Consider the following 57,671-nt stretch of genomic DNA (forward strand, 5'->3'; position numbering starts at 1 on the left):
TCGGAGTTGACCATCACCCCTTCGCCCTCGGCCCACAACGCGCCCGGCAGCAGGATGTCCGCGTAGCGGTTGGTTTCGGTGTCGAGGAACGCGTCCTGCGCGATCACGAGCTCGGCCGCCTGCAGGCCGGCGATCGCGTTGCGCCGGTTCGGCACCGTCGCGACCGGGTTCGTGCAGATGATCCAGCACGCCTTGATGTCGCCGGCCGCCATCCGCTCGAACAGGTCGACGGTGCCGTTGCCGGTCTCGGCGCGCAGCGTGCCGCGCGGCACCTGCCACCGGTCCTCGACGAACTGCCGGTCCGCGTCCGACAGCACCGAGCGCTGGCCCGGCAGCCCCGGCCCCATGTACCCGATCTCGCGCCCGCCCATCGCGTTCGGCTGGCCGGTCAGCGAGAACGGCCCGCTGCCGGGCCGGCACAGCTTGCCGGTCGCGAGGTGCAGGTTGCAGATCGCATTGGTGTTCCACACGCCGTGGGTGCTCTGGTTGAGCCCCATCGTCCAGCAGCTCATCCACTCCGGCGCGTCGCCGATCCACTGCGCGGCGAGCCGGATGTCGGCTTCGGCCAGCCCGGTGATCTCCGCGACCTTCTCCGGCGTGTAGCCGGCGAGGAACGCCGGCATCGCGTCCCACCCTTCGGTGAATTCGGCGATGAACGCGGCGTCGGTCTTGCCGTTCGCGTGCAGCAGATGGAGCAGGCCGTTCATCAGCGCGAGATCGGTGCCGGCGCGGATCGGCAGGTACAGGTCGGCCTTGTCCGCAGTGCCGGTGCGGCGCGGATCGACGACGATCAGCTTCGCGCCGGCCTTCACGCGGTCCATCATCCGCAGGAACAGGATCGGATGGCAGTCCGCCATGTTCGCGCCGATCACGAAGAACAGGTTCGCGCGATCGAAATCCTCGTACGACCCGGGCGGGCCGTCCGCGCCGAGCGACAGCTTGTAGCCGCTGCTCGCGCTCGCCATGCACAGCCGCGAGTTCGACTCGATCTGGTTGGTGCCGACGAAGCCCTTCGCGAGCTTGTTGATCAGGTACTGCGCCTCGATCGACATCTGGCCGGACACGTAGAACGACAGCGCGTCCGGGCCGTGCGCGTCGAGCACCGCGCGCAGGCGGCGCCCGGTTTCGCCGAGCGCGTCGCGCACCGGCAGCGGCACCAGGTCGTCCCCGCGCGCGCGGCGCACGAACGCGCCTTCGAGCCGCCCGGACTGGCGCAGCGCGACGTGCGCCGACGAACCCTTCGTGCAGAGCCGCCCGAAGTTGGTCGGGTGGTCGGGATCGCCGGACACCTTGACGACCTCGCCGTCCTCGACGTGCAGCACCATCCCGCAGCCGACGCCGCAGTACGGGCACACGCTCTTCACGTTCGTGGCGGTCATGTTCGCTCCGGGTCCGTCAGCCCGCGACCCACACGACGCCGTCCTCGACGCGCGACGGATAGGTGCTCACCGACTGCTCCGGCACTTCGAGGCATTCACCGGTGCGCAGGTCGAAGTGATGCTTGTACAGCGGCGACGCGACGACGATCCGCTCGCCGAGATTGCCGATCAGCCCGCGCGACATCACCGCCGCGTGCGACGCCGGATCGACGTTGCCGATCGCGAACACGCCGCCGTCCGCATGCGCGACGTGGAACACGGCAACCTGCTCGCCGTTGACGAGCGCGCACACGCCGGTGTTCGGCACGATCTCGTCGAGCGCGCACACGGGGGTCCAGGACACGGGAATACGATCGTTGCTCATGGCGTTCTCCTTGCTGACGATTAACACGGATCAAACGGTTTCGGTGTCGACCACCACCGGAATCTCGACGGGCTTGCCGCGCATGCGCTCGTCGGGCGTCGCGGGGCGGATCTGGCCGCGCGTCTCGACGAAGGCGATGTTCGCGTCCGGCGCGTCGCTGTTCACGAAGTGACGGAAGCGCCTGCGCGTGTCCGGATCGGTGACGGCCTTCTTCCATTCGCATTCGTAGGTGTCGACCACGTGCTGCATGTCGGCCTCGAGTTCGGCCGCGAGCCCGAGCTTGTCGTTGACGACGACGTCGATCAGGTAGTCGAGCCCGCCTTCGAGGTTGTCGCGCCACACGCTCGTGCGCTGCAGCCGGTCCGCGGTGCGGATGTAGAACATCAGGAAGCGGTCGACGTAGCGGACCAGCGTCGCGCGGTCGAGGTCGGCCGCGAGCAGTTCCGCGTGGCGCGGCTTCATCCCGCCGTTGCCGCACACGTACAGGTTCCAGCCCTTCTCGGTCGCGATGATGCCGACGTCCTTGCCCTGCGCCTCCGCGCATTCGCGGGTGCAGCCCGACACGCCGAACTTCAGCTTGTGCGGCGCGCGCAGGCCCTTGTAGCGGTTCTCCATATCGATCGCGAGGCCGACCGAATCGTCGACGCCGTAGCGGCACCACGTCGAGCCGACGCACGACTTCACGGTGCGCAGCGACTTGCCGTACGCATGCCCCGACTCGAAGCCCGCGGCGATCAGCTCCTCCCAGATCAGCGGCAGCTGCTCGACGCGCGCGCCGAACAGGTCGACCCGCTGGCCGCCCGTGATCTTCGTGTAGAGGCCGTATTTCTTCGCGACCTGGCCGACCGCGATCAGCCCTTCCGGCGTCACCTCGCCGCCCGGCATGCGCGGCACGACGGAGTACGTGCCGTCGCGCTGGATGTTCGCGAGGTAGTAGTCGTTCGAATCCTGCAGCGCCGCGTGCTCCTTCTTCAGCACGAACTCGTTGAAGCACGACGCGAGGATGCCCGCGACCGCCGGCTTGCAGATGTCGCAGCCGAGGCCGTGGCCGTGCTTCGCGAGCAGTTCGCCGAAGGTGTGGATGCGCTCGACGCGGACCAGGTGGAACAGCTCCTGGCGCGAATACGGGAAGTGCTCGCAGATGTGGTTGTTGACCGCGAGGCCGTTCTTCTTCATCTCGGCCTTCATGATCTGCATGACGAGCGGCACGCAGCCGCCGCACGACGTGCCCGCGCCGGTGCACGACTTCATCGCGGCGATGCTCGTCGCGCCGTCGGCGACCGCCGCGCAGATCTGCGACTTCGACACGTTGTTGCACGAGCAGATCTGCGCGCCCGCAGGCAGCGCATCGACGCCGAGCGCCGGCTTCGCCGCGCCGTCCGACGACGGCAGGATCAGGAATTCCGGCTGCTCGGGCAGCTCGATGCGGTTCAGCATCATCTGCAGCAGCGTGCCGTATTCGGCCGCGTCGCCGACCATCACCGCGCCGTGCAGGAACTTGCCGCAGTCGGACACGACGAGCTTCTTGTACACCTGCCTGCGCTCGTCGGCGTACTGGTAGGTGCGGCTGCCGGCCGTCGCGCCGTGCGCGTCGCCGATGCTCGCGACGTCGACGCCCATCAGCTTCAGCTTCGTGCTCATGTCCGCGCCGGCGAACGCCGCGGCTTCACCGCTCAATTGCTTCGCGACCACGCGCGCCATGTCGTAGCCCGGCGCGACGAGGCCGTACACCATGCCGCTCCATGCCGCGCATTCGCCGATCGCGTAGATGTCCGGGTCGCTCGTGCGGCAGCCGTCGTCGATCGCGACGCCGCCGCGCGGGCCCAGCTCGAGCCCGCACGCGCGCGCCAGCTCGTCGCGCGCGCGGATGCCGGCCGAGAACACGATCATGTCGGTGTCGAGGTGCGAGCCGTCGGCGAACTTCATCCGGTGCGTGCCGCGTCCTCGCCGTCGACGATCTCGACCGTGTTCCTGCCGGTGTGCACCGTCACGCCGAGCGCCTCGATCTTCGCGCGCAGCATCCGGCCGCCGCCGTCGTCGACCTGCACCGCCATCAGGCGCGGCGCGAATTCGACGACGTGCGTGTCGAGCCCCAGGTCGCGCAGCGCCTTCGCGCATTCGAGGCCGAGCAGCCCGCCGCCGACCACCACGCCGCGCTTCGCGTGCGCGCCGCACGCCTGCATCGCCTCGAGGTCCTCGATCGTGCGGTACACGAAGCAGTCCGCGCGCTCGCGCCCCGGCACCGGCGGCACGAACGGCCGCGAGCCGGTCGCCAGCACGAGCTTGTCGTAGGCGAGCGTTTCGCCCGACGCGAGCGTGACCGTATGCGCGTCGCGGTCGATCGACGCGACCTGCGCGTTCAGGCGCAGGTCGAACTGCGGGTGCTGCTCGAAGAAGCCCGGCGCGACGAGCGACAGGTCGTCCGCCGACTTGCCCGAGAAGAATTCCGACAGGTGCACGCGATCGTACGCGGGACGCGGCTCCTCGCCGAGCACGGTCACCTGCAGCGCGCCGGCGGGTTCCGCCGCGACGCACTCGAGCAGCTTGTGACCGACCATGCCGTGACCGATGACGATGAGTTTCATGATGGTGTTCCTCGGACGTTCAATCAGTTCGCGACGCCGCTCGCGGCCAGCGCGCGTTCGCGCAGCGCCGCCTCGCGGGCCTTGTGTTCTTCGCTGAAGCGCACCGCCATCGCGCACAGCGCCGACGCGGTGACGACGAGCCCGAGCAGGCTCAGCGTGTGCTGCACGTCGCCGACGCCCTTCAGCAGGAAGCCCGCCGCGACCGCGCCGACGTTGCCGCCCGCGCCGACGATGCCCGCGACGCCGCCGAGCGCCTTGCGGTCGATGAACGGCACGAGCGCGTAGGTCGCGCCGCACGCCATGTGCGTGAAGAGGCCGAAGGTCAGCATCGCGGCCAGCGCGACGCCGACGCTGCCCGCGTGCGAGAACCAGACCAGGCCGAGCCCTTCGCCGACGATCAGCGCGCACAGCAGCGTTGCGCGCACGTCGAGGCTGCGGCGCGCGGCGACCTTGTCCGACAGCCAGCCGCCGAGCGCGCGCGCGAACAGCGCGAGCACGCCGAACATGCCGGCCGCGAGACCCGCGTCCTTCAGCGACAGCTTGAAGTGATCGACGTAGTACAGCGCCGCGATGTTGTGAATGAACACTTCGACGCCGAAACACGCGCCGTACGTGACGAACAGCATCCACACGCGATAGTTGCCGCAAGCGGTGAAGAAGCTCGCCCAGCCGCCCTTCTTGCCGCTGTCGATCGTCACGCCCTGCTTGCGCAGTTCGATGAAATCGCCTTGCGGGCAGTCCTGCGTGTAGCGCCAGTAGACCCACGCCATCGCCAGCATCGCGACGGCCGGCACGACGAGCGCAGCGCGCCAGGAGGCGGAGTCGCCGAAGCCGAGCATCAGCGCGGCGGCCGCGATCAGCGGCATCAGCGCCTGCGTCGCGCCCGCACCCGCGTTGCCCCAGCCGGCCGTCGTCGCGTTTGCTGTGCCGACGACGTTCGGCGCGAACATCACCGACGTGTGGTACTGCGTGATCACGAAGCTCGCGCCCACCGCGCCGATGCCGAGCCGGCAGATCAGGAACGTCAGGTAGTCGTGGCTGAACGCGACCGCGATCACCGGAATCGCGCCGACCGCGAGCAGCCCCGCATAGACGCGGCGCGGGCCGAAGCGGTCGCACAACGGGCCGACGACCAGCCGCACGACGATCGTCGCGGCGACCGCGGCGATGTTGATGTTCGCGACCTGCGCGGCGCTCAGGTGGAATTCGCGCGCGATCAGCGGCATCAGCGGCGCACACGCGAACCATGCGAAGAAGCAGACGAAAAACGCCATCCACGTCAGATGGAACGCGCGCATCGGCGCGCTGCCGAAACTGAAGAGATCGATGCGGGTAGCCTTGTCGGACATATCTCATTCACCAAACAAAAACGGCGTCCTGCGAACCCGGTCTCGTGTCGAGACCCGATGCGTAGGACGCCGTTGCCCAGGGAGCCCGTTGCCGGGCGCGTCAGTATTCGGTACTGCGGACGAATCGCCATTGATTCGCCCGAGCCAGCTAACGCAAGCGGCGTGCCATGCAACGCGAAATCTCCGCGAGCGCCCTGTCGTACAAGGCTCGCCGGGCGCCGTCGGCCGTCTTGCGCGGAATCGGCCGCGATACGTCGGGAGGCATCGCGGCACAGTTGTGGTGCGATGCAGCACTGTCGCCGTGCGGCATCGCGGTGCGTGCCGGTGCGTCGCGATGCACGTCGTGCGGGCATCGCATGCGCGGCGCCGCCGCATGCGAGTGCATGCGTTCGCGTGCCGCGGCGGCGTCGTGCGCCGCACGTCGCCGCGGGCGCGGGCCGCGACGCGACGCTTGGCCCGTTTATTGCTGAATCCGTTATCGACACCGGCAACGGCGCCGGTGGGCGGTCTTTCCCCATGCCGTCCCGGCCGATCCAGGCGGGGCCGGCAGAACCGACGTGGACAACGGCGTCCAGCCCGTGCTCGGCACGGCGGGACGCCGTGGTCGCCTCGACCGCCCGCTGCCGCGAGCAACAACGCGTTATCGCCGCCGCATGCGGCACAGGAACACGACATGACGACTGGCAAGGTCACCCTGCTCGGCGCCGGCCCCGGCGATCTCGATTTGCTCACGCTGAAGGCCGTGAAGGCGCTCGCCGCCGCCGACGTGTTGCTGCTCGACGATCTGGTCAACCCGGAGATCGTCACGCTCGCGCCCAATGCACGCGTCGTGCGTGTCGGCAAGCGCGGCGGCTGCCGCTCGACGCCGCAGGCATTCATCGAGCGGCTGATGCGCCGCTGCGCGCTGCGCGGCGCGCACGTCGTGCGCGTCAAGGGCGGCGAGGCGCTGCTGTTCGGCCGCGCCGGCGAGGAGCTGAAGACGCTGCGCGACGCGGCGATTCCGGTCGAGATCGTCAACGGCATCTCGTCGGGCTTCGCGGCGGCCGCGAGCCTCGGCGTGTCGCTCACGCACCGCGACCACTGCCAGGGCGTCACGTTCGTCACCGCGCACCTGCAGGATCACGGCGAACCCGACTGCCGCGCCTTGCGGCAACCGGCGCCACGCTCGCGATCTATATGGGCATGACGCGCATCGAGCGGATCGCCGCCGGCCTGCTCGCCGCGCTGCCCGCGTCGACGCCGGCCGCGGCCGTGCAATGGGCCGGCACGCCCGCCGAGCGCCGCTGGACCGGCACGCTCGGCACGCTGGCCCAGGGCGTCGCGCAGGCCGGGCTCGGCAGCCCGGCGGTGATCCTGGTCGGCGCGGCGATCGGCGAAGCCTCGGCATTGACCGGCGCGAACGACGTCGATGCCGGCTCCGCCGCCCGGCGCGCGGCGTAGGATGCGGCGCGCAATGCGGCGTATGCCGCCGATCTATATTGAAAGCGTCGGCCGCCCGCGCGGCGGCCGGCGGAAGTCCCGCCGGGACGCCGCTCACCTGTTTCATCGGCTTGCATCATGAGTGCGTCCGCTACACCCGTCAGGCTGCGCGTGCTGCTCGTCACCGATACGCAGAAACCGATCGGCGACCTGCGCGATGCGCTCGCGCGCCTCGGCTACGAGATGCTGAACGAAGTCGCGACGCCGGCGCGGCTGCCGGCCGCCGTCGAGGCGCAGCGGCCCGACGTCGTGATCATCGACACCGAATCGCCGTCGCGCGACACGCTCGAACAGCTCGCGGTGATGAACGCGACCGCGCCCCGCCCGGTGCTGATGTTCAGCCACGACGCCGACCAGACGCTGATCCGCGCGGCGGTCGGCGCCGGGGTCAGCGCGTATCTCGTCGAAGGGCTGTCCGCCGAGCGGCTCGCGCCGATCCTCGAAGTCGCGCTCGCCCGCTTCTCGCACGACGAAGCGCTGCGCCAGCGGCTCGCCGACGTCGAGCGCGAACTCGCCGACCGCAAGCTGATCGATCGCGCGAAACGCCTGCTGATGGACCGCCGCCGCCTGTCCGAGCACGATGCGTACGCGATGCTGCGCAAGCGCGCGATGGACCAGGGCATCCGCATCGTCGACGCCGCGCGGCAACTGCTCGACGCGCCTTCACAATGACCACCATGAACCCTCCGATTCCCGCCGCGCCGGAACGCGCGCATCTCCGTCTCGGCTTCGTCGCGCTGAGCGACGCCGCCCCGCTGATCGTCGCGCAGCGCCGCGGCCTCGGCGCGCGCCACGGCCTCACGCTCGAACTGAGCCGCCAGCCGTCGTGGGCCGCGGTGCGCGACAAGCTGCTGTCCGGCGAACTCGACGCCGCGCATGCGCTGTATGGCCTCGTCTGCGGGATGCAGCTCGGCATCGGCAGCCCGCAGGCCGACATGGCCGTGCTGATGGTGCTGAACCGCAACGGCCAGGCGATCACGTTCTCCGGGCCGCTCGCCGACGCGTTCCGCGCGCGCGGCAACCTGCGCGACGCGCTCGCGACGCTCGGCCGCCCGCCCGTGTTCGCGCAGACCTTCCCGACCGGCACGCACGCGATGTGGCTCTACCACTGGCTTGCGTCGCACGGCGTCGACCCGCTGCGCGAGATCCGCAGCGTCGTGATTCCGCCGCCCGAGATGGTCGCCGCGCTCGCGCAAGGCGAGCTCGACGGCTTTTGCGCGGGCGAGCCGTGGCATGCGGTCGCCGAGGCGTGCCGCGCGGGCCGCACCGTCGCCGCGACGAGCGAGGTCTGGCCCGATCATCCGGAAAAGGCGCTCGCGTGCCGGCGCGATTTCACCGAGCTGTATCCGAACGCCGCGCGCGCGCTGATCCGCACGCTCGTCGACGCGTGCGCGTGGCTCGACAGCCCCGCGCACCGCCGCCAAGCCGCGGACTGGCTCGCGTCGCCGGACGCGATCGGCGTGCCGGCCGCGCTGATCGCGCCGCGCCTGCTCGGCGACTACGGCGCGGGGCCGTTCGCCGCGCCGCCGCTGCCGGTCGCGTTTCACGCGAACGGCGCGGTGAACCGGCCTTGCGCCGACGACGGCCTGTGGTTCCTGTCGCAGTACCGGCGCTGGGGCATGCGCGACGGCGCGCAGGACGACGACCGGGCGCGCGTTGCCGCGGTCGCGCAAACCGCGATGTATGATGCTGCCGTCGCCGAAATGGGCGCGACGCGCGCCGACTGAGCCATGCGTTCGGGGTAAGTCCCCGAATGGCCTCCATGAACGGCGCGCGTGCCGCGCGCCCGCCCCGGTTCCCCATTGGAATTCGATCCGCGCGCAACTCGCCGCGAAACCGCATCCCCGCAACGCATACCCCCGATGCCGAACCGACCGCGCGCGCCGCTCGACGCGCTGCTTGCCGAAATCCGCGCGTGCCGCGTGTGCGAAGCCGAGCTGCCGCTCGGCCCGCGCCCCGTGCTGCGCGCGCACCGCGACGCCCGCATCCTGATCGTCGGGCAGGCGCCCGGCGCGCGCGTGCATGCGAGCGGCATCCCGTGGGACGACGCGAGCGGCAAGCGATTGCGCGACTGGCTCGGCGTCGACGCCGACACGTTCTACGACGCATCGCGCTTCGCGATCGTGCCGATGGGCTTCTGCTATCCGGGCCGCGGCGCGAGCGGTGACAACCCGCCGCGCCCCGAATGCGCGCCGCTGTGGCTCGACCGCCTGCTCGCGGAACTGCCGGCGATCCGCCTGACGTTGCTGGTCGGCCAGTACGCGCAGCGGCATTTCCTGCGCGACGCGCGCAAGGCGACCCTGACGGACACCGTGCGCGCATGGCGCGACTACGGCCCGGCGGTGCTGCCGCTGCCGCATCCATCGCCGCGCAACACGGGATGGTTCAAGCACCATCCGTGGTTCGACGCCGACGTCGTGCCCGAACTGCGCCGGCGCGTCGCGCCGCTGCTGGCGCGCGACGCATGAACCGGGCCGCCGGCTGCGGCGCCATCCTTTCCCGCTTGAACGCGGCACCCGACACATGCGCATGAACGACACGCCGGCCGACCTCGATTTCGCGTGCACCGGCTGCGGCGGCTGCTGCCGCGACCTGCGCATTCCGTTGACGATCGACGAAGCGATCGCGTGGCTGCGCCGCGGCGGCCACGTCGAACTGCTGTGCGACGCGATGCCGTGGCTCGAGGAGCCCGAGGCCGGCAACGCGTTCGCCGCGTACAAGCGGGCGCGCTCGACGCCCGCCTCGAGCGGCACGCTGCCGCTGCGTGTGACGGCCGTGCTCGTCGCATCGCATGCCGGGCCGTGCCCCAACCTGCGCGACGACCTCCGCTGCGGGATCTACGACGATCGGCCGCTCGTATGCCGCATCTACCCGGCCGAAGTCAACCCGTTCGTGCCGCTCGCGCCGCCCGGCAAGCAATGCCCGTCGGACGCATGGCAGCAGGCGCCGCTGCTGCGCGGCGGCACGCTCGTCGACGCGGCAACGGCCGAGCACGTCGCACGTTCGCGAACGGCCAGCGAGACCGAGACGCCGCTGCGGGCGCGGCTGTGCGAGATGCTCGGCATCGATACGGCGGCCGTCGCGAACGAGGGCTTCGCGGTTCATGCGCCGCCCGCGGATGCGCTGCTCGCCGCGCTGACGGCCGTGCGCGCGGCGCCGGCCGCCGACGACGCGCAAGCGACAGAGTGGACGCTGACGTCGAATCGCACCGCCACGATCGACGCGCTCGCGGCGGTGGGCGGGGCGAGCCGCAGCGCCGCCGCGCTTGCCGGCCCGCGCGTGCGCTATCTCGGCTTCCATCCGGACGCATAGCCGATCCGGTGCAGCGAGGCGCGAAGCGTCGAGCCGCCCCACGCGACCATCGCCCGGCGCCCGCCGATTCCGGCGGCGCCCGGTTCGCTGTACCATCGCGGCTCAACCGCGTCTCGACCAGCCGAATTCTTCATGTCCTCCTCCGCCCCGCCGCGCCTGTACGGGATGCCCGAACGCAGCGACCGGCTCGATTTCTACATCCGCGACCAGGCATCGCGCCAGGCGATCACCGAGCCGCACCGGCACGCGTACTTCCAGATCCAGTTCAACCTCGGCGGCGACACCGAGCAGCGCATCGGCGGCGTCACGCGGCCGTTTCCGCGCGGCGCGCTCGCGTTCGTGCTGCCGTACCGCGAGCACCTGATTCCGCATCCCGAAGGCGCGCACTTCATCGTGATCAACTTCAGCCAGGCGTTCCTGCGCGCCGATCTCGACGTCGACCCGCTCGACCTCGAGGACGTGCCCGCGCACCGCTTTCCCGAGCTGACGCCGTTCCGCTTCCAGGAGCATCTGGATTTCATCCTCACCGGCGACGCATTCGACGAGGCGCGCCGTCTCGCGCTGTGCATGATCGACGCCGATCGCGCCCGCACGTTCGGCTCGACGACGCTGTTGCGCGGCTACCTGCTGCAGTTGATCGGGCTCGTCTGCACGCAGTACGCCGGCGCGCTCGACAAGCTCGCGCAGCGCGGCGCGCACCGCGCGGGCCGCCGCGACGCGCTCGCGCGCGTGCTGCGCCACGTGCGCGCGAACCTGACCCGCGAAGACCTGACCCTCGCCGCCACCGCCGAGGCCGCGTTCCTGTCGCCGAACTATCTCGCGCACCTGATCCGCAAGGAGACCGGCAGCACGTTCACCGATCTCGTGACCGAGCGCCGCATCGCGCTCGCGCAGTCGCTGCTCGCGCACACCAGCCGGCGCATCGCCGAGATCGCGCGCGCGGTCGGCTTTCGCGACGAAGGGTATTTCGCGCGGCGGTTCCGCGCGCGGGTCGGCGTGTCGCCGAAGGCGTATCGCGACGCGAACGCCGCGTTGCCGGACGGCGACGCGTAGTTTTGTCCCGGAAATGCGCAGTTGCGTCGCATCCGGCGCGATGCGCGTCGGGTATCGTTCACGCATGCTGGCCGCCGCGCGACGCGCGCGCCGGCTCCGTCTTCCACCCGAACGAGGCCACCCGATGTCCGAATACGTCATCGACGCTCCCGAGCGTCCTTCCGTCGCAGTCGACCAATCATCCGCACGCTTTCCGGTGCGCCGCGTGTTCTGCGTCGGCCGCAACTACGCCGAGCATGCGCGCGAGATGGGCGCCGATCCGACCCGCGAGCCGCCGTTCTTCTTCACGAAGCCGGCCGATGCGATCGTGCCCGCGGCCGGCGCCGTCCCGTATCCGCCGCTGACGAACGACCTGCACCATGAAATCGAGCTCGTGGTCGCGATCGGCCGCGGCGGACGCGCGATCGACCCCGCCGACGCGCTGTCGCACGTGTGGGGCTACGGCGTCGGCGTCGACCTGACGCGCCGCGACCTGCAGGCCGACGCGAAGAAGCTGAGCCGGCCGTGGGACTGGGCGAAGGGCTTCGACGCGTCGGGGCCCGTGACCGCGCTGCGGCCCGCCGCCGCCACCGGCCATCCGGCAGCGGGACGCATCTGGCTCGCGGTCAATGGCGAAACCCGGCAGCAAGGCGACCTCGCCGACATGATCTGGCCGGTGCCGGACATCATCGCGGCGGTGTCGCGCTCGGTCGAGCTGAAGGCCGGCGACCTGATCTTCACCGGCACGCCGGCGGGCGTCGGCGCGCTGCAGCCGGGGGACCGCGTGACCGGCGGGGTGGACGGCGTCGCGACGTTCGAGTTCGTGGTCGGCGCGAAGCCGTAACGGCTGTAGTGGCAATGCGCGGGCGCCGGCGGGAACGGCTGCGCGTCGCGTCGTTTGGCTCCGGTCGGCACGGCGCGCACATTGCGCCCGATCGGCGCGCCGGCCGCGCGCGGCGGCGCACATGACTCACGCGCGGGCATCGAAGGCCCGGATGCACATTGCCGCCGCCAACGCGATGAGCGTCGACAGCGACATCATCGCGAGCGGCGCATACGCCGCATTGCCGGTGGTCAGGACGGCGCCGGTCAACGACGCGAGCGCGGCGCCGCCGGCGATGGTCGCGGCGCCGGCCAGCCCCGATGCGCTGCCCGCCAGATCCGGCCGTACCGCCATCGCGCCCGCGTGCGCCGCCGGATTCGACAGCCCGTTTCCGACGCCGATCAAGACGCACGGGCCGAACCATGCAAGCGGATGCGTCACGCCGCCGAGCAACAATGCAAGCGCGATCGCCGGCCCCATGCAGGCGACCGCGCGCCCGCACAGGATCGTCGTCGCAAGCGCATGCCGGTGTGCGCGTCGCGCAGCGACGAAGCTGCCGCATATGAAGCCGGCCGTGACCACACCCATGCACAAGCCGATTTGCACGGGCGGGATACCGAACACCACTTTGGCGGCCAGCGGCGCACCGGCCAGGAACGCGTAGAACGCGCCGGTGGAAAACGCCATGCAAAGCGCATAGGCCCAGAACCGACGCGCGCGCAGCAGTGCCGGATACGCGCGCAGCTGTTGCGCGAGCGTCCGGACGTGGGGCGAATGCGTCTCGACGAGATCGGCCGCACACCAGCCGAGCAGCGCAATGCCGGCTGCGGCGAGCAGCCCGAAGCTCGCGCGCCAGCCGACGGTCTGATCGAGCACGCCGCCCACCATCGGACCGAGCATCGGGGCGATCGCCGCCGCCATCGCCGCATAGCCGATCCGCCCGGCCGCATGCTCGCCCCCGCCGGTGTCGCGAATCGTCGCCATCGACACCGGGTAGACGGACGTAATCGCGGCCTGCAGCAGACGGCAAGCGAGAAACACGCGAATGTCGGTTGCGAGCGCACAACCGAGCGAGCCGAGCGTGAACGCCCCTACGCTCAGCAGCACGATCGGCCGCCGACCGAAGCGGTCCGACAGCGGCCCCATGATTAGTTCGAGCGTTGCGGCGACGGCCGCGTAGCCGGCGACGGAAAGGGCGACCAGCGCGTAGTCGGCGCGCAGTTCGCGCGCGATCGCGGGCAACGACGGCAGAAACAAGCTCAACGGCAGCACCGAGAGCACGCACAGCGCGATCAACGTCGCATATCGCGGCGCCGCGGCGGCCGAAGCATTCGACAGGTCTGGTTGCAAGTGGATGCCCTCCCGCACATGCGCCGTGCGGCCGTGCGCGATGCCAAAAAAAGCCCCCGAGCAAGTCGGGGGCGCATGGGTGCCGGCGCGATGTCGCTACCGGACCCTGCGCCTGTGTACTACTACGAAAAAGATTGCCGCGTTCATTCCGTATGGCTCCGAATGCCCGAATCGCGGGCAGCGATGTCGAACGATGTTAGTTGCTCGACCGCTTGGCGGTCAACGCACTACCGCGCCCGCACCGACACGAATCTGCGCGCGTTGTCGCGCTGGATCAGCACCGCGATCGCGTTGCCGCCGTGCGCTTCCAGCGCCGGCACGTCTTCCGGCGTTTCGAGCAACGTATCGTTGAGTTCGAGCACCACGTCGCCGGGCCGGATGCCGGCGCGCGCAGCCGGCCCGTGCACCGCATCCACCATCATTCCGACGGCGAGCCCGGTCGATCGGCGTTCCGCGTCGCTCAGCGGATGCATCGTCAGTCCGAGCCGATCGCCGCCGTCGGCCGGCCGCGCGGCGGCCACCGTCAGCGCCGTCGCACCGGCGGCGGCGACCGGCCCCGTAGCACCTGGCACGCCTGCCGACGCCGCATCGTCGATCGCGTCGTCGGCGCCCGTGGCCGCGCCCGTGACCACCAGCGTCTTCGGCACGCGATTGCGGATCGCCCGCAGCGTCGCCTTCCCGCCCGCCGGCAACGCCGCGGCCAGATCGTTCAACTCCGCCGCGCGGCCGATCGGCCGGTTGCCGATCTGCACGATCACGTCGCCGGGCTTCACGCCGACCGCGGCGGCCGGCGACCCGGGCTCGACCGCGTTGACGAGCGCGCCTGCCGGCCGCGGCAGGCCGAACGCGGCCGCGAGCCCCGCGCCGACGTCCTGCACGTCCACACCCAGTGCATTAGCCGATCCATTAGCCGACCCATTGCCCGCCCCATCCCCCGACGCCGCGCGCTGCGCCTGCGCATTGCTGCGCATCTGCGCCTGTACTTGCGCGCGCACCTTCACGGCGAGCGCGATCGGAATCGCGAAGGTCAGGCTCGAATAGCGGTCCGCGCCCGTATAGACCTGCACCGCGATCCCTATCACCTCGCCGGCGCGATTGAACACCGGCCCGCCCGAGTTGTCGGGATTGACCGCGATGTCGGTCTGGAAGAACGGGAAGGCGCTGCCGTCCGGCAGCGTGTGCGCGGTCGCGCTGACGATGCCGGCAGTGACCGTGTTCCCCGTGCCGTCCGGCAAGCCGACCGCGATCACCGTCTCGCCGACGCGCACCTTCGACGAATCGCCGAGCCGGACCACCGGCAGCTTCGTCGCGTCGATCCGCAGCACCGCGACGTCGCTCTGCGCGTCGACGGTCAGGACCGTCGCCTTGAACTCGCGGCGGTCGGTCAGCCGCACCGTCACGTCGGTGGCCTGGTCAACGACGTGCGCGGACGTCAGGATCATCCCGTCGGCGCTGACGATGAACCCGGAGCCGCTGCCGGCGATCGCGCGCGGCAACGCATCGGAAGGCTGCGCCGGCGTCTGCGCGCGTGGCGCGGCCGGCGGCGGCGCTGCGCGGCGAAAGAATGCGGCAAGCGGATCGTCGGGATCGAGTTCCATGAACGACGGGCCGCCGGATTGCGGCTCCGCCGCGGCCGTCGAGACGGTCACGACGGCCGGGCCGTAGCGTTCGACGATCGCAGGGAAATCGACCGGCATCGAATACGGCGGCGCGGCCGTCCTGGCCTTCATGCCGGGCGGCGTGCGCGGCGCCGCGACGGTCCCGGCAACGAGCGGCGACGGCGCGCACGACCACGCGAATACGGCGCCGATCAGCGCGGCGCGAAGCACGGCGCGGACAAGCGTCAGGCGAACCACGGTGCACCTCCCCCGGGCGATCGCGGCGCGGACCCGCGCGGCACGCGCGTACGCCCGACAAGCACCAGTACACGACTCCATTTATAGTCCACGCCGCGTCGCGGACCTACGCATCGAAACCCGGATGCGGGCGGCGCGCGCCGCGCCGCAACCGCGACGGCATTCGTTCCGGACAAACTCGCCTGTTCGTCAATCGGCATATTCACTGCACGGTGCACGGCGTGCAGGCAGCCGCGAGTCGATGCCAATTCTGCCAACGCGTCGCGGCACGCCGGCTACCACGCCAACGCGAGAAAGTTGCGCACCACCGGCGACTGCGCGTCGCGTCGCGAGGCGATCGCGAGCCGCGCGCGCAGGCCGTCGTCGGCCACCGGCCGATAGACCACCCCTGCCACCTGCACCTGCGTAATCGCGTTCGGCACGATCGAGACACCCAGCCCGGCCGCGACCAGGGTCACCGCGGACGCGATTTGCGGCGCGGGCTGCGCCATGCGCGGCTCGAACCCGGCGGCATTGCACGCGGCGACGATGTCGTCGAACAGCGCACTGCCGGCCTCCCGCGGCACTTGCACGAACGACTCGTCGGCCAGTTCGGCCAAATCGATTCGCCGCCGCCGCGCCAACCGATGAGCAACGGGCAGCGCGACAAACATGGGCTCCTCGTCCCAGTCCGCGGCGTGCAGCGTATCGGCGATGCGGCGCTCCGGACGCACGATCCCGACGTCGAGCCGGCCAGCTTCGAGCGCGTCGAACAGCACGCCCGAGGTCGCTTCCTGCAACGTCAGCTCCGCATCCGGAAACGCCTCCCGGAAGCGGCGAATCAGATCCGACACTTTCGAATTGAACGCCGCCGTTCCGGTAAAGCCGACCCGCAGATGCCCGATTTCTCCGCGCGCGGCTCGCTTGGCCGCTCGTGCCGCACGCTCGGCATCGTCGAGCACGCGTCGCGCCTCTTCCGCGAAGACCTCGCCCGCCAACGTCAGCTCGGCACCGCGCGCGGTCCGCTTGAACAGTTCCACGCCGAGTTCGCTCTCGAGCGCCTTGATCTGCTGGCTCAACGGCGGCTGCCCGATGCCCAGCGCCTGCGCGGCCTTCGTGAAGTTCGACGCGGCGGCGACGGCCAGAAAGTAGCGGAGATGCCTGAGTTCCATGCGCAATGCGATCGACGGTGGACGGGAAGATGCAGCCGCAACGAGCGGCCGCAGCCAGATGCAAAACATATTGCTACGGTTCATTTCATATATTGGACATATGTTTGACCATGCGCAAGAATGGCCGCCTCCCCAGCCCATTCAGTGCATCTCATGCCTTCTTCTACGAACCCGCCTGCGGCGGCGCGCGGCGCGACCACCGCGCCCGATGTGCTGCCTGCCGGCGTTTCCCCGCGCTCGGCGGCGTACAAGCGCATCGCGCTGGCGCTGTTCCTTGCCGGCTTTTCCACCTTCTCGCTGCTGTACTGTGTCCAGCCCCTGCTTCCCGCGTTCGTGCGCGAATTCCACGTCGGCGCGGCTTCCAGTTCGCTCTCGTTGTCGCTGTCGACCGGGATGCTCGCGCTCTCCATCCTGTGCGCCGGCGCACTTTCCGAACGCGTCGGGCGGCGCGGGCTGATGTTCGCGTCGATGACGCTTGCCGCACTGTTCAATGTGCTCGCAGCGCTCTCGCCAAGCTGGAACCTGCTGCTGGCATGGCGTTCGCTCGAGGGCTTCGCGCTGGGCGGCGTCCCGGCGGTCGCGATGGCCTATCTCGCCGAGGAAATCGCGTCCGACGGGCTGGGTTTCTCGATGGGGCTCTATGTCGGCGGAACCGCGTTCGGCGGCATGATCGGCCGGATCGGCATGAGCGCGCTCGAAGAGCACTTCTCATGGCGGACGGCCATGCTGACGATCGGCGTCGTCGATCTCGTTGCCGCGGTCGCCTTCGTGATGCTGCTGCCGCAATCGCGACGCTTCGTGAAGCGAACCGATCTGACGCTGCGCCACCACGTGCGGCTGTGGAACGAGCAGTTGCATCACGCCCGGCTTCCGTTCGTGTTCGCGATCGGCTTCCTGGTGATGGGCGCGTTCGTGACGGTATACAACTATGCCGGGTTTCGACTCACGGCCGCCCCCTTCAACCTGAGCCCGACCGCATGCGGCCTGATCTTCGGCGCGTACCTGTTCGGGATGGTTGCTTCATCGAGCGCGGGCGCGCTCGCCGACCGTCTCGGACGGGCCCCGGTTCTTGTCAGCGGTATTCTGGTATTCGCAGCAGGCCTCGTGCTGACGCTGTCGCACGCGCTCGTCGCGATCATCATCGGCATCGTGCTCGTCACGATCGGCTTCTTCGTCGCCCACTCGGTCGCGAGCGGCTGGGTTGGCCATCTCGCGGGGTCCGCCAAGGGACATGCCGCTTCGCTCTACCTGCTGGCCTACTATCTCGGGTCGAGCGTGCTCGGGTCGATCGGCGGCGCGTTCTGGCAACATGGCGCGTGGGGCGCGGTCGTCGCGTATGTGGCGGTTCTGCTGCTGTTGGGCCTGGCCGCCGCGCGCCGGATCGTGCGCGCGGAACCGGCGCGCTGAGTGTCGGGCGCTGTCGAAACGCACGGGTCCGCTGCAGCGTGCGCACGACATGCCGGCGCTGCTCGGCGCATCGCACGTCTTGTAGGACGGCAACGGCCGATAGCATCGGCACCGTACGCTCACCGAGCGCCGGCTCCCCGCTCATCTTCCGCATACGCAACCGGCTCGCTGCGCGGCGCTTGCGCGATACGCTGCGCGATCGTCGACAACGTCCGCAGCATCGGTGCGAACGCATCCGCCGACGTGTTGCCGAAGCCGAGCACGAGCCCGTTGAGCGCCGTCTCCGCGCGCATCGAGAAACCCGACAGCGGATACGGCACGATGCCGTGCGCGCGCGCCGCATCGACGAGCGCGCGATCCGGGTAGCGCGTCGGCAGGCGCAGCGTCAGATGCAGGCCGCACGGCCCGCCCTCGACGCGATGCGGGATGCTCAGCGCGCTGTCGAGCGCGGCCAGCAGCGCGAGGCGGCGATCGCGGTACAGCCTGCGCATGCGTCCGAGGTGCCGCCCGTATTCGCCGCTCTCGATGAAGTCGGCCAGCGCGAGCTGCAGATGGCGCGCCCCGCCGCGCAGCAGCTCCGGCAGCACGGCCCGCACCGCGGGCAGCAGCGCTTCCGGCAGCACCAGGAAGCCGATGCGCAGCGCCGGAAACATCGTCTTGCTGAACGAGCCGACATACAGGACCGGCGAATCCTGCGCGAGCCCCTGCATCGCGCCGATCGGCTCGCCGGTGTGGCGGAATTCGCTGTCGTAGTCGTCCTCGATGACCCACGCGCGATGCCGGCGCGCGGCGTCGAGCAGCGCGAGCCGGCGCGAGATCGACAGCACCGCGCCGGTCGGAAACTGGTTCGACGGCGTCGTGTAGACGAGGCGCGGCGTCCGGTCGCGCCAGTCGTCGGCCTCCCCGCGCAAGCCTTCCGCGTCGACCGGCATCGGCGCCACGTCGAGGTCGCCCGCCTGCATCGCGGTGCGCGCGCCGCGGTAGCCGGGCTCCTCGACCCACACGGTGTCGCCGGGGTTGGTCAGCAGCTGCACGCACAGCGCGATCGCGGCTTGCGCGCCCTCGGTCATCACGATCTGCTCGGGGGCGCAGCGCACGCCCCGCGTCACCGCCAGATGCCTTGCGATCGATTCGCGCAGCGCGGGCTCGCCGAGCGGATCGCCGTAGCCGAGCTGCTCGCGCCCCGCGCGGCGCAGCGCGCGGTCGATCGCATGGCGCCACGCATCGACCGGAAAATGCGCCAGCGCGGGCACGCCCGGACGGAAGCCGTCAAATTCGCCGCCCCCGTCGATGCGGGCCGGGCGGATGCGGCCGAGCCGCTGCGCGACGGCCGGCGGCGCCGTGCGCCGGCGCGGCTCGGCCCGGCGCGACAGCCCGACGACGCGCGTGCCGCGCCGGTCCGATTGCAGGAAGCCTTCGGCGACGAGCTGCTCGTAGACGGCCGTCACCGTGTTGCGCGAGATGCCGAGCGTACCGGCCAGCGCGCGCGTGCCGGGCAGCCGCGCGCCGGCCGGCATCGCGCCGCCGAGAATTGCGTCGCGCAAGCGGCGCAAAAGCTGCCGCTGCAACGAAGGCGCGCCGGCCGTGCGGGCGAGCGGCGCGTCGAGCGGCAACGCGGGCGTGTCGTGGGAAGGAATGTCGGTCGTCATCGAATCTCGCGGCATCGGGGTATCACGGTGCGCACCACGGCGAAGCGGCACGCGTGGCACCATAAATTTGCATGAGTCTGGCGCTTTTCATGGTACCTCGCCGGCACTACGATCGTCTGCATGCCGGCAAGCCGCCGGCCGCCAACCGCCAACCGACGCGAGATCGATCTTGTCCACGCCCACCAACGATTTGCAGCAACCCATCGGCCGTCCCGTTCCCGACTGGTCCGCGCGGCCGCGCCCGGAGCGCATCGTGCTCGAAGGCCGCTACTGCCGGCTCGAACCGCTCGATGCCGAGCGCCATGCCGCCGAGCTGTACGCCGCGTACGCACAAGCGCCCGACGCCAGCGACTGGACCTATCTCGCACACGGGCCGTACGCCGACGAGTCGAGCTTCCGCGACTACCTGCGCGGCGCGGCGGCGAGCGCCGATCCGCTGCACTACACGGTGATCGACCGCGCGACGAACCGCGCAGTCGGCACGCTCGCGCTGATGCGGATCGACCCGGCCAACGGCGTGATCGAGGTCGGTTCGGTCACGTTCTCGCCGGCCCTGCAGCGCACGCCGATTTCGACCGAGGCGCAGTACCTGCTGATGCGGCACGTGTTCGACACGCTCGGCTACCGGCGCTACGAATGGAAATGCGACAGCCTGAACGCGCCGTCCCGCAAGGCGGCCGAGCGGCTCGGCTTCCGCTACGAGGGCACCTTCCGGCAGGCGCTCGTCTACAAGGGCCGCAACCGCGACACCGCGTGGTACTCGATCGTCGACGGCGAATGGCCCGACGTGCGCGCCGCGTTCGAAGCGTGGCTCGCGCCCGCGAACTTCGACGCCGACGGCGTGCAACGCGAATCGCTCGTCGCGATCCGCGAGCGGCAAGCCCGTGCGCGCGACGCGGCCGAGCGCGGGAGCCGCGCGACGCACATCGCGGTCCGGCCGCTCGAGGCCGCCGACGAAGCCGCATGGCGGCCGCTGTGGTGTGCGTATCGGCGGTTCTACGACACCGCGTCGAGCGACGCCGTGCTCGCGATGACCTGGGCGCGCCTGATGGATCCCGCCGAACCGATGTTCGTGCTCGGCGCGTTCGACGACGCGGGCGCGCTGGTCGGCATCGTGCACGCGCTGTACCACCGCTCGTGCTGGACGGAGGGGCCGTACTGCTATCTGCAGGACCTGTACACGGCCGCCGACGCGCGCGGGCGCGGCGCGGGCGGCGCGCTGATCGAGGCCGTGTATGCGCGGGCGCGCGACGCCGGCGCGAGCCGCGTGTACTGGCTCACGCACGAGACCAATACGACGGCGCGCGCGCTGTACGACCGGCTCGCGACCAACGCGGGCTTCATCCAGTACCGGAAGGACCTGATGTAACGCGTGCGCGACGGCCCGCGACGGCCGCCCGGCGAAACCCGCACCCAGGCGGCAACGCGGCGCGCGCAGGGAGGAACCTCCCCATCCGGCCCCGCCCCACCTGCAGGCGGCGCATGAATCTCGATATACTGGATTCCATCCGGTTCGGGCATCCGAACCCATCATCTGGAATCCCACCGTGAAAGCGCGCGCCGGCCTGGCCCTCGAACTCGTCGTCAACCTGTTGTTGCCGTGGGTCGCCTACCACTTTGCCCATCCCCATTTCGGCGAAACCGGCGCGCTTTATGCGTCGGCCATCCCGCCCGTCGTCTGGTCGATCGTCGAATTCGTCCGCGCGCGCCGCGTCGATGCAGTCAGCGCCGTCGTGCTGTTCGGCATCGCGCTGTCGATCGCCGCGATGGCGCTCGGCGGCAGCCCGCGCGCGCTGCTGATGCGCGAATCGTTCGCGTCGGGGGCGATCGGCATCGTCTTCCTGCTGTCGCTCGTGCGCGAGCGGCCGCTGATCTTCTATCTCACGCGCGCCACCGTGGCCCGCCAGATGGCGGGCGGCGCCGCGCGCTTCGAAGCGGTCTGGGACGAGCAGCCGGTGCTGCGGCAGACGCTGCGCCTGATGACGTTCGCGTGGGGCGCCGGGCTCAGCGTCGAGATGCTGCTGCGCTGCTGGATGGTCGTGAACTGGCCGGTCGAGCGCGTGCTGGTCGTGTCGCCGATCGCCGGCTATTCGGTGTTCGGCGGCCTGCTGATGTGGACCTTCTGGTACCGGCGGCGCATGCGCACGCGCAACAGCGTCGACATCCCGACCCGCGAAGGCTTCACCGAACCCGCCGGCCGCTGAGCGCTCGCGCCGCGACGCTGCGGCGCAGCATCGCGACTTCGCTGAGGTATGATGCGCGGCGTCCCGTTCGCCCGTTGCATCGCCCCATGTCCCTCTCGCTGCTCCCGCTCGCCACGATCTGGCTCGCGCTGTTCACGGCCGCCGCACTCGCCTGGCTGCGCCCGCTGCACGGTACCAGCGTCGCCGTCGCCGGGTTCGGTTATGCGCTCGCGCTCGCATTCGGCAAGCTGGCGCCGATCGCGCTCGCGCCCCTCGCGCTGCTGGCCGCCGCCGCGTGGGGTGTCGCGCCGCGCCGGCCGCTCGCCGTGCGGATCGCCGCGCACCTCGTGTTCGCGGCGCTCGCGATCGCACTGAGCCTGCACCTGCTGCCGGGCTTCCATAACCCGCGCGTGATCGACCCGATCCGCTTCACGCCGGACGCGGTGCCGTTCACGATGTACCTGAATCTCGACAAGCCGCTCGCCGGCCTGTGGCTGCTGTGGGTGCTGCCGTGGGTGGCGCCCGAGGTGCCCCTCCGGCGCGCGCTGCGCGTCGGCGCGATGGCGGCCGTCGGTACGGCAGCCGCTTGCCTCGCCGGCGCGACCGCGCTCGGCATGGTCGGCTGGGCGCCCAAATGGCCGGCGGCCGGCTGGCTCTGGCTCGCGAACAACGTGCTGCTCGTGACGCTCGCCGAGGAAGCGTTGTTCCGCGGCTACCTGCAAGGCGGCCTGACGCGCGCGCTCGGCGCGTTCTCGTGGGGACCGTGGGCCGCGCTGGCCGCGGGCGCCGCGCTGTTCGGCGCGGCCCATGCGGCGGCCGGCTGGCAATGGATCGCGCTCGGCACGGTGGCCGGCGTCGGCTACGGCATCGCATACCGCCGGGGCGGCCTGTTCGCCGCCGCGCTCGCGCATGCGGGGCTGAACGTCGTCCACTTCGGGCTGTTCACGTATCCGATGCTGGCCGCCGTGCGCTGAACGCCGAACCGCGCGGCGGCGCCGCGCCACTCCGGCTCAGCCGACGGCTCAGTTGAAGCCGGCCACCGCGTGCGGCACGTACGGCGCTTCGAGCGACGCGATCTCATCGTCGGTCAGCTTCAGTTGCAGCGCGCCGAGCGCATCGTCGAGATGATGCGGCTTCGAGATCCCGACGATCGGCGCGGTCACGCCGCGCTTGTGCGCGACCCACGCGAGCGCCACCTGCGCGCGCGGCACGTTGCGCGCACGCGCGATCGTCGCGACGGCTTCGACGATCGCGCGATCGGCGTCGGCCGTCGCGTCATAGAGGCGCTGGCCGACCGCGTCGCTCTGCTGCCGGCCGGACGTCTCGCTCCAGTCGCGCGTGAGCCGGCCGCGTGCGAGCGGGCTCCACGGCAGCACCGCGATGCCCTGGTCGGCGCACAGCGGCAGCATCTCGCGCTCTTCCTCGCGATACAGCAGGTTCAGGTGATCCTGCATGCTGACGAACTGCGTCCAGCCGTTCAGCTTCGACGTGTAGAGCGCCTTGCTGAACTGCCACGCGTGCATCGACGACGCGCCGATATAGCGCGCCTTGCCGGCCTTCACGACGTCGTGCAGCGCTTCGAGCGTCTCCTCGATCGGCGTGTGATAGTCCCAGCGATGGATCTGGTACAGGTCGACGTAATCGGTGCCGAGACGCTTGAGGCTATGGTCGATCTCGGTGAGGATGGCCTTGCGCGACAGGCCCGCGCCATTCGGGCCGGGGCGCATGCGGTAGAACACCTTGGTCGCGATCACGACGTCGTCGCGCTTCGCGAAGTCGAGCAGCGCGCGGCCGACGATCTCTTCGGACGTGCCGTCCGAATACATGTTCGCGGTGTCGAAGAAGTTGATGCCGGCCTCGATCGCGCGCCGGATGATCGGGCGGCTGTCCGCCTCCGGCAGCGTCCACGGATGCGTGCCGCGCGACGGCTCGCCGAACGTCATGCAGCCCAGCACCAGCTTCGACACGTCCAGCCCGGTCGATCCGAATTTCACGTATTGCATCGCACGCCTCGTCGTTGAAGTGGAATGGCGGCCGCACGCGCATCGCGCGCCGGCCGGACGCTGGATGGTATCCCGTCGCGCGCGAACGCGCCGGCGCCGCCGCACCACGCGGGGCCGACGCCGCGCCGGCCGATGCGGCCCACGACGAAGCGGCTTACTTGACCTGGTCGGCGATCGGCCGCAGGAACTCGGAGAACCCGGTCAGCATGATCTGCACGCCGATGCACAGCAGCAGGAATGCCGACACGCGCATCGCGACCTTGGTGCCTTCGGTGCCGAGGTAGCGCGCGAGGAACGCGGAGCGGCTGTAGGTCTGCCAGATCACCAGCGCGACGAGCGCGGACACCGCGATCGACACGAGGCTCGACAGCGCGAACTCCGACAGCTTGTGCGTCCGGTTCGCGTTGAGCGCGATCGCGGTGGCGATCGAGCCGGGGCCGGTGGTCAGCGGCACGGTGAGCGGGAAGAACGCGCGCTTCATCACGGTGGACACGTCGATCGGCTTGACCGGCGTATCGCCGCCACCCGGCACGTCGGGCTCGTTCAGCATGCGCCACCCCGCCACCGCCACCGCGAAGCCGCCGCCGATGCGCAGCGCTTCCATCGAGATTCCGAAGAAATGCAGCACCGGCGTGCCGGCGAAGAACGCGACGAGCAGCACGATGAACGAATTGAACGCGACCTTCTTCGCGAGCATGTCGCGCTCCTGCTCGGTCAGCGACTCGGTGCGTTCGAGAAACAGGAAGGCGATGCCGATCGGGTTGATGATGCCCATCAGGCCGGTGAAGCCGAACAGGATCTCGGAGATAAGACGGTTGACGATCATCGGACGGGGAATCGGTCAGGTCGGATCCGGCGGCGCGCCGGGGGTCACGCATTGTAGAGCAACCGTCCCCGATTGCGGCGCGGCGGATGAGCGTCTGCGGGCCGCCGCGCCGAACGTCCGCGCTTACGCGCCGCCCGCCTCCCAGGCCGGCGCCCGCTTCGCGAAGAACGCGGCGAAGCCTTCCTTCGCCTCGTCCGTCGCGCGCACGCGCGAGATCGTCTGCGCGGTGAACGCCGCGCGTGCGTCCGACGGCGGATACTCGCCGATCGCATCGAAGAAGCGCTTGATCTCCATCAGCGCGTGCGGGCCGTTGCGGCTCAGCTCCGCGAGCGTCCTGGCGAGCGCATCGTCGAGCCCGTCGGCCGGCACGGCCTGATGGATCAGGCCGATCGCGACCGCCTCGCCCGCGCTCAACTGCGTCGCGGTCAGCGCGAGCCGGCGCGCCTGACGCTGGCCGACCGCCTCGACGAGATACGGGCCGATCACGGCCGGCAGGATGCCGAAGCGCGCCTCGCTGACCGCGAAGCGCGCGTGGTCGCTCGCGATCACGATGTCGCACGCGGCGCACAGGCCGACGCCGCCGCCGAACGCGTGCCCCTGCACGCGCGCGACGGTCGGTTTCGGGCACTGCCGGATCGCGCGCATCATCGCCGCGAAGCGCTCCGCGTCGCGCAGGTTCGCCGCCGCATCGTTCGCGCTCGCGCGCTGCATCCACTGCAGGTCGGCGCCCGCGCAGAACGCGCGGCCGTCCGAGCGCAGCACGATCGCGCGCACGTCGTCGCGCGCGCCGAGCGCGGTGAATACATCCGTCAGCTCGGCGATCATCGTCTCGTCGAACGCGTTGAGCACGTCGCCGCGCGCGAGCGCGACGGTCGCGATGCCGCGCGCATCGACGCTGACGGCCAGGGTCTTCAATCCATCCATCGAACAGGTTTCCTCGGGTAGTCGCTCAGGTAATCGGTCAGTCAATGGGGTCACGCGGCATGCCGCCGGTCGATCACGCGCCTGGCCTTGCCGGTCGCGGTCGCCGGAATGCCGCCCGCCGGCAGCACCGTGACGCCCGCGGACACGCCGACCATCGTCTTGATCCGGTGCTGCAGCTCGCGCGCGATCGCGGCGCGCTCGCCGTCCGGCACGCCGGCGCCCGCTTCCGAACGCAGCTCGACCGAGAGATCGAGCCGGTCCATGTGGCCGTCGCGCGAGATCGTCAGCTGGTACTGGCCGGACAGCTTCGCTTGCGCGACGACCAGCTCCTCGATCTGGCTCGGGAACACGTTCACGCCGCGGATGATCATCATGTCGTCCGAACGGCCGGTGATCTTCGCGAGGCGGCGCATCGTGCGCGCGGTCGGCGGCAGCAGCGCGGTCAGGTCGCGGGTGCGGTAGCGGATCACCGGCATCGCTTCCTTCGTCAGCGACGTGAACACGAGTTCGCCCTCGCTGCCGTCCGGCAGCACCTCGCCCGTCACCGGGTCGATGATCTCGGGATAGAAATGGTCTTCCCAGACCACCGGGCCGTCCTTGGTCTCGATGCATTCGCACGCGACGCCCGGGCCCATCACTTCGGACAGCCCATAGATGTCGAGCGCGTCGATGCCGGCTCGCGCCTGCACTTCCTCGCGCAGCGCCTGCGTCCACGGCTCCGCGCCGAAGATGCCGATCTTCAGCGGCGACTCGGCCGGGTCCATGCCCTGCCGCACCATCTCGTCGATCAGGTTCAGCATGTACGACGGCGTGACGAGGATGATCCTCGGCTCGAAATCGCGGATCAGCTGCACCTGCTTCTCGGTCTGCCCGCCCGACATCGGCACGACCATGCAGCCGAGCCGCTCCGCGCCGTAATGAATGCCGAGGCCGCCCGTGAACAGCCCGTAGCCGAACGCGTTGTGCAGCGTGTCGCCGGGACGCCCGCCCGCCGCGCGGATCGAGCGCGCGATCACGTTCGCCCAGGTGTCGATGTCGCGCGCGGTGTAGCCGACCACGGTCGGCTTGCCGGTCGTGCCGCTCGATGCGTGCACGCGCACCACCTGCTGGCGCGGCACCGCGAACAGCCCGAACGGGTAGTTGTCGCGGAAGTCGGCTTTCGTCGTGAACGGAAATTTCGCGAGATCGGCGAGCGTCGCCAGGTCGTCCGGATGCACGCCCGCCGCGTCGAACGAGCGGCGGTAGTGCGGGACGTTGTCGTACGCGTGCCGCAGCGACCACTTGAGCCGCTGCAGCTGCAGCGCCTGGAGTTCGTCACGGCTCGCGGTCTCGATCGGGTCGAGCGCGGCCATCGGGTGCGTCGGGGCAGTCATCGGGGAGCTCCTCCAGTGGCGTGATGTCGTTATCGTGATCGGGGGAAAGCGGCGGTCAGGACCGGAACGCGCGGCCGGCCGCGCGCAGCGCGGCGATGCGCGGCGACACGCGGTAGCGGTCCTCGCCGTAGCTCGCGGCCAGATGCGACAGCACGCGATGCACGCGCGCGATGCCGATCGCGTCAGCCCACGCGAGCGGGCCGCATGGATAATTGACGCCCTTTTCCATCGCGAGATCGAGGTCGGCGGGCGAGCACACGCCCTGGTTCACCGTGTCGGCCGCTTCGTTCGCGAGCATCGCGACGGTGCGCATCACGATCATGCCCGGCACGTCGGCCAGGCCGACCACGCGAAAGCCCGCCTGCTGGAACAGGCCGACCGCGTCCGCATAGGCCGCGTCGCTGCACTGGAGCGCGCGGGTCAGCGCGACGAGCCCGGCCTGCGCGTAGTCGCGTGCGAGGTCGACGAGCACGAGGTCGGCCACGCCCGTCTGCACGGCGCGCTCGGTCGCGGTGTGGCCGTCGGTCAGCGCGATCGACGCGCGGCCGGCCGTCGCGAGCAGGTCGTCGGGATGGGCATCCGCATGCCGCGCGCCGGCCACGCGTTCGGCGACGCGCACGCGCAGCGCATCGGCCGGGCCGTCCTGCGCGAACAGCGTGACGGCCGCGGGCGCGTCGCACGGCGCCTCGACGTCCGGCGCCGGCGGCGTTGCGCCGTCCGCATACGAATAGAAGCCGCGGCCGGACTTGCGGCCGAGGAAGCCCGCGTTGACGAGTTCCTGCTGGATCAGCGACGGCGTGAAGCGCGGATCGTTGAAGTACGCGCGGAACACCGACTCGGTCACCGCGAAGTTCACGTCGTGGCCGATCAGGTCCATCAGCTCGAACGGCCCCATCCGGAATCCGCCCGCTTCGCGCATCACCGCGTCGATCGACGCGGGCGCGCCGCCCTGCTCGTTCAGCACGCGCAGCGCCTCCGCGTAGTACGGCCGCGCGACGCGGTTGACGATGAAGCCCGGCGTCGACTTCGCCAGCACCGGCCGCTTGCCCCACGCGGCGGCGGTGTCGTACAGCACCTGCGCAACCTCGGGCGCGGTCGCGAGCCCGCTGACCACCTCGACGAGCGCCATCAGCGGCGCGGGATTGAAGAAATGCAGGCCGGCGACCCGCTGCGGCGCGCGCAGGCCGGCCGCGATCGCCGTGATCGAGATCGACGACGTGTTGGTCGCGAGCAGGCACGCGTCGTCGACATGGCGCTCGAGCGTCGCGAAGATCTCGCGCTTCACGTCGAGCCGCTCGGCCGCCGCCTCGACGACCAGCGCGGCGGGCGCGAAGTCGGCCAGCGCGCGCACCGCGCTCACGCGGTTCGCCGCGGCTTGCGCCTGCGCCGGGTCGAGCCGGCCCTTCTCCGCGAGACGCGCGAACTGCGTGCGAATCCCGGCGAGCGCCTTGTCGCAGGCCGCTTCGTTCAGGTCGTACAGCAGTACCGGATGGCCGGCCGCCGCCGCGACCTGCGCGATGCCCGCGCCCATCGCGCCCGCGCCGATCACGCCGACGACCGCCGCCGGCGCCAGCGCGCCCGGGTTCACCGATTGTGCAGAGAAAACAGCCATCGCTTGCGATCCATCAAGAAGTGGGAATGCCGGCGATTATAAACCGACCGGTCGGTAGATTTATGTCAGGGCGAGCCCGGATTCGTTGGGCAATGCCGCTTTACGGAAACTGCAGGAAAGGAATCATGCGGCAACGGGACGCTTTATCGAACGAAAATTCACTAAATCTCTGGAAAATCGCGCAGTAGACCTTCAACGTGTGATAAAATCCGACAAATTGCAGCATCCCTGGGGAACCGCGCGCAGCCGCCTCTCGTCGCCGTGGCGGCGTTCGGGTCGGTCGTCGGCCGGTCTGCCTGTCGGCCCGCGCATCCCGTCATCGGTACCCGGTCGCATCAACCCGCTTCATCCAGCGACGGGCTTCGGCCCGCCCGCACCCCTCGCCGCCCCGCTGCGGCAGACCCGACGCAGCACGGCTTCGTGCTGTCATCCGTCGAGCTTCATCGTCATCGTTCGGCGCATCACCCGGCCGGGCTTCGTCCAACCCGTGACGGCGCGTCGTGCGCCGCCACTCGAATAAGGAAAACCCTCCATGCCGATGTCGTCCAACCCGCTCCCGCGCTGGACCCTCTGGGCCCCGCTTGCCGCCTGGCTGGTGCTCGCGCTGTCGCGCGTCGTGCCGGCCGAAGGTCTCGTCATCGCACTGTTCGCGGCCGCGCTCGCCGGCTCCGTGTTCGCTGCGGTCCACCATGCCGAGGTCGTCGCGCACCGCGTCGGCGAACCGTTCGGCACGCTCGTGCTCGCCGTCGCCGTGACCGTCATCGAAGTCGCGCTGATCGTGTCGGTGATGCTCGGCGCGGGCCCCGAGAAATCCGGCCTCGCGCGCGACACCGTGTTCGCCGCGGTGATGATCATCTGCAACGGCATCGTCGGCCTGTGCCTGCTCGTCGGCGCCTGGCGGCACGGCGAGCAGGACTTCCAGGGGCGCGGTGCGAGCAAGGCGCTCGCGGTGCTCGCGTCGCTGTCGGTGCTGTCGCTCGTGATGCCGAACTACCTGAGCGCCGCGCCGGGCCCGCTGTTCTCGCGGTCGCAGCTCGCGTTCGCGGGCGTGTCGTCGCTGGTGCTGTACGGCGTGTTCGTGTTCGTGCAGACCGTGCGCCACCGCGACTACTTCCTCGCCGACCACGACAGCGCGAACGAATCCGTCCACGCGGCACCGCCGAGCAGCCGCACCGCGCTGGTCAGCCTGCTGTTCCTGTTCGTCAGCCTCGTCGCGGTCGTGCTGCTCGCGAAGCTGCTGTCGCCGGCCGTCGAGCACGCGGTGCTGCAGCTCGGCCTGCCGGAAGCCGCCGTCGGCATCGTGATCGCCGCGCTCGTGCTGCTGCCCGAAGGGCTCGCGGCCGTTACCGCGGCGCGCGCGAATCGCCTGCAGACCAGCATGAACCTCGCGCTCGGCTCGGCGCTCGCGAGCATCGGGCTCACGATTCCGACGGTCGCCGCGGTGTTCATCTGGGTCGGCCAGCCGCTCACGCTCGGCATCGGCGCGATGGAAACCGTGCTGCTGTCGCTGACGCTGCTCGTCAGCACGCTGACGCTCAGCGCCGGACGCACGACCGTGCTGCACGGCGTCGTGCACCTGTCGCTGTTCGCCGCCTATCTGTTCCTGTCGGTCACGCACTGAGCGGCGGGCCGCCCGGCGCAACGGCGGCGCTGCGCCGCGCCCGCAACGCGCGGCGCGCTCGCCGCTTCAGCCCGCCGGGCTAGACACCGTCGGCCGCGCCTTCGGTCAGGAACTGACCGACCATCGCGTTGAAGCGCGGCAACGCGGGGTTGTCGTTGTCCGTACGCCACGCGAGATACAGCTCGGCCGCGACGTCGGCGTTCGCGAGCGGCCGGAACGCGACGCCGCCGACGTGCAGCGCGCGCGCCGACGCCGGCACCAGCGCCGCGCCGAGCCCCGCGCGCACGAGCCCGAGCATCGTGTGCGTCTGCCCGACGTAGTGCAGATAGTTCGGCAGCCGCCCGGCGCTCGCGAACATGCCCGAGATCACGTCGTGGAAGTACTTGCCCTCGTTCGGCGAATACGCGATGAACGGCTGCCGGTCGAGATCGTCGGGGCCGATCCGTTCCCGCGCGGCGAGCGCCGAGCCTTCCGCGACCGCGACCAGCAGCGGCTCGCGCAGCGCCAGCCGGTATTCGAGCGGCTGCCGGGCCGCGCGCTGCCGCACGAAGCCCGCGTCGAGCATCCGCGACACGAGCGCGTCGATCTGCACCGTCGACACCATCTCGCGCAACTCGACGTCGACGTCCGGCAGCGCATGCGCGGCGTGCGCGAGCAGCATCGGGATCATCCGGTACGCGCTGACCGCGGTGAACCCGAGCGTGATGCGCCCCGCGTCGCCGCGCGCGACGCGCTGCGCGGCCTGCTCCGCCCGCGCGGAAAACTCGAGGATGTGCCGCGCATCGCGCAGGAAGCGCTCGCCGGCGGCGGTCAGGCTCACCTGCCGGCTGCTGCGCTCGAGCAGCGCGATGCCGAGCGCATGCTCGAGCAACTGGATCTGCCGGCTGAGCGGCGGCTGCGTCATGAAGAGCCGCTTCGCCGCGCGGCCGAAATGCAGTTCCTCGGCGACCGCGACGAAGCAGCGAAGCTGGTGCAATTCAATCATTCAGATGCCGGATCGATCGATTGACTTGTGATGCGCGGGCATCGCCGCCCCCGCCGACAGCGTCACGCTCACGCGCGCTTGAGGCCGTCCGGCGCGTGCTCGACGGTCAGCCGGTCCAGCTCGCGCAGGTCTTCTTCCAGCGCGGGCGTGAGCGTCGTGCGCAGGTGTTCGAGGAAAGTGCGGATCTTCGCGTCGAGATAGCGGCGCGTCGCGTACACCGCGTAGACGCTCAGCGTCTGCAGCCGGTATTCCGGCAGCACGCGGATCAGCCGCCCCTCGCGGATATCGTCGAGCACCGTATACAACGCGACGCATGCGATCCCGCGCCCGGCGCGCACGGCGACGCACAGCGCGTCCGGCACGTTGACCTGGAACGGCGCGGGCGGCAGCTCGAACACCTGCTCGTCGCCGTCCTTGTGCTCGAGCCGCCATTCGCTGGCCGGCGACGCCGGCGTGTCGAGCCGCAGGCAGGTGTGCTTCGGCAGGTCTTCCGGCGTCTGCGGCGTGCCGTGCCGCGCGAGGTATTCGCGCGACGCGACGAGCACGCTGCAGCTCGTGCCGCAGGTTTGCGCGACATAGCCCGAATCCGGCAGCTGCGACGCGGTGACGATCGACACGTCGTAGCCCTCCTCGACCAGGTTCGGCATCCGCTGCGCGAGCGTCAGCTCGACCGACACGTCCGGGTTGTCCTCCTGGTAGCGGACGATCGACGACACGACGTGGCTCTGCCCGAGCCCCGTCATCGCGTGGATGCGCATCTTGCCGGTCGGCCGCAACAGCGCGTTGCGCGCCTCCGCGTTCGCATAGTCGATTTCCGCGAGGATCGATTTCGCCCGCTCGAAATAGCGCTGGCCGCTCTCGGTGAGGCCGAGGTGACGCGTCGTGCGATGCAGGAGGCGCGTTTGCACGTGCGCCTCGAGGTTCGAGACGGCGCGCGACACCTGCGCGGTGGTCGCGTCGATCTCCTTCGCGACCGCGGTGAAACTGCCGGCTTCGACGACGCGCACGAACAGGCGCATGTTTTCGAGCATGTCCATTGAATTGGCTTGGGGAAAGTAGATAGATGGGAAGGCGTCGGCCGCGCTCGCGTCAGGTGGGGAACGGAACACGGCCGGGAACCACGACGACGCGATTCCCCATGCCGGAGAAGAGGCGGGAGAGCGGGCATCGCATGCGTGGTCAGGACGTTCGGGGGAAATCGGTGCGCGGAATTGTACGCCGCTGCGGACGAACGTGCGCTGCTGCGCCCGAAGTTTTCATCCGGCGAAAGCTTCCCGAAAGCCTCGCCGGCCGCGCGCACGCAACACCGTGATGGGGCGCCGCAATTTATATCACAACGCGATATAATGCCGCACCCCCGTACCCCGACACGCGCGCATCGTCCGCTTCTTTCTTCCCAGGCAGGTTCCATGTCGTCCGGCCCCTCCACGTCCCGTCGCACGCTGCAGCAATGGCTGCACAGCTTCACCCCTCTTCCGATGACCCTCGGCTGGCGCGAGCGCCTGCGCTCGTGCGCCGGTGCGCTGGTCGGCATCGCGACGGTCGGCTTCACGATGAAGGTCGTGCCCGGCGTGCCGGGGCTCGTGCCGCTGCTGGTCGCGCCGATGGGCGCGTCGGCGGTGCTGCTGTTCGCGGTGCCCGCGAGCCCGCTCGCGCAGCCGTGGTCGATCATCGGCGGCAACCTGGTCGCGGCGACGGTCGGCGTCGCGTGCGCGCAGTGGATCGCCGATCCGGTCACGGCCGCCGCGGTGGCGGTCGCGTGCGCGATCGGCGGAATGTTCGCGCTGCGCTGCGTGCATCCGCCGTCGGGCGCGGTCGCGCTGACGGCCGTGCTCGGCGGGCCGGCGATCCACCGGCTCGGCTTCGGCTTCGTGCTCGAGCCGATCGCGCTGCAATCGGCGATCCTGCTGTCGGCGGCGCTCGTCTACCACGCGCTGACGGGCCACCGCTATCCGCACGGCGGCGTGCGGCCCGACGCGAAGCCGCAGGCGGGCGGCGTGTGCCGGCGCGCGCACGCGGTGGCCGCGGTGGCTTTACGCGCGAGGATCTCGACGCGGTGCTCAAGCGCCGCGGCGAATGGCTCGACGTCGATCCGAACGACCTCGAGGCGCTGCTGCGCGAAACCGAACTTCAAGCCTACGCGCGCACGTTCGGCCAGCTCACCTGCGCCGACCTGATGACGAAGGACGCGATCAGCATCGCGCCGTCGACGTCGGTGACGGCCGCGCTCACGCTGCTCGACCGCCATCGCGTGAAGGCGCTGCCCGTCGTCGATGCGGACCGCCGGCTGGTCGGCATCGTCACCCGCGCCGACCTGACGCGCTACCTGCGCCGCCCGACGGCGCTGTGGCAGCGCCTGTCCGCGCGCCTGCCGGAATCGTTCGGCGGCCAGCTGGCGAGCGTCGACACGGTGATGAGCCGCGACGTCGCGTCGGTGCCGCAATCGCTGCCGCTCACGGCGCTCGTGCCGCTGTTCACGCACTCGGGCCACCACCACATTCCGGTCGTCGACGCATCGCACCGGCTCGTCGGCATCATTACCCAGACCGACCTCGTCACGGGCCTGTACCGGCAGACGCAGATGCTGGAAGCCGCATGACCTGACGCCGCCGCGCGGCGCGTTCCGCGCTGGCGCCGCCGGTGCAATTCGCGCATTTGTATCATGTTGTGATGTATATTCACACGACTGTTTTTCCCTTCTCCATCACGATGACCGACACCCGACGCGCGCTGCACAAGTCCGACTTCGAGCAGCTCTCCGAATTCCGCTACCAGATGCGCCGCTTCGAGCGCTTCTCCGAGCGCGCCGCGCAAAGCGAAGGCGTGACGCCGCTGCAATACCTGCTGCTGCTGCACATCAAGGGCTATCCGCAGCGCGAATGGGCGACCATCGGCGAGCTCGCGGAACGCCTGCAGGCGCAGCATCACGGCGTCGTCGCGCTCGTGTCGCGCTGCGAAGCGCTCGGGCTCGTGAAGCGCAAGCCGAGCGACACCGACCGCCGCCAGGTCGAGGTCCATCTCGAAGCCGCCGGCGAAACCCTGCTCGCGCGCCTCGCGGCGATGCACCGCGCCGAGCTGAAATCGCTCAAGGGCGCATTCCAGGTTCCCCAACTCGATTACTGACTTCAGCGTCCGACACGATGAACGCCCCGCACAAACGCGATTTCGCGACCAACGACCGCCTGCCCCGGATAGCGCTGCTTGCCGCCGTGATCGGCGTGCTCAGCACGCTCGCGGCGTTCGTGCTGCTGAGCCTGATCCACTTGTTCACGAACCTGTTCTTCTTCCAGCGGTTCTCGTTCGCCGACCATTCGCCGTCCGGCAACACGCTCGGCGCATGGGTGATCGCGGTGCCGGTGATCGGCGGGCTGATCGTCGGGATGATGGCGCGCTTCGGCTCGGAAAAGATCCGCGGCCACGGCATCCCCGAGGCGATCGAGGCGATCCTGTTCGGCAAGAGCCGCATGTCGCCGAAGGTCGCGGTGCTCAAGCCGCTGTCGTCCGGCGTCGTGATCGGCAGCGGCGGCCCGTTCGGCGCCGAGGGGCCGATCATCATGACGGGCGGCGCGCTCGGCTCGCTGATCGCACAGTGCGTGAAGGTCACCGCCGCGGAGCGCAAGACGCTGCTCGTCGCGGGCGCGGCGGCCGGCATGACCGCCGTGTTCGGCACGCCGGTCGCCGCGGTGCTGCTCGCGGTCGAGCTGCTGCTGTTCGAATGGCGCCCGCGCAGCTTCCTGCCGGTCGCGCTCGCGTGCGCGGTCGCCGGCTTCGCGCGCGCGGTGTTGTTCGGCGTCGAGCCGCTGTTTCCGCTGACGACCGCCGCGCCGTCGCCGGTCGCACTGCTGTCGTGCGTGGTCGCGGGCCTGCTGTCCGGGATGCTCGCATGCGGGCTGTCGGCCGCGCTCTACCGCATCGAGGACGCGTTCGCGAAGCTGCCCGTGCACTGGATGTGGTGGCCCGCGCTCGGCGCGATCGTGATCGGCATCGGCGGCTGGCTGCAGCCGCGCGCGCTCGGCGTCGGCTACGACGTGATCGGCGACCTGCTGCATCAGCACATCGCGCTGCAGATCGCGCTCGCGCTGCTGGTCGTCAAGGCGGTGATGTGGGTGATCGCGCTCGGCTCCGGCACGTCGGGCGGCGTGCTCGCGCCGCTGCTGATGCTCGGCGCGGGGCTCGGCGCCGTGCTCGCGCCGGTGCTGCCGGGCGGCGCCCCGGCGCTGTGGCCGCTCGTCTGCATGGCCGCGACGCTCGGCGCCACGCTCGGCGCGCCGCTGACGGCGATCGTGTTCGCGTTCGGCCTCACGCACGACACCAACGCGCTGCTGCCGCTGCTCGCGGCGACGCTCGTCGCGCACGGCTTCGCGACCATCGTGATGAAGCGTTCGATCATGACCGAGAAGATCGCGCGCCGCGGCTATCACATCTATCGCGAATACGGCGTCGATCCGCTCGAGCGGCACGACGTCGCCGAAGTGATGACGCGCGCCGATGCGATCGTCGCGATCGATGCCGCGACGACGCTCGCGGAGGTCGACGCAACGTTCTTCGGCGCGCGGCAGACGCACCGCGCGTATCCGGTCGTGCAGGACGGCCGCCTGCTCGGCGTCGTCGATCGTGCAACGCTCGACGCGCATCGCGCGCAAGCCGGCCCCGGCGCCACGCTCGCCAGCGTATTCGCCGAGCGTGCGCCGGCGGTCGCGCTGGCGCATGAAACGTGCCGCCTCGTCGCGACGCGTCTCGCGGTGCACGGCCTCGAGCGGCTGCCGGTCGTCGACGACGCGCAATCGCTGCGCATGACCGGCCTCGTGTCGCGCAGCGACCTGATCAAGCCGGCGCTCCAGCACTTCGACGACGAACACAAGCGCGAGCGCTTCCGTCCCGTCGTACCGGTCAACCTGCGCAACGCCCGCGCACGCAACGCCGGCTGAGCGCCGCGGCGTGCGCACTGCCCCGCCGTCCCGCGCCCCGAACATCGTCGCGTTTAAACTTCGTTAACAATTCGTCAGACGAAATTTTGTCATCATGATGCTCATGCGACGGGGCCACCATTCAGCCATTCCACTCGTCATTCAATAAAGACGCGGCGCGACTTGCAGGCACATGCAGCGCGCCGCCGTATCACACCACCACACCCTCGGGGCAGCGAGCGGACCACGCAGCGCATCGTTGCGCATGCAGCGACACCGCGAACGTGCGGATTGCAGTTTGGCAAGCGCCTTAACATCTTGTTGCGCAATCGCCGGAACCGCATATGTCGGACGCAATCTCACAAGCACGCAGTTCTGCTGCGCATCCCACTCAATGAATCACGACCCGAGGGAGATAACGTGAAATACTTACCGCTCATCGCACTGACTATCGCAATTTCCGCGCACGCGGCCGATCCGTCGCCTGCCGTGCAAAACGTGGGACAAAGCCAGAAACCTGCTCAGGAAGTCTCGGCTTGCATCGCGAAGACCTGGGCAGACAAATCCCAGCAACAGGTCGTCTCGCAGTACGTGCTCGCGAATGGCCTCGCGACCGACGTGTACGCGCCGGGCCAGCAACCGCCGAACGGCGCGGCCGCGCTGGTGCGCCCGGCGCGGCAACCGGGCGCCAAGACGTGGGTCGGCATGCGCGGCGACGCGGCATCGGCCGGCGACATCAACGCCTGCCTGTAACGGCGAGTCGGACGGCCTTGCGCCGTCCCGATGCGACAAGCCCCGCTTCTGCGGGGCTTGTCATTTTTGCGCGCCGGCCGCGCGCACCCGGGCATCGTGGCCGGCGCGCCTGCATTCGCGCTTACAGGTAGCTGCAGACGTAGTCGAGCGTTTCGAGCACTTCGATGTCGAAACGGCTCTTGCCCGGCACCGAGAACGACTCGCCCGCGCCGTAGGTCTGCCATGCGTCGCTGCCGTCGAGCTTCACGCGGCACTTGCCGGCCTGCACTTCCATCAATTCGGGCGCGTCCGTGCCGAAGTTGAGCGCGCACGGCAGGATCACGCCGAGCGTCTTGCGCGTGCCGTCCGGAAACAGCACGGTATGCGATACGCACTTGCCGTCGAAGTAGACATTGGCACGCTTGACGACCGACACGTTGTCGAATTGGGTTGCACTGGTCATGTGACGCCTCTGGTTGCTGGATGCCGGTTGGCGTGTTGTCGAAAGCCGGCCGGGGCGGCAGGCCGGCCGCTATGATACCGGCTCGCAGGCGGCGGTCGATCGGCCGCCGTACCGGATCATCCGGATTTCCCTCCAGTCCGTCGTGCGCGACGTGCCATGCGGTTCATCGCAGCCCCTTGCGACGCGCCGAATCGCGCAGGCAATCGAGCAGCATCGATGCGGCCGGCGTGAGCGGGCTGTCGCGGCGCGTCACCACCTGCACCGACACGGCAGGCAGCCGGTCGCGGATCGGCAGCACCACGAGCCGGTCGCGCGCCCAGTCCGCGTCGAGCAGTTGCTCCGGCATCGACGCGAGCAGGTCGGAGCCCGTCATCAGGCTGTGCGCGAGCCCGAAGCTCGGGCACTCGACGATGCGCGACGGCACCGGCAAGCCGTGCGCGACGAAGCAGTTGAACAGCGCCTGCGTCGAGCTTTCCGGCGACGGGTTCATCAGCCAGTCGGCGTCGACGAGTTCGGCGAGCGACGTCGCCGACGCGAGCGGATGCCCGTTGCGCGCGACGATCAGCGAGCGGCTCGCATACAGCTCCGCGTGATCGAACTCCGCCGCCAGCAGCTCGGGCACGACCACCGCCACCGCGAAATCGAGCGAGCCGTCGTGCAGCCGCGGCAGCGCGACGCCCGGGAAACCTTCGATGAAGCTCACGCGCGCGACCGGAAAACGCCGCCGGAACGCGCGGAACGCGTCGAGCAGGATCGTCACCGCCGCGGCCGGCGTGATGGCCGCCGCCACCGAGCCCGTCGTCGCGCCCTGCGCCTGCTCGATGTCGTCGCGCGCCCGCTGCATCTCGGCGACGATCAGCCGCGCGCGCACCTGGAGCTGCTGGCCGAAGCCGGTCAGCTGCACGCCGCGCGCGGTGCGCACGACGAGCGACACGCCGAGCGCATGCTCCAGCTCCTTGACCGCCTTGGTCAGCGCGGCCGGCGACACGTTGAGGCGGCGCGCCGCCGCGCGGATGCTGCCCTCGTCCGCGACGGTGACGAACGCTTTGAGTTGATGGTATTTCATGGGGACACGCGTGAATCGGGGAAGCCCGCGCCCCGCGACGCAGGCCGGCTCGGGGTATTCCCTGGCGGCAACCTGGGGTGAGCACCGAAGCAATTTATCAGCTTCTGGTAGGCGACAGAAATTTATATGCTTGCTCGTCATATGCGTATCGAGCATCCCACCGCGCCGCCAGGAGAGTCCATGCTGCAAGCCGTGAACCCCGTCATTCCCGGCATCGCCGCGATCGCCGCCGAGCCGGTCGACGCGCGTCGCCGCATCCACGCTCACCCGCACCCCGCATTCGAGAAGACGCTCGCGAGCGCTGCATTCGGCGGCTGCATGGCGCACGACCGCGGCCATGATTTCTATGACGATATCGTCGCGATCGCCACGAGCGAGCGGGTGCGCGCGGCCGAACGCCGGCTCGCGGCCTGACGGCCCTTCATCACGCAAGTCTGCGCCTCAGCAGGGGAACCACATGGAAACGTCCGCTCTTTCTCTCGCCGGCGCGCCGGCCGACGCGCGCGCCGCCGCGCAACAGCGCCGCCTGATCGCCGCCGCCGCGATCGGCAACGCGCTCGAGTTCTACGACTTCACCGTCTACAGCTTCTTCGCGGTCCTGATCGGCAAGCTGTTCTTTCCGGTGCATTCGTCGTTCGGCCAGCTGATGCTCGCGGTGGCGAGCTTCGGCGTCGGCTTCGTCACGCGTCCGCTCGGCGGCCTCGTGATCGGCATGTACGCGGATCGCGTCGGCCGCAAGAAGGCGATGATCGCGACGCTGCTGCTGATGGCGCTCGGCACCGCGACGATCGCGGTCGCGCCGACCTACGCGCAGGTCGGCATCGCGGCGCCCTTGCTGCTCGTGGCCGCGCGCCTGCTGCAGGGTTTCGCGTCGGGCGGCGAGGTCGGCGCGTCGACGACGCTGCTGCTCGAACAGGCGCCGCAGCACCGCCGCGGGTTCTACGCGTCGTTCCAGTTCTCGAGCCAGGGCCTCGCCGCGCTCGCCGGCGCGCTGACCGGCGTCGCGCTGACGTCGATGCTCTCCGTCGCGCAGCTCGAAAGCTGGGGCTGGCGCGTGCCGTTCGTCATCGGCACGCTGTTCGTGCCGCTCGGCTACTGGCTGCGCCGCACCGTCGAGGAAGTGCCGGCCGCGGCGAGCGCGCCGCGGGAGAAGGTCGCGTCGCTGCCGCTCGCGGACGTGCTGCGCCATCACGGCAAGGCCGTGTTCGCGGGGCTCGGCGTGACGATCGGCGGCACGTCGATCCACTACATCATCGTGTTCTACATGGCGATCTACGGCGTGCAGGTGCTGCATCTGCCGAGCTGGCTGTCGATGACGGCCGGCTGCGTCGCGGGCGCGATCCTGATGGTCGTCACGCCGCTCGGCGGCTACCTGTCGGACGTCTACGGGCGCAACCGGATCGTCTGGTGGACCCGCATCGCGCTGATGCTCGCGATCTATCCGGCGTTCGTCGCGCTGAACCGCTGGCCGGGCGCCGCGTCGCTGCTGTCGATCATCGCGGCGCTGTCCGTCGTGCATGCGATCAATATCGGCGCGACCGGCGCGATGCTCGGCGAACTGTTCCCGCGCGCGGTGCGGGCGACCGGCGGCGCGCTCGTGTACAGCGTCGGCGTCGCGATCTTCGGCGGCTTCGCGCAGTTCTTCGTGACGTGGCTGATCGCGGCGACCGGCGATCCGAACGCGCCCGCGTGGTATGCGATCGGCTGCGGCGTGCTGACGCTGCTCGCGCTGCGGTGCATGGACGAAAAGGCCGGCAAATCCCTCGATTGAGCGGCGCGTGACGCGCCTGCTGTGAACGACCGCGGCAACGCACGGCCCATCATCGTCCGTGCATTGCCCGCGGCTCGCGCGACGTTCAGAACGTATGCATCATCCCGACATACGCGCCCGTCTGCGACTCGCCCGCCATCGGGCTCGTGTTCGGCGTCGCGTCGCGCGGCGTCGCCAGCAGCGAGAAGTTCGAATTGCCGCCGTTGCGCACATACGCAACGGTGCCGTACAGGAACGTGCGCTTCGACAGGTTGTACGTCGTGCCGAGCACGTACATCATCGCGTGGCCCGACGGATCGTGCGACGCATCGCTATTGCCGTCGCCGACCTTCACGTAGTAGCCGCCGCCCGTCACCGCCCATTGCGGGTTCGCGGTCCAGGTCGCGCCGAGCCAGTAGTGATCGGCGCGATCGGGGACGCCCGCGGGGCTGTCCGGCGCCTGGTAATGCGTATACGCGCCCTGGATCTTGAACTGCGACACCTTCACGTTCGCGCCGACGAAATATTCGCGCGAGCTCGAGAAGATGTTGCTGAACTTGCCGTTGCTGTCGCGCAGCTCGTCATACATCCCGCGCACGTCGAGCAACGGCGAGTGGTACGAGATCATGATCCCGTCCGAGCGGCCGAAATCGCCGGGCGCACCGTAGTTGAAGCCGCGCGACTGGTTGCCGAACGCGTACTGCGCCTGCACGTCGAAACCGCCGATCACCGGGCTGTGGTATTCGATGTTGTTGCTGGTCTGCTGCCAGTTGCGGCCGCGCACGAGCGACGCCGATGAAAACGCCTGCTGGACGAACGGATCGAATTCCCACACGCCGTCGCTGTCGATGAACAGGTTGCGGCCGGCCTGCAGCTGGCCCCACGTATTGCTCTTCAGGCCGACGTACGCGCGCCGCGACCACATCCGCCCGCCGCCCGTCGTGCCGTTCATCACCTGGAACGCGGTCTCCAGGTTGAAGACCGTCGACAGCCCGCCGCCGAGATCCTCGACGCCCTTCAGGCCGAACATGCTGGTGCCCCAGTCGCCGCCCTCGGCGCTGAAGCGCGACTTGCTGCCGGTCGGCGTCGCGATATGGTTCAGGTATTCGACGCCGCCGTCGACGCGGCCGTACAGCGTCACGCTCGTCTGCGCGCTCGCGGCCGCGGGCATGGCCGCCGCCATCAGCAATGCGATTTGTTTGAATTGCAAGGTATTGCCCCCTCGGAGTCTCGACCGCACGACGCGCGCCCCATGCGCGCGCCCGGTCAGCCGCGATCGATCGAAAAACGCCCGGGGCCGGCCGCGCAAAGCGCGAGCAAGCCGCCGGTGATCGCGATGTTCTTGTAGAAATGAATCATGTTGCTCATCTGCTCGCCGCCCGTCATCGTCCAGTAGTGATGGCCGATGAGCGCGGTGCCGACCGTATAGAGCGCCAGCAGCAGCGCGAGCGGGCGCGTGTAGAAGCCGACGAGCAGCGCGATGCCGACGAGCAGCTCCATCACGACGGCGATCGCCGCCGAGATGATCGGCGCCGGGGCGCCGACTTTGCCCATGTACGCGATCGTGCCGGAGAAATGCGCGAGCTTCGGCCAGCCGAACAGGATGAACAGGATAACGATCAGGATGCGGGCAAGCAACAGCAGCACGTCGCGCTGGGACGCGAGAAAGGATTGTCTCGGTGTCATGGTGTCGCTCAACGAATGCGATGCGCGGCGGCCGCGCATCGGCGTGTCAATGAACCAGGACGGGCGGCGACGCGCGCCGCCCGCCCCGCTCTGTCTGCAACCACCTTGCCTCGGGCCGCCGCCCGATGCGCTGCGCGCCCTCCTCTCGAGATAGTGCTGGTGCGGCCGTCGCGCACCGCTCAGCGCAGCTTCGCGACGTCCTGCTCGGTCACCTTCGCGGCCGGATTGCCGAACTGCCCGGTCAGGTAGTTCGCGAGCGCGGCGATCTGCGCATCCGACAGCTCGTGGCGGAACGCGGGCATCCCGACGTCCTCGCTGCCGGCCTTGCGCTGCACGCCGTTCAGGATCACCTGCACGAGGTTGGACGGATTCGGCGCGCCCACCGTCGAGTTGTGGAACAGCGACGGATAGTAGCCGTCCGGCGTGCCCTTGCCCTGCATCTGGTGGCAGCTCGCGCAGTTGCCGAGATACAGGCGCGCCGGGTCGATGCCCGACGACGCGAGCGCGACGCCGCGCAGGCGCAGGCCGTCCTCGGCGGGCTTGCCCCACGCGGAACGCGGCTGCTTGGCGCTGCTGTCGGCCACCGCCGGCACGGTGCGGATGTACGTCGCGATCGCGCCGATGTCCGCATCGGTCATCTTCGAGAAGCTGTGCTCGACCGCCTCGGCCATCGGGCCGGCCGCCTGCGCGACGCCCGGCACGCTGCCGGTGCGCAGGTACTGGACGAGCTGCGCCTGCGTCCAGCCGCCGATCCCCGCGTTCTGGTCCGACGTGATGTTGTAGCCGTCCCAGCCCGCCAGCACCGAGCCCGACAGAAAGCTGCCGCCCGTCTCGTCGAGCGACTTCTCCTGCATCGCGATGCCGCGCGGCGTGTGGCACGTGCTGCAGTGCGCGAGGCCCTGCACGAGATACGCGCCGCGGTTCCATTCGACGCTTTGCGACGGCTTCGGCTGGTACGCGCCGTCCTTCAGGAACAGCCAGTTCCAGATCTTCAGCGGCCAGCGCATGCTGAGCAGCGCGGGGATCTCGTTCTTCGGCGGCGCCTGCTTGACGGGTTCCACACCGTGCATGAAGTATGCGTACAGCGCCTTCACGTCGTCGTCGCTGACCTTCGCGTACGACACGTACGGCATCGCCGGATACAGGTTGTCGCCGTTCTTCGACACGCCGTGGCGCACCGCGCGCTCGAAGTCGTCGTAGGTCCAGTTGCCGATGCCGGTGTCCGCGTCGGGCGTGATGTTGCTCGTGTAGATCTTGCCGAGCAGCGGCACCGGCATCCCGAGGCCGCCCGCGAACGGCTTGCCGCCCTTCGTGGTGTGGCAGGCCATGCAGTCGCCCGCGACCGCGAGGTATTCGCCGCGCTTGACGAGCGCCGCGTCGGCCGGCTCGGCCGCGCGGGCCAGGCCGGACAACGCGAGGCAGCCGGCCAGGAGGAAGGAGAGAGGTTGTTTCAGCACGGTCAGACTTCCTTCTTCAGCTGGTCGGACATCCGCAGCGCGAGCGCCGCGATCGTCAGCGTCACGTTCACCGTGCCGACGGTCGGCATCGTTGCGCTGCTCGAAATGAACAGGTTCGGATGGTCGAACGTGCGGCAGTCCTTGTCGACGACCGAGTCGCGCGCATCCGCGCCCATGATCGTCGCGCCGGTGATGTGGTTGTTCGGCGCGAACTCGTCGTTGAACACGACGTCCGTGCCGCCCAGCACCTTCGCGGCGGTCGCGTAGACCTCGCGCGTATGCACGGCGCCGCGCTTCACGTAGTCGTCGATCGCATAGGTGATCTCGGGGCGCGGGATGCCGATCGCGTCGGTGGCCGTCTTGCTCGGCACGATGCGGTTCTCCGGCTGCGGCAGGATCTCGTGGAAGCAGTCGAACTGCACGTAGCGCGCGGAGCGGTCGCGGATCTGCGCATCGAGTTCGTCGTGCTTCAGCAGCTTGCCGGCCTTGAAGATTTTCTGCGTTTCCTGGTCGACCCGCGAAATGTTCGACAGGTGGATCTTCTTCCCCGCCTCGGTCGCGCGGAACGGGCCGTCGCGGAAGCCGATCAGCGACGTCATTTCCTGCGGGCCGCGGCCCGGCCACAGCTTCTCGCTCGCATAGAACGACACGCCCGTGCCCGGGTGGTCCATCAGGTTGCGGCCGACCATGTCGGAGCTGTTCGCGATGCCGTTCGGGAAATCGCGGTTCGCGGACATCAGCAGGATCTTCGGCGTCTCGATGCCGTTCGCCGCGATCACGAAGTACTTGCCTTCGACGCGGTGGTCGGCGCCCGTCTTGTCCTTGTAGATCGCCGCCGTGATGCGCTTGTTCGGGCCGGTTTCCAGCTTGTGGACGACCGCGTTCTCGATCAGCTTCGCGCCGGCCTGCTCGGCCTTCTCGACGTGCACGATGCCGTTGTACATCGCGCCGATCGGGCAGATCGGCATGCAGTTGTTGTTGCCGCAACAGGTCGGCCGGCCGTCGTACGGGCGGCTGTTGCGCGCGACCGGCTCGGTCACCACGTGGAACTTCGGATCGTGGTTGTTGAGCGCGGCCTTGATCGTCTGCTCGTTGTACGACAGCGGCAGCGGCGGCATCGGATACGGCGCCTTGCGCGGCGAGTACAGGTCTTCCTCGGGGCCCGGGCCCCACACGCCGAGCTCTTCCTCGGCGCGCTGGTAGTAGTGCTCGAGATCGTCGTACTGGATCGGCCAGTCGCGGCCGACGCCGTACACGGTCTTCATCTTGAAGTCGTTCGGGATGAAGCGCCACGCGGACGCGGCCCAGTGCCACGTCGTGCCGCCCACCGCGCGGATGTACTGCGAGTTGAACTTGTGCTCGCCCTTCAGGATCAGGTAGTCGTTCGGCGGGCCGTATTCCGGATGCGGCGCCCACGGGCTCGACGGGTACGGCGCCATGAAGTCCATCTTGTCCGCCTGGTTGCGGAAGCGCTCGACGATTTCCCAGCGCGGCATGCGCGGGCCGGCTTCCAGCAGGATCACCGACTTGCCCGCCATCGCGAGCTGGTGCGCGACGATCGCGCCCGCGACGCCCGACCCGACGACGACGACGTCGGCTTGTTGTGTATCGGCCATCAGGCTTGCCTCTCGATCGGTTTGTCGGCCCAGAAGCCGGGTTTGTTGGGGCAATACGAGCGGATCACGAGCGTATCCGACACAACGCCGAACATTAGCGCTTCTTCGTAAGTAATCACGACGTTGTCGACGATGCCGAGATACCACGCTTCAAGAATCGCGAGCGCGAGCTTCTCCTGATCGGGGCTCAGCGTGCCCGCGGACAGCGCGCCGGCGAGTTGCGGCAGGCTGTCGGCCGTCTTGAACGAGCCCTTCTGCAACGCCTGCAGCAGGCGCTCGCCGATCACGCGATTCAGGCCTTTCTTGCCGGTCAGCGATTCGGACAGCGTCATGAAGGTGTCGAGCGGCGCGGCGGCCGGGTTGTCGGCCAGCGCCTTCAGCGCGAGCGAGCCGGCAAGGCCCGCGGCAGTCAGCGCGAGCGCGCCCTGCAGCCATTGGCGCCGCGTAAGGCCGGCGGCGGCGTCGCCTGCGCGACGCGAGTGGGGGGTGTTGTCGTTGTGCATGCTTCCTTCTCTCTGACGCCAGACTCGGGAAAACCAGTCTTGATATTTCTCAAACTTTGGCGCGGGCCTGAAATGTACGCGTACAAATCGGATCGGACAATCTTTTTATAGTCCATTAAATATTCCGCATTCCGACACAATCGAAATTTCGCTGGATTTTTGTGTCGGCGGCGCGACAAATCCGCGATGCCCTCGCCTCGTGTCGCGCGACGGCGACATCCGCCGGACGGATGGACGGTCATGCCGGTCGGTTAGAATCGCGTCCAATCAAACAGAAAGCTTCCCTCCGAGGGCAATCGAGCGATGAAGCAGCGCGACGACAACAAGCACGAACCAACCTTTCAAAACATCACGCGATGGATCTGGCGCACCGGCGCCGTCGCGGCGCTCGGGGCCGCCGCGGTGCTGTCGCTGCAGGCCGGCGCCGCGCGCACGGTGAGCGTGTCGCCGCAAGGCACCGTCGCCGAGGTGCGGCAGGCCGTCGTCAAGTTCGACGAACCGATGGTCGCGTTCGGCTCGGCGTCCGCGCCGAATCCCGCGCGCATGACCTGCAACGATTCCGTCGCCGGGCGCGGCCAGGGCCGCTGGCTCGACGACAAGACCTGGATCTGGGACTTCGAGAACGACCTGCCGCCCGGCGTGCGCTGCGCGGTCGCGCTCAACGACGGGCTGCGCTCGGTCGCGGGCAACGCGGCCAGCGGCCCGCGCCGCTTCACGTTCCAGACGGGCGGCCCGTTCCCGGTGTCGGTGCGGCCCGGCTCGCGCGAGATCGAGGAACGGCAGGTGTTCGTGATCAAGCTGAACGGCCCCGCCGAAGAACGCTCGTCGCTCGCGAACATCTGGTGCGAGGCGGCCGGCATCGGCAACCGCATCCCCGTCGCGAACGCCGACGCGGACACGCGCCGCGCGCTGCTCGATCACTTCGACCTGAAGCAGGACGCCGCGCGGGTGCTCACGCTGTCGTGCGCGCAGGCGCTGCCGTCGAGCGCGAAGATGCAGCTCGTCTACGGCAAGGGCGTCGCCAGCCCGAGCGGCATCGCGAACGACACCGAGCGGCGCTTCGATTTCACCGTGCGCGCGCCGTTCGCCGCGAGCTTCTCGTGCGAACGCGAAAACGCGAAGGCGCCGTGCACGCCGCTGCGGCCGCTCACCCTGTCCTTCAATGCGCCGATCCCGCGCAAGAACGCCGACGCGATCCGGCTGCGCGGCCCCGACGGCTCGCAGGCGCCGAACTTCGCGGCGGACGACAAGAGCGAGGAAGTGACGACCGTCACGTTCAACCCGCCGCTGCCCGAGCAGGCCGCGCTGACGATCGAGCTGCCGTCGGGCCTGCGCGACGTCACCGGGCGCACGCTGAGCAACGCCGACCTGTTCCCGCTCGCGACGCGCACCGCGCCAATGCCGCCGCTCGCGAAATTCTCGTCGGGCACCTTCGGCATCGTCGAGCGCTTCGCCGAGCCCGGCATGCCGGCGCTCGTGCCGGTCACGCTGCGCAACGTCGAGGCCGACCTGCACATCGCGGGGCTCAACGCCGGCGGCGCGCAGTTCGCGAACCTGAAGGTCGAGAACGACACGTCGATCCGCCAGTGGATGCGGCTCGTCGAGCGTTTCGACAACTGGTCGATGAGCGTCGAGGGGATCGACGAGCAGGTTCCCGGCCTGCTCCGGCGCCGCGGGCAGCATCCCGTCTACGTGCCGCTCGCGGCCGGCGAGCGCCAGCCCGCGCCGAAGGACCGCCGCATCGACGTGCGTTCGCTGTCGCTGCTCAAGGGCGAGTCCGGGGTCCAGGCGATGACGCTGCCGAAGGCCGATCCGAAGACATTGCGGCCGTTCGAGACCGTCGGCGTGCCGATCGACAAGCCCGGCTTCTACGTGCTCGAGCTCGCGTCGCCGGCGCTCGGCCGCTCGCTGCTCGCGAAGCCGTCGAGCATGTACGTGCGCACCGCGGTGCTCGTCACCAATCTCGGCGTGCACCTGAAGCAGGGCCGCGAGAACAGCGTCGTGTGGGTCACCACGCTCGACAAGGGCAAGCCGGTGCCGAACGCGCAGGTGCGCGTGTCGGACTGCAACGGAGACGAGATCGCCGCCGGCAAGACCGACGCGCAGGGCCTGCTGAAGATCGATGGGCAGTTCGAGCCGAAGCACGAATGCCGGACGTCGGAGCGCTTCGACGACTACTTCGTGTCGGCCCGCGTCGACGATCCGAAGACCGGCCCCGACATGGCGTTCGTCAGCTCGAACTGGAACCGCGGCATCGAGGCGTGGCGCTTCAACGTGCCGACCGACATGGGCAGCGAGCCGACCCTGCGTGCGCACACCGTGTTCGCCCGCACGCTGCTGCGCGCGGGCGAAACCGTGTCGATGAAGCATTTCCTGCGCCGGGAGACGCTGCAGAGCCTCGCGTTCCCGTCGCAATACCCGACCCGCGTGACGATCCGCCATCTCGGCTCCGGGCAGACGTACAAGCTGCCGCTCACCTGGGCCGCCGACCATAGCGCCGACACGCGCTTCACGCTGCCGGCCGCCGCGAAGCTCGGCGAATACGGCGTCGAGCTCGAAGGCGGCCCCGAGGACGAGCCGACCGCCAGCTACGCCAGCGGCAGCTTCCGGGTCGAGGCGTTCCGCCTGCCCGTCCTCAAGGGCACGATCGGCGCGCGCGACGCGCAGAAGAGCCCGCTCATCGCCGCGAAGGAAGCGCCGCTCGCGGTGCAGATCGACTACGTGTCGGGCGGCGGCGCGTCGAACCTGCCGGTGCAGGTGTCGGCGCTGATGAAATGGGCGTCGCCGCCGTTCGCCGAGACCTATTCCGAGTTCAGCTTCTCGCCGTACCGCCCCGAGACCGGCGGCGAAACGGCCGCCGACGACGAGCAGGACGGCGACAACGCATCGGGCAGCGCCAGCAACGATCCCGACGCGGCCAAGCTGATCGCCGACAAGCTGCCGCTGACGCTCGACCACAACGGCGCGGGCTCGGTCACGCTCAAGGGGCTGCCGGCCGTCGACGCGCCGAAGCGCGTCGCGCTCGAAGCGACCTTCGCCGATCCGAACGGCGAGGTCCAGACGATCCGCGGCGACGCGATGCTGTGGCCGGCCGCGGTGGTCGCCGGCATCAAGGCGGGCCGCTGGGTGTCGGTGGGCCAGCGTGTGCCCGTGCAGGCCCTCGCGGTCGACCTGCAGGGCAAGCCGCGCGCGTCGGTGCCGATCGAGATCAAGGGCGTCGCGCGCATCACGACGACTTCGCGCAAGCGCATGGTCGGCGGCTTCTATGCATACGACAACCAGAGCGACACGCGCGACCTCGGCGTGCTGTGCTCGGGCAAGACCGACGACAAGGGCCGCATGTCGTGCGACGCGACGCTCGAGCAGGCCGGCAACGTGCAGCTGATCGCGGTCGCGAAGGACGGCGACGGCCGCACGTCGAACGCATCGACGTCGGTGTGGGTCACGCGCGAGGACGAGCTCTGGTTCGGCGGCGACAACACCGACCGGATCGACGTGATTCCGGAGAAGACTGCGTACGAACCGGGCGAAACCGCCCGCTTCCAGGTGCGGATGCCGTTCCGCTATGCGACCGCGCTCGTCGCGGTCGAGCGCGGCGGCGTGATGGAGACGCACATCGTCGAGCTGAACGGCAAGAACCCGACCGTCGACCTGAAGGTCGGCGACACGTGGGGGCCGAACATCTACGTATCGGTGCTCGCGCTGCGCGGCCGGATCCGCGAGGTGCCGTGGTATTCGTTCTTCACGTGGGGCTGGAAGGCGCCGCTCGAATGGGCGCGCGCATTCTGGCGCGAAGGCCGTCACTATGAAGCGCCGACCGCGTTCGTCGACCTGTCGAAGCCCGCGTTCCGCTACGGCCTCGGCGAGATCAAGGTCGGCACGGGCGCGCACCGGCTCGGCGTGACGGTCACGACCGACGCAACCCGCTACACGGTGCGCGGCAAGGCGCAGGCGCACGTGAAGGTCACGTTGCCGGGCGGCCGGCCCGCGCCGGCCGGCACGCAGGTCGCGATCGCGGCCGTCGACGAGGCGCTGCTCGAACTGATGCCCAACAACAGCTGGGACCTGCTCGACGCGATGCTGCGGCGGCGCGCGTACGGCGTCGAGACCGCCACCGCGCAGATGGAGATCGTCGGCCGCCGCCATTTCGGCCGCAAGGCCGTGCCGGCGGGCGGCGGCGGCGGCAGCGCGCCGACCCGCGAGCTGTTCGACACGCTGCTGCTGTGGAATCCGCGCGTGACGCTCGACGCGAACGGCAGCGCGACCGTCGAGGTGCCGCTCAACGATGCGCTGACGCGCTTCCGCATCGTCGCGATCGCGGCGGTCGGCCCCGACCGCTTCGGCACCGGCAGCACGTCGATCCGCAGCACGCAGGACCTGCAGTTGATCTCCGGCCTGCCGCCGCTGGTGCGCGAAGGTGATGCGTTCCGCGCGCAGGTCACGCTGCGCAATACGACCGAGCGCACGATGCGGGTCGTCGTCACGCCGCGCGTGACGGGCCTCGACGTCGCGCCGCAAACCGTTTCCCTCGCGCCGAACGGCGCCGGCGAAGCCGCGTGGACGATCACCGTGCCCGAGCAGGCGCTCGATGCGAACGGCGCGCTGAACTGGCGCATCGAGGCGGCCGAGCAAGGCGGCGCACGCGCGGCCGACGCGCTCGCGGTCACGCAGAAGGTCGTGCCCGCGCTGCCGGTCACCGTGCAGCAGGCGACGCTCGCGCAGGTCGACGGCACGCTCGCGCTGCCCGTCGCGGCGCCGGCCGGCGCGGCGCCGAATGCGCAAGGCGCGCCGCGCGGCGGCATCGCCGTGTCGCTGCAGTCGAAGCTGGCCGACGGCCTGCCGGGCGTGCGGCGCTGGTTCGAGCGCTATCCGTACCGCTGCCTCGAGCAGCAGGCGTCGCGCGCGATCGGGCTGCGCGACGCCGCCCAATGGCAGGCGCTGACCGCGCGCATGCCGGTTTATCTGGACAGCGACGGGCTCGCGAGCTATTTCCCGCCGCGATCCGACGATTCGCACTATGGCAGCCCGACGCTGACGTCCTACCTGCTCGTGCTGTCGGATGAGGCGAGCCGTCTCGACCCGCGCTTCGCGCTGCCCGAAGACGTGCGCGCGCAGCTCGAAGCCGGGCTCGCGCGCTTCGTCGAAGGCCGCATCCAGCGCGACACGTGGGCGCCCCGCCAGGACCGCGACCTGCGCAAGCTCGCCGCGATCGAGGCGCTGTCGCGCTACGGCGCGGCGCAGGGCCGGATGCTCGGCTCGCTCGAGATCGCGCCGAACCAGTGGCCGACGTCGGCCGTGATCGACTATCACGCGATCCTGACGCGCGTGAAGGACATCCCGCAGCGCGACGAGAAACGTGCGCAGGTCGAGCAGATCCTGCGCGCGCGGCTCACCTACCAGGGCACCCAGCTCGTGTTCTCGACCGCGCGCGACGACGACCTGTGGTGGCTGATGACGAGCAACGAGACCAACGCCGCGCGGCTCGCGCTGGAATTCGCGGGCGACCCTGCCTGGAAGGACGAGATGCCGCGCGTGACGTCCGGCCTGCTCGCGCTGCAGCAGCGCGGCGCGTGGCAGACGACGACGTCGAACGCGCTCGGCCTGCTCGCGGTCGAGCGTTTCTCGCGCGTCTACGAAAGCACGCCCGTCAGCGGCACGACGAAGGTGACGCTCGGCGGCGACGAGCGGTCGATCGCGTGGTCGTCGTCGCCGGCTGCATCGGCAGCTCCGGCCGCATCGGCCGCAGCGGCGTCGGCGACCCCGGCGACGCGTGCAGCCGCCGCGCGCAGCGTGATGCTGCCGTGGCCGCGCGCGGCGCAGCCGGGCACGCTCAGCGTCGTGCAGAACGGCACCGGCCGCCCGTGGGCGACGATCGAAAGCCTCGCCGCGGTGCCGCTGCGCGCGCCGTTCGCGGCCGGCTACCGGATCACGAAAACGGTCACGCCGGTGTCGCCGGCGGTCAAGGGCGTGCTGACGCGCGGCGACGTGGTGCGGGTGCACCTCGACATCGACGCGCAGAGCGACATGACGTGGGTGGTCGTCAACGATCCGGTTCCGGCCGGCGCGACGATCCTCGGCTCCGGCCTCGGCCGCGACTCCGAGGCGGCGACGCAGGGCGAGAAGACGGCCGACGGCGCATGGCCCGCCTTCATCGAACGCGACTTCGACGGCTATCGCGCGTATTACGACTATCTGCCGAAGGGCAAGCTGTCGGTCGAATACACGGTGCGGCTGAACAACGTCGGCACGTTCGGGCTGCCGCCGACGCGCGTCGAGGCGCTGTACGCGCCGTCGGTGTACGGGCTGTGGCCGAATCCGCCGATGACCGTCAAGCCGGCCGACGCCGGCAAGCCGTGAACGCGCGATGAAGGGACTCGCCTCACCTCGGCCGGCGCAGATTGCCGGTGCTGCCGGCCGCCTCTTCATCGCCGCGCTGCTCGCGGCCCCGCTGGTCGCGCACGCGCTGCCGTCGTACGACGACGTGCGCCACCGCTGGCGCAGTTCCGACTGGGTGCTGCTCGCCCGTGACGGCACGCCGCTGCAGCGCACCCGCGTCGACCACGCCGAACGGCGCGGCGACTGGGTCGCGCTCGGCGACGTGTCGCCCGCGTTCCGCGAGGCGATCGTCGTGTCCGAGGACCGGCGCTTCTACGAACATAGCGGCGTCGACTGGCGCGGCATCGCGGGCGCCGCCTGGGGCAACCTGTGGAACGAGCGCACGCGCGGCGCGTCGACCGTGACGATGCAGCTCGCCGGCCTGCTCGGCGATTCGCCGCGCCGCTCGGGCCAGCGCTCGCTGCCGCAGAAGGCCACGCAGGCGATGAACGCGCTGCTGCTCGAACGCGGCTGGCGCAAGGACCAGATCCTCGAGGCCTACCTGAACCTCGTGCCGTTCCGCGGCGAGACGATCGGGCTCGACGCGATGTCGCGCGTGCTGTTCGGCAAGGCGCCGTCCGGGCTCGACGTGCGCGAGTCCGCGGTCGCCGCCGCACTGGTGCGCGCGCCCAACGCGAACGCCGCGAGGGTCGCCGAGCGCGCGTGCCGCATCCTGCGCGACATGCGCGCCGCGCAGCAGTGCGCGTCGCTCGACGGCTACGTGCAGCTCGTGACCGCGCGCCCGGCGAGCGCCGCGCGCGACGACGGCGCGGCGCTCGCGCCGCATTTCGCGCGGCGCATCGCGGCCGAGGCGAAGCCCGGCGCGGGCGCGCAGGTCCGCTCGACGCTCGACGCGCCGCTGCAGCGCTTCGCGCGCGACACGCTGACCCGCGCGCTGACCGAGCTCAACGCCCCCGCCCATCGACGCAACGTGCAGGACGGCGCGGTGGTCGTGATCGACAACGCGAGCGGCGAGATTCGCGCGTGGGTCGGCTCGTCCGGCGCGCTGTCGGGCGCGCGCGACGTCGACGCCGTGCTCGCGCCGCGCCAGGCCGGCTCGACGCTCAAGCCGTTCCTGTATGCGCAGGCGATCGACGAGAAGCGGCTGACCGCCGCGTCGCTGCTCGACGACGCGCCGATCAACCTCGCCACGGGCGGCGGCCTGTACATCCCGCAGAACTACGACAAGGATTTCAAGGGCTGGGTGAGCGTGCGCAGCGCGCTCGGCGGCTCGCTCAACGTGCCGGCCGTGCGCACGCTCGTGCTCGTGACGCCGCACCGCTTCGCGCGCACGCTGACCGCGCTCGGGCTGCCGCTCGCGCAGGAAGGCGACTATTACGGCTTCAGCCTCGCGCTCGGCAGCGCGGACGTCACGCTGCTGTCGCTGACCAACGCGTATCGCGCGCTCGCGAACGGCGGCGTGGCGCGCAAGGCCGTCGACCTGCCGGCGCCGGCTTCGTCCGCATCGGCTTCGGCGCCGACGCCGGCGCGCGCGCCCGACGGCACGCGCGTGTTCAGCGACGCGGCGAGCTTCGTCGTCACCGACATCCTCGCCGACAACAACGCGCGCGTGCGCACGTTCGGCTTCGACAACCCGCTCGCGACGCGCTTCTTCTCGGCGGTCAAGACCGGCACCAGCAAGGACATGCGCGACAACTGGGCGGTCGGGTATACGTCGCGCTACACGGTCGGCGTCTGGGTCGGCAACGCGGACGGCTCGCCGATGTGGGACATCTCGGGCGTGACCGGCGCGGCCCCGGTCTGGTCGGCGGTGGTCGGCTACCTGCATCGCGATCTCGCGAGCCGCGCACCGCGCCCGCCCGCCGGCGTCGAGCAGCGCCGCATCACGTTCGAGCGCGATCTCGAGCCGGCGCGCGGCGAATGGTTTCTCGCCGGCACCGCGGTCGATGCGATCCGGCTCGCCGCGCCCGTCACGGCCGGCAAGGACGGGCCGCGCGCGCCGCTGACGATCGGCGCGCCGACCGACGGGACGATCTTCGCGATCGATCCGGACATTCCGCCGAAGAACCAGCGGATCTGGTTCGAGCGCACCGCGGGCCACGCGGCGAAGTTTTCGTGGCGGCTCGACGACAAGGTGATCGGGCGCGCGGACCGCGTCGCGTGGATGCCGTGGCCGGGACGGCATCGGCTCGAACTCGTCGATGCGCGCGGGAACGTCGCCGATGCGATCGGGTTCGAGGTGCGGGGCGCGTTCGCGCGCAAGGGCGCGCGCAAACCGTGATGCCGTCTGCGCCGGCAGCGCACGAAAGGGTAAGCAGTACGCGGATCGCAGACCTAGAATACGAAGCGTGCGCCGGCGCGTCGGCGCGCCGCGTCCCCTCTCACGATCCGCCGATCGCCCGACCATGAACCTCCGACCTCCGCGCTTGCTCCGGCCCATCCTGGGCGCCGCCTTCGTGGCCACGCTGGCGGGCTGCAACGGCGAAGCCTGCTTCGGCGTCGACGTGTGCTCCAACGACACCCTGCCATCGGTCGCGCTGTCCGGCACGGCCGCCACCGGCGCGCCGCTCGCGAGCGCGGCGGTGACGGTGAGCTGCGTGCAGGGCTCGGCCACCACGCTGACCGACGGCGGCGGCAACTACCGCGTCGCCCTCAACGCCGCGCTGCCGTGCGTGCTCACCGTCACGTCCGGCGGCACGACCCTGCATTCGCTCGCGTTCGCCGGCGGCACCTTCAATACGACGCCCGAGACCGACCTGATGCTCGTCTACCTCGCATCGCAACTCGGCACGACCACGGCCGGCCTGATCGGCAATTTTCCGCGCAATACGCATTTCCAGCAGGCAATGGGCAGCGCGAACACGGTGCTGGCCGCGCAATCGGCGGTCGTCGCGAATCTCCAGCAGCGCTATGCGGTCACGCTGACGACGCAGGCGTTCCTGACGACGCCGTTCGTGGTCGGCCAGCCCGGCGTCGACAGCGACCTCGTCGCGCTGGCGGCGGCAGGGGCGATCGACGCCAGCGGGATGCCAGCCGCGGCCGCGGTTGCGCTGCTGGCGCAGGCCAGCGCCGCGCATCCGCTGTGAGCGGGCGGCGCGCCGCGCTCGAGTCTCAAGTCACGCGCCGGCCGCGCTCAGGTCGCTTCCCCGCTCGCGCACGCGACGCTGACCGGCTGCTGCTGGGTCAGATGGCGCAGCAGCTTCGTCACCATCCACACGACGACGAACGCCAGCACGACGAAGAACACCGCGAGCGGCGTCAGCACCTGCACCGACACGAAGCCGGCGAGCCCCATCATCGCCGACGACACCAGCAGCAGCGCGCAGCCGAGGATCGCGCTCGTCAGGCCCGCGATGTGCGGGAACAGCGCATTGCCCTTCGCCATCAGCGTCGGATACATCGCGCCGGCGCAGAACCCCATCACGAGCACGGGCGTCGCGAGCGTCCACACGCGCAGGCCGACGGTCAGCGCCAGCACGAGCATCGCGATCGCGGCGCCGGCCATCACGCGCGCGCCGAGCTGCAGCCGCCGCTCGGCGCTCGGCAGGCGCGGGCCGTGCACGCGGTTCGACAGCCCGCCGAGGAAGTACATCATCCCGATGCCGAGCGCGAGATAGCCGAAAAAGGTCGGCGGCTCGTGCAGCGTGGTCTGCACCATGAACGGCCCGACGATGTTGAACACGAGCAGGATGCTGTAGCACAGCCCCTGCGCGAGGAAGCAGCTATGGAACACCGGGCTCGACAGCACCTTGCCGGCGTTCGCCATCAGCGTGCGCGGCGCGAGGGGCACGGGGCGCGGCAGCGTCTCGCGATAGCCCCACAGCAGCGCCCACATCACGAGCGAGTACGCGAGCAGGAACACCAGGCAGGCCTGCCAGCCGAACCACGTCTGCAGGTGCGCGCCGATCACCGGCGCGACGATCGGCGCGAGCCCCCACGCGATCGACATGTAGGTGAACGCATGCATCAGCGCCTGCCCGGTGAACGAATCGGTGATGATCGTCTTCGCGAGCAGGTTGGTGGTCGCGATGCCGAAGCCCTGCAGGCAGCGGGCGAGGAGGAACGTTTCCAGGTTCGTCGCGCCGAGCGACAGCAGGCAGCCGATCGTATAGACGACGAGCCCGAACGCGAGCACGCGCTTGCGCCCGAAGGCGTCGGCGACCGGCCCGAACACGAGCTGGCTGAACGCGTAGGCGGCCAGGTAGCCGGACACGCTCGACTGGATCGCCTGCGGCGACGTCGCGAAATAGCGGGCCATCGCGGGCAGCGCGGGCACGTAGATGTCGATCGCGACCTGTCCGGCGGACGCGAACAGGCAGATCAGCAGCAGCAGGAAACGCGGTGAATTCGTTGCGCGCGCGGAAGTGAGCGAGGCGTTCATGACGGGCGGGAAGGATACGGGCGGCGGCATCGCTGCATGCCGGCGCGTTCGGATAGCGAACAGCCGTGCGCGGCGAAGCGCCTATTGTGCCCTTTGTTGCGCGCGCCGGCCGGAATCCCCTGGCGCGGGAGAGGTTGAATGGGGCGGCGGCGCGGGGGGACATGGGCGCCGGTGGCATGGCGGCACGGTGCGCCGTGCACCGCGAGCTTCGAGCTTCGAGCTGTCGGCTGGACGTTGCGAGCTGTCGGCTCGGCGTTGCAGGCGTCGGCTGCAGCGTCCCGCCTACGTCCATCCGACCGGCTACGCCGCGGTTTTAATCCTGTTTTAAGCCGACCCACGCATAGTCGCCGATGGCTCCGTCCGTGAGCCGCACGATTCGTTCAATGTTGATTCGATCAGTATCGTTTGATGGAGATACGAATATGCGATTCCGTTCGTATATGGCGGCAGGCGCGGTAGCGCTGATGCCCGTGCTCGCGATCGCCGGGCAAGCCGCGCAGGCGCCGGCCGCACAACCGGTGTTCGTCAACGTCGATGGGCAGGCCGTGCCGGTCAAGGCCGATACGCGCGTCGTCCAGACGGCGCTCGGCCCGATGAAGGTCAGCACGTGGAGCTGGCACAGCCCGCATGGCGGCGCGAGCTTCGAGATGCAGACGTCGTCGACGTCGGGCGACGTGGCGCCCGCAACCGCATGGCGGCAGATGCAGGCCGCGCAGTACCGGATGCAGGCCGCTCAGGCGCAGATGGCCGCCATGCAGCAGATGATGGCGCTGCAGCACGCCGCGCTCGCCAACCTGTTCGCGATGCCGGCGCCGCAACCCGTCGGCTTCGCGATGCCGATGTGGGCAATGCCGGAGCCGGTCGTCGTGATCGTGCCGGCGCAGCCGTCCACACGTACGGTCGCGCCTGCACCGTCGGCGCCGGCCAGGCCCGCGGCGCGCGGGCCGGAGATCAAGGCCTGACGCGAGCAACCCCGCACAAAAACAAAACCGAAACCGCCGGCCGCCGCGCCGGCGGTTTTCGTTTGCAACCGTGTCGCCGCGGCCTGCTCAGTACTGCGCGCGATCGGTCGGGTTTCTGAACAGCTGCCGCATTTCGGCCGACAGCGGATAGTTCAGGTTCATCCCCTTCGGCGGAATCGGCTGCGTGAACCAGCGGTTGTAGAGCTTCTCCGCGTCGCCGGAGGTCTGCATCTTCGCGATCACGCCGTCGACGACGCGCTTGAACGCCGGATCGTCCCTGCGCATCATGCATGCGTAGTTCTCGTGGACGAGCGGCGTGCCCGTGACCGTATACGCGCCCGGATTCCGGTCCTTCGCGAGCTCGCCGTAGAGCAGCGGCTCGTCCATCACGAACGCGACCGCGCGCCCGGTCGTGACGTTCATGAACGCTTCCGCGTGATCCTTCGCGCTGATGATCGTCATGTTCATGCCCTTCTCTTCGTTCAGCTTGCGCAGCAGGCGCTCGTCCGACGTGCCGGCCGTCGTCGCGACCGTCTTGCCCGCCAGGTC

Annotated in this window: 43 protein-coding genes and 3 pseudogenes (2 of these 46 cut by a window edge); 22 read left to right on the forward strand and 24 right to left on the reverse strand. The window is 70.1% G+C overall.

Annotated features, from left to right (window positions below; all coding sequences use genetic code 11):
• The 4 genes and pseudogenes from WJ35_RS25095 to WJ35_RS25110 all read right to left on the reverse strand — a co-directional run.
• A protein-coding gene (locus WJ35_RS25095) for a bifunctional nitrate reductase/sulfite reductase flavoprotein subunit alpha (protein WP_069240255.1) crosses the window boundary here: on the reverse strand, positions 1 to 1,379 show its 5' portion. It extends 2,827 nt beyond the left edge of the window; only the first 1,379 of its 4,206 coding nucleotides appear in the window; it begins with the start codon at positions 1,377 to 1,379; the stop codon falls past the left edge of the window.
• A 16-nt stretch (positions 1,380 to 1,395) separates the two neighbouring features.
• Positions 1,396 to 1,743: a nitrite reductase small subunit NirD gene (gene nirD / locus WJ35_RS25100; protein ID WP_029226151.1), complete on the reverse strand. Its 348-nt coding sequence runs from the start codon at positions 1,741 to 1,743 to the stop codon at positions 1,396 to 1,398.
• A 30-nt stretch (positions 1,744 to 1,773) separates the two neighbouring features.
• Positions 1,774 to 4,328 (reverse strand): annotated as a pseudogene (nirB, locus tag WJ35_RS25105) (nitrite reductase large subunit NirB).
• A 23-nt stretch (positions 4,329 to 4,351) separates the two neighbouring features.
• A complete protein-coding gene (locus WJ35_RS25110; protein ID WP_060236514.1) occupies positions 4,352 to 5,677 on the reverse strand; it encodes an MFS transporter in 1,326 nt (441 codons plus the stop codon).
• 673 nt (positions 5,678 to 6,350) lie between these two features.
• Here WJ35_RS25110 and cobA point away from each other — a divergent pair.
• From cobA to WJ35_RS25150, 7 genes and pseudogenes are all read left to right on the forward strand, one after another.
• Positions 6,351 to 7,117: pseudogene (cobA, locus tag WJ35_RS25120) on the forward strand (uroporphyrinogen-III C-methyltransferase).
• Positions 7,118 to 7,234: 117 nt separating this feature from the next.
• On the forward strand, positions 7,235 to 7,828 hold the full coding sequence (locus WJ35_RS25125) for an ANTAR domain-containing response regulator (protein WP_069240257.1): 594 nt from the start codon (positions 7,235 to 7,237) through the stop codon (positions 7,826 to 7,828).
• Positions 7,829 to 7,833: 5 nt separating this feature from the next.
• Complete coding sequence (locus WJ35_RS25130; RefSeq protein ID WP_069240629.1) at positions 7,834 to 8,883, forward strand: CmpA/NrtA family ABC transporter substrate-binding protein; 1,050 nt, start codon at positions 7,834 to 7,836, stop codon at positions 8,881 to 8,883.
• Between the two features lie 135 nt (positions 8,884 to 9,018).
• Positions 9,019 to 9,624 (forward strand): uracil-DNA glycosylase family protein, encoded by a 606-nt coding sequence (locus WJ35_RS25135; protein ID WP_069240258.1) that lies wholly within the window; start codon positions 9,019 to 9,021, stop codon positions 9,622 to 9,624.
• Positions 9,625 to 9,685: 61 nt separating this feature from the next.
• On the forward strand, positions 9,686 to 10,468 hold the full coding sequence (locus WJ35_RS25140) for a YkgJ family cysteine cluster protein (RefSeq protein ID WP_069240630.1): 783 nt from the start codon (positions 9,686 to 9,688) through the stop codon (positions 10,466 to 10,468).
• 132 nt (positions 10,469 to 10,600) lie between these two features.
• A complete protein-coding gene (locus WJ35_RS25145) occupies positions 10,601 to 11,521 on the forward strand; it encodes a helix-turn-helix transcriptional regulator (protein WP_045565038.1) in 921 nt (306 codons plus the stop codon).
• Positions 11,522 to 11,645: 124 nt separating this feature from the next.
• A complete protein-coding gene (locus WJ35_RS25150; RefSeq protein ID WP_069240259.1) occupies positions 11,646 to 12,344 on the forward strand; it encodes a fumarylacetoacetate hydrolase family protein in 699 nt (232 codons plus the stop codon).
• Between the two features lie 126 nt (positions 12,345 to 12,470).
• On the opposite strand, the gene WJ35_RS25155 is transcribed toward WJ35_RS25150, so the two are convergent.
• The 3 genes from WJ35_RS25155 to WJ35_RS25165 form a co-directional block, all read right to left on the reverse strand.
• Positions 12,471 to 13,673, reverse strand: a complete 1,203-nt coding sequence (locus WJ35_RS25155; RefSeq protein ID WP_069240260.1) for an MFS transporter — start codon at positions 13,671 to 13,673, stop codon at positions 12,471 to 12,473.
• A 227-nt stretch (positions 13,674 to 13,900) separates the two neighbouring features.
• Positions 13,901 to 15,529 carry a trypsin-like peptidase domain-containing protein gene (locus WJ35_RS25160; RefSeq protein WP_069240261.1) on the reverse strand — a complete coding sequence of 543 codons (1,629 nt, stop codon included), beginning with the start codon at positions 15,527 to 15,529 and terminating at the stop codon, positions 13,901 to 13,903.
• Positions 15,530 to 15,804: 275 nt separating this feature from the next.
• On the reverse strand, positions 15,805 to 16,680 hold the full coding sequence (locus WJ35_RS25165) for a LysR family transcriptional regulator (RefSeq protein WP_069240262.1): 876 nt from the start codon (positions 16,678 to 16,680) through the stop codon (positions 15,805 to 15,807).
• 153 nt (positions 16,681 to 16,833) lie between these two features.
• Between WJ35_RS25165 and WJ35_RS25170 the strand changes: the two genes are divergently transcribed.
• Positions 16,834 to 18,087 (forward strand): MFS transporter, encoded by a 1,254-nt coding sequence (locus tag WJ35_RS25170; protein ID WP_069240263.1) that lies wholly within the window; start codon positions 16,834 to 16,836, stop codon positions 18,085 to 18,087.
• 119 nt (positions 18,088 to 18,206) lie between these two features.
• On the opposite strand, the gene WJ35_RS25175 is transcribed toward WJ35_RS25170, so the two are convergent.
• Positions 18,207 to 19,736, reverse strand: a complete 1,530-nt coding sequence (locus WJ35_RS25175; protein WP_069240631.1) for a PLP-dependent aminotransferase family protein — start codon at positions 19,734 to 19,736, stop codon at positions 18,207 to 18,209.
• A gap of 169 nt (positions 19,737 to 19,905) precedes the next feature.
• Between WJ35_RS25175 and WJ35_RS25180 the strand changes: the two genes are divergently transcribed.
• The 3 genes from WJ35_RS25180 to WJ35_RS25190 all read left to right on the forward strand — a co-directional run bounded on the left by WJ35_RS25180 (position 19,906) and on the right by WJ35_RS25190 (position 22,893).
• Complete coding sequence (locus WJ35_RS25180) at positions 19,906 to 21,105, forward strand: GNAT family N-acetyltransferase (protein ID WP_069240264.1); 1,200 nt, start codon at positions 19,906 to 19,908, stop codon at positions 21,103 to 21,105.
• 178 nt (positions 21,106 to 21,283) lie between these two features.
• Positions 21,284 to 21,940, forward strand: coding sequence for a VC0807 family protein (locus tag WJ35_RS25185; protein WP_010096009.1), 657 nt, complete (start codon positions 21,284 to 21,286; stop codon positions 21,938 to 21,940).
• Between the two features lie 86 nt (positions 21,941 to 22,026).
• Positions 22,027 to 22,893, forward strand: a complete 867-nt coding sequence (locus WJ35_RS25190) for a CPBP family intramembrane glutamic endopeptidase (RefSeq protein WP_069240265.1) — start codon at positions 22,027 to 22,029, stop codon at positions 22,891 to 22,893.
• A 48-nt stretch (positions 22,894 to 22,941) separates the two neighbouring features.
• On the opposite strand, the gene WJ35_RS25195 is transcribed toward WJ35_RS25190, so the two are convergent.
• The 5 genes from WJ35_RS25195 to WJ35_RS25215 all read right to left on the reverse strand — a co-directional run bounded on the left by WJ35_RS25195 (position 22,942) and on the right by WJ35_RS25215 (position 28,657).
• Positions 22,942 to 23,922 (reverse strand): aldo/keto reductase, encoded by a 981-nt coding sequence (locus WJ35_RS25195; RefSeq protein WP_069240266.1) that lies wholly within the window; start codon positions 23,920 to 23,922, stop codon positions 22,942 to 22,944.
• Positions 23,923 to 24,076: 154 nt separating this feature from the next.
• Positions 24,077 to 24,748: a MarC family protein gene (locus tag WJ35_RS25200; RefSeq protein WP_045565051.1), complete on the reverse strand. Its 672-nt coding sequence runs from the start codon at positions 24,746 to 24,748 to the stop codon at positions 24,077 to 24,079.
• Between the two features lie 123 nt (positions 24,749 to 24,871).
• A complete protein-coding gene (locus WJ35_RS25205) occupies positions 24,872 to 25,672 on the reverse strand; it encodes an enoyl-CoA hydratase-related protein (RefSeq protein WP_060236488.1) in 801 nt (266 codons plus the stop codon).
• Positions 25,673 to 25,722: 50 nt separating this feature from the next.
• A complete protein-coding gene (gene paaK / locus WJ35_RS25210; RefSeq protein WP_060236487.1) occupies positions 25,723 to 27,045 on the reverse strand; it encodes a phenylacetate--CoA ligase PaaK in 1,323 nt (440 codons plus the stop codon).
• Between the two features lie 55 nt (positions 27,046 to 27,100).
• Positions 27,101 to 28,657 (reverse strand): 3-hydroxyacyl-CoA dehydrogenase, encoded by a 1,557-nt coding sequence (locus tag WJ35_RS25215; protein WP_060236485.1) that lies wholly within the window; start codon positions 28,655 to 28,657, stop codon positions 27,101 to 27,103.
• A 532-nt stretch (positions 28,658 to 29,189) separates the two neighbouring features.
• Between WJ35_RS25215 and WJ35_RS25220 the strand changes: the two genes are divergently transcribed.
• Positions 29,190 to 30,278: a calcium:proton antiporter gene (locus WJ35_RS25220; protein ID WP_060236481.1), complete on the forward strand. Its 1,089-nt coding sequence runs from the start codon at positions 29,190 to 29,192 to the stop codon at positions 30,276 to 30,278.
• Positions 30,279 to 30,357: 79 nt separating this feature from the next.
• Here the strand turns inward: WJ35_RS25220 and WJ35_RS25225 are convergent, their stop codons facing one another.
• Positions 30,358 to 31,263, reverse strand: coding sequence for a LysR substrate-binding domain-containing protein (locus WJ35_RS25225; RefSeq protein ID WP_069240267.1), 906 nt, complete (start codon positions 31,261 to 31,263; stop codon positions 30,358 to 30,360).
• A gap of 68 nt (positions 31,264 to 31,331) precedes the next feature.
• Positions 31,332 to 32,300 carry a LysR family transcriptional regulator gene (locus WJ35_RS25230; RefSeq protein WP_010089562.1) on the reverse strand — a complete coding sequence of 323 codons (969 nt, stop codon included), beginning with the start codon at positions 32,298 to 32,300 and terminating at the stop codon, positions 31,332 to 31,334.
• A 372-nt stretch (positions 32,301 to 32,672) separates the two neighbouring features.
• Between WJ35_RS25230 and WJ35_RS25235 the strand changes: the two are divergent.
• From WJ35_RS25235 to WJ35_RS25250, 4 genes and pseudogenes are all read left to right on the forward strand, one after another.
• Positions 32,673 to 33,862, forward strand: a pseudogene (locus WJ35_RS25235) (HPP family protein).
• Between the two features lie 110 nt (positions 33,863 to 33,972).
• Positions 33,973 to 34,386, forward strand: a complete 414-nt coding sequence (locus WJ35_RS25240) for a MarR family winged helix-turn-helix transcriptional regulator (RefSeq protein WP_059590279.1) — start codon at positions 33,973 to 33,975, stop codon at positions 34,384 to 34,386.
• A gap of 17 nt (positions 34,387 to 34,403) precedes the next feature.
• Complete coding sequence (locus tag WJ35_RS25245; RefSeq protein WP_069240268.1) at positions 34,404 to 36,191, forward strand: chloride channel protein; 1,788 nt, start codon at positions 34,404 to 34,406, stop codon at positions 36,189 to 36,191.
• Between the two features lie 399 nt (positions 36,192 to 36,590).
• Entirely contained in the window at positions 36,591 to 36,923 is a 333-nt protein-coding gene (locus WJ35_RS25250) for a hypothetical protein (RefSeq protein ID WP_069240269.1), read from the forward strand.
• Positions 36,924 to 37,044: 121 nt separating this feature from the next.
• On the opposite strand, the gene WJ35_RS25255 is transcribed toward WJ35_RS25250, so the two are convergent.
• Both WJ35_RS25255 and WJ35_RS25260 read right to left on the reverse strand, forming a co-directional pair.
• Positions 37,045 to 37,365, reverse strand: coding sequence for a pyrimidine/purine nucleoside phosphorylase (locus tag WJ35_RS25255; protein ID WP_010089719.1), 321 nt, complete (start codon positions 37,363 to 37,365; stop codon positions 37,045 to 37,047).
• 163 nt (positions 37,366 to 37,528) lie between these two features.
• Positions 37,529 to 38,431 carry a LysR substrate-binding domain-containing protein gene (locus WJ35_RS25260; protein WP_069240270.1) on the reverse strand — a complete coding sequence of 301 codons (903 nt, stop codon included), beginning with the start codon at positions 38,429 to 38,431 and terminating at the stop codon, positions 37,529 to 37,531.
• Positions 38,432 to 38,611: 180 nt separating this feature from the next.
• Here WJ35_RS25260 and WJ35_RS25265 point away from each other — a divergent pair, with 180 nt between their 5' ends.
• Together WJ35_RS25265 and WJ35_RS25270 are read left to right on the forward strand one after the other, a co-directional pair.
• Complete coding sequence (locus WJ35_RS25265; protein WP_011882355.1) at positions 38,612 to 38,845, forward strand: hypothetical protein; 234 nt, start codon at positions 38,612 to 38,614, stop codon at positions 38,843 to 38,845.
• 43 nt (positions 38,846 to 38,888) lie between these two features.
• The gene (locus tag WJ35_RS25270) at positions 38,889 to 40,202 is read left to right on the forward strand and encodes an MFS transporter (RefSeq protein ID WP_069240271.1); all 1,314 of its coding nucleotides are present in this window, start codon (positions 38,889 to 38,891) and stop codon (positions 40,200 to 40,202) included.
• Between the two features lie 85 nt (positions 40,203 to 40,287).
• Here WJ35_RS25270 and WJ35_RS25275 read toward each other — a convergent pair whose 3' ends face one another.
• From WJ35_RS25275 to WJ35_RS25295, 5 genes are all read right to left on the reverse strand, one after another.
• On the reverse strand, positions 40,288 to 41,364 hold the full coding sequence (locus WJ35_RS25275; RefSeq protein ID WP_088502970.1) for a porin: 1,077 nt from the start codon (positions 41,362 to 41,364) through the stop codon (positions 40,288 to 40,290).
• 83 nt (positions 41,365 to 41,447) lie between these two features.
• Complete coding sequence (locus WJ35_RS25280; RefSeq protein ID WP_029226203.1) at positions 41,448 to 41,867, reverse strand: DoxX family protein; 420 nt, start codon at positions 41,865 to 41,867, stop codon at positions 41,448 to 41,450.
• Positions 41,868 to 42,046: 179 nt separating this feature from the next.
• A complete protein-coding gene (locus WJ35_RS25285) occupies positions 42,047 to 43,324 on the reverse strand; it encodes a c-type cytochrome (RefSeq protein ID WP_060236459.1) in 1,278 nt (425 codons plus the stop codon).
• 2 nt (positions 43,325 to 43,326) lie between these two features.
• A complete protein-coding gene (locus WJ35_RS25290; protein ID WP_060236456.1) occupies positions 43,327 to 44,940 on the reverse strand; it encodes a GMC family oxidoreductase in 1,614 nt (537 codons plus the stop codon).
• The gene (locus WJ35_RS25295) at positions 44,940 to 45,443 is read right to left on the reverse strand and encodes a sugar dehydrogenase complex small subunit (protein WP_060236454.1); all 504 of its coding nucleotides are present in this window, start codon (positions 45,441 to 45,443) and stop codon (positions 44,940 to 44,942) included. The genes WJ35_RS25290 and WJ35_RS25295 overlap by 1 nt, the downstream gene beginning before the upstream one ends.
• A gap of 303 nt (positions 45,444 to 45,746) precedes the next feature.
• Here WJ35_RS25295 and WJ35_RS25300 point away from each other — a divergent pair, with 303 nt between their 5' ends.
• The 3 genes from WJ35_RS25300 to WJ35_RS25310 all read left to right on the forward strand — a co-directional run bounded on the left by WJ35_RS25300 (position 45,747) and on the right by WJ35_RS25310 (position 54,865).
• Positions 45,747 to 51,800: an alpha-2-macroglobulin family protein gene (locus WJ35_RS25300; RefSeq protein WP_060236453.1), complete on the forward strand. Its 6,054-nt coding sequence runs from the start codon at positions 45,747 to 45,749 to the stop codon at positions 51,798 to 51,800.
• Positions 51,801 to 51,807: 7 nt separating this feature from the next.
• Positions 51,808 to 54,060: a penicillin-binding protein 1C gene (gene pbpC / locus WJ35_RS25305; RefSeq protein ID WP_069240272.1), complete on the forward strand. Its 2,253-nt coding sequence runs from the start codon at positions 51,808 to 51,810 to the stop codon at positions 54,058 to 54,060.
• A gap of 124 nt (positions 54,061 to 54,184) precedes the next feature.
• On the forward strand, positions 54,185 to 54,865 hold the full coding sequence (locus WJ35_RS25310) for a carboxypeptidase regulatory-like domain-containing protein (RefSeq protein ID WP_069240273.1): 681 nt from the start codon (positions 54,185 to 54,187) through the stop codon (positions 54,863 to 54,865).
• A 47-nt stretch (positions 54,866 to 54,912) separates the two neighbouring features.
• Here the strand turns inward: WJ35_RS25310 and WJ35_RS25315 are convergent, their stop codons facing one another.
• A complete protein-coding gene (locus WJ35_RS25315) occupies positions 54,913 to 56,160 on the reverse strand; it encodes a multidrug effflux MFS transporter (RefSeq protein WP_069240274.1) in 1,248 nt (415 codons plus the stop codon).
• 422 nt (positions 56,161 to 56,582) lie between these two features.
• On the opposite strand from WJ35_RS25315, the gene WJ35_RS25320 reads away from it, so the two are divergent.
• Entirely contained in the window at positions 56,583 to 57,122 is a 540-nt protein-coding gene (locus WJ35_RS25320) for a hypothetical protein (protein ID WP_011882366.1), read from the forward strand.
• Between the two features lie 87 nt (positions 57,123 to 57,209).
• On the opposite strand, the gene WJ35_RS25325 is transcribed toward WJ35_RS25320, so the two are convergent.
• Positions 57,210 to 57,671 carry the 3' portion of a glutamate/aspartate ABC transporter substrate-binding protein gene (locus tag WJ35_RS25325; RefSeq protein ID WP_069240275.1) on the reverse strand. 435 nt of this gene lie beyond the right edge of the window, so 462 of the gene's 897 nt are visible here — the last part of the coding sequence; its start codon lies beyond the right edge, outside the window — the gene reads right to left on this strand; its stop codon occupies positions 57,210 to 57,212.

Source organism: Burkholderia ubonensis, assembly GCF_001718695.1.
GTDB classification, from domain to species: domain Bacteria; phylum Pseudomonadota; class Gammaproteobacteria; order Burkholderiales; family Burkholderiaceae; genus Burkholderia; species Burkholderia ubonensis_B.

Bases quoted from the DNA above. Each gene is read 5' to 3' on its own strand.
- WJ35_RS25145 (WP_045565038.1), top strand. From the start codon at position 10,601: ATGTCCTCCTCCGCCCCGCCGCGCCTGTACGGGATGCCCGAACGCAGC.
- WJ35_RS25310 (WP_069240273.1), top strand. From the start codon at position 54,185: ATGAACCTCCGACCTCCGCGCTTGCTCCGGCCCATCCTGGGCGCCGCC.
- WJ35_RS25170 (WP_069240263.1), top strand. From the start codon at position 16,834: ATGCCTTCTTCTACGAACCCGCCTGCGGCGGCGCGCGGCGCGACCACC.
- WJ35_RS25125 (WP_069240257.1), top strand. From the start codon at position 7,235: ATGAGTGCGTCCGCTACACCCGTCAGGCTGCGCGTGCTGCTCGTCACC.
- WJ35_RS25265 (WP_011882355.1), top strand. From the start codon at position 38,612: ATGCTGCAAGCCGTGAACCCCGTCATTCCCGGCATCGCCGCGATCGCC.
- WJ35_RS25140 (WP_069240630.1), top strand. From the start codon at position 9,686: ATGAACGACACGCCGGCCGACCTCGATTTCGCGTGCACCGGCTGCGGC.
- WJ35_RS25130 (WP_069240629.1), top strand. From the start codon at position 7,834: ATGAACCCTCCGATTCCCGCCGCGCCGGAACGCGCGCATCTCCGTCTC.
- WJ35_RS25275 (WP_088502970.1), bottom strand. From the start codon at position 41,364: ATGGCGGCGGCCATGCCCGCGGCCGCGAGCGCGCAGACGAGCGTGACG.
- paaK (WP_060236487.1), bottom strand. From the start codon at position 27,045: ATGACTGCCCCGACGCACCCGATGGCCGCGCTCGACCCGATCGAGACC.
- WJ35_RS25320 (WP_011882366.1), top strand. From the start codon at position 56,583: ATGCGATTCCGTTCGTATATGGCGGCAGGCGCGGTAGCGCTGATGCCC.
- WJ35_RS25165 (WP_069240262.1), bottom strand. From the start codon at position 16,680: ATGGAACTCAGGCATCTCCGCTACTTTCTGGCCGTCGCCGCCGCGTCG.
- WJ35_RS25280 (WP_029226203.1), bottom strand. From the start codon at position 41,867: ATGACACCGAGACAATCCTTTCTCGCGTCCCAGCGCGACGTGCTGCTG.
- WJ35_RS25110 (WP_060236514.1), bottom strand. From the start codon at position 5,677: ATGTCCGACAAGGCTACCCGCATCGATCTCTTCAGTTTCGGCAGCGCG.
- pbpC (WP_069240272.1), top strand. From the start codon at position 51,808: ATGAAGGGACTCGCCTCACCTCGGCCGGCGCAGATTGCCGGTGCTGCC.
- WJ35_RS25315 (WP_069240274.1), bottom strand. From the start codon at position 56,160: ATGAACGCCTCGCTCACTTCCGCGCGCGCAACGAATTCACCGCGTTTC.
- WJ35_RS25260 (WP_069240270.1), bottom strand. From the start codon at position 38,431: ATGAAATACCATCAACTCAAAGCGTTCGTCACCGTCGCGGACGAGGGC.
- WJ35_RS25240 (WP_059590279.1), top strand. From the start codon at position 33,973: ATGACCGACACCCGACGCGCGCTGCACAAGTCCGACTTCGAGCAGCTC.
- WJ35_RS25205 (WP_060236488.1), bottom strand. From the start codon at position 25,672: ATGGATGGATTGAAGACCCTGGCCGTCAGCGTCGATGCGCGCGGCATC.
- WJ35_RS25295 (WP_060236454.1), bottom strand. From the start codon at position 45,443: ATGCACAACGACAACACCCCCCACTCGCGTCGCGCAGGCGACGCCGCC.
- WJ35_RS25175 (WP_069240631.1), bottom strand. From the start codon at position 19,736: ATGACGACCGACATTCCTTCCCACGACACGCCCGCGTTGCCGCTCGAC.
- WJ35_RS25195 (WP_069240266.1), bottom strand. From the start codon at position 23,922: ATGCAATACGTGAAATTCGGATCGACCGGGCTGGACGTGTCGAAGCTG.
- WJ35_RS25245 (WP_069240268.1), top strand. From the start codon at position 34,404: ATGAACGCCCCGCACAAACGCGATTTCGCGACCAACGACCGCCTGCCC.
- WJ35_RS25190 (WP_069240265.1), top strand. From the start codon at position 22,027: ATGTCCCTCTCGCTGCTCCCGCTCGCCACGATCTGGCTCGCGCTGTTC.
- WJ35_RS25150 (WP_069240259.1), top strand. From the start codon at position 11,646: ATGTCCGAATACGTCATCGACGCTCCCGAGCGTCCTTCCGTCGCAGTC.
- WJ35_RS25220 (WP_060236481.1), top strand. From the start codon at position 29,190: ATGCCGATGTCGTCCAACCCGCTCCCGCGCTGGACCCTCTGGGCCCCG.
- WJ35_RS25225 (WP_069240267.1), bottom strand. From the start codon at position 31,263: ATGATTGAATTGCACCAGCTTCGCTGCTTCGTCGCGGTCGCCGAGGAA.
- WJ35_RS25230 (WP_010089562.1), bottom strand. From the start codon at position 32,300: ATGGACATGCTCGAAAACATGCGCCTGTTCGTGCGCGTCGTCGAAGCC.
- WJ35_RS25300 (WP_060236453.1), top strand. From the start codon at position 45,747: ATGAAGCAGCGCGACGACAACAAGCACGAACCAACCTTTCAAAACATC.
- WJ35_RS25270 (WP_069240271.1), top strand. From the start codon at position 38,889: ATGGAAACGTCCGCTCTTTCTCTCGCCGGCGCGCCGGCCGACGCGCGC.
- WJ35_RS25290 (WP_060236456.1), bottom strand. From the start codon at position 44,940: ATGGCCGATACACAACAAGCCGACGTCGTCGTCGTCGGGTCGGGCGTC.
- WJ35_RS25200 (WP_045565051.1), bottom strand. From the start codon at position 24,748: ATGATCGTCAACCGTCTTATCTCCGAGATCCTGTTCGGCTTCACCGGC.
- WJ35_RS25135 (WP_069240258.1), top strand. From the start codon at position 9,019: ATGCCGAACCGACCGCGCGCGCCGCTCGACGCGCTGCTTGCCGAAATC.
- WJ35_RS25215 (WP_060236485.1), bottom strand. From the start codon at position 28,657: ATGGCTGTTTTCTCTGCACAATCGGTGAACCCGGGCGCGCTGGCGCCG.
- WJ35_RS25255 (WP_010089719.1), bottom strand. From the start codon at position 37,365: ATGACCAGTGCAACCCAATTCGACAACGTGTCGGTCGTCAAGCGTGCC.
- nirD (WP_029226151.1), bottom strand. From the start codon at position 1,743: ATGAGCAACGATCGTATTCCCGTGTCCTGGACCCCCGTGTGCGCGCTC.